Source organism: Glaciimonas sp. GG7 (assembly GCF_052976905.1).
Genome location: NZ_JBRIIQ010000025.1, coordinates 1 through 48,730, shown reverse-complemented (window position 1 = coordinate 48,730; position 48,730 = coordinate 1). Strand labels below are relative to the sequence as shown.

Annotated in this window: 46 protein-coding genes and 3 tRNA genes; 24 read left to right on the top strand and 25 right to left on the bottom strand. The window is 52.8% G+C overall.

Annotation, left to right across the window (positions count from 1 at the left end; all coding sequences use genetic code 11):
- The 9 genes from ACVBEF_RS08490 to ACVBEF_RS08450 form a co-directional block, all read right to left on the bottom strand.
- On the bottom strand, window positions 1-1,381 hold a 1,381-nt coding region (locus ACVBEF_RS08490; protein ID WP_447123504.1), incomplete at its 3' end, for a carboxyl transferase domain-containing protein.
- 18 nt (window positions 1,382-1,399) lie between these two features.
- Entirely contained in the window at window positions 1,400-3,130 is a 1,731-nt protein-coding gene (locus ACVBEF_RS08485) for an AMP-binding protein (RefSeq protein ID WP_447123503.1), read from the bottom strand.
- A gap of 74 nt (window positions 3,131-3,204) precedes the next feature.
- On the bottom strand, window positions 3,205-3,618 hold the full coding sequence (locus tag ACVBEF_RS08480; RefSeq protein ID WP_447123502.1) for a YchJ family protein: 414 nt from the start codon (window positions 3,616-3,618) through the stop codon (window positions 3,205-3,207).
- A gap of 5 nt (window positions 3,619-3,623) precedes the next feature.
- Window positions 3,624-4,229, bottom strand: a complete 606-nt coding sequence (locus ACVBEF_RS08475; protein ID WP_447123501.1) for a DsbA family protein — start codon at window positions 4,227-4,229, stop codon at window positions 3,624-3,626.
- A 238-nt stretch (window positions 4,230-4,467) separates the two neighbouring features.
- Window positions 4,468-5,676 (bottom strand): acetyl-CoA C-acetyltransferase, encoded by a 1,209-nt coding sequence (locus tag ACVBEF_RS08470; protein ID WP_447123500.1) that lies wholly within the window; start codon window positions 5,674-5,676, stop codon window positions 4,468-4,470.
- Window positions 5,677-5,715: 39 nt separating this feature from the next.
- Window positions 5,716-7,569: a bifunctional isocitrate dehydrogenase kinase/phosphatase gene (aceK, locus tag ACVBEF_RS08465; RefSeq protein ID WP_447123499.1), complete on the bottom strand. Its 1,854-nt coding sequence runs from the start codon at window positions 7,567-7,569 to the stop codon at window positions 5,716-5,718.
- Window positions 7,566-8,507, bottom strand: coding sequence for a pyridoxal-phosphate dependent enzyme (locus ACVBEF_RS08460; RefSeq protein WP_447123498.1), 942 nt, complete (start codon window positions 8,505-8,507; stop codon window positions 7,566-7,568). Before ACVBEF_RS08460 ends, aceK begins: the two co-directional genes overlap by 4 nt.
- 149 nt (window positions 8,508-8,656) lie before the next feature.
- A complete protein-coding gene (locus tag ACVBEF_RS08455; RefSeq protein WP_447123497.1) occupies window positions 8,657-9,841 on the bottom strand; it encodes an isovaleryl-CoA dehydrogenase in 1,185 nt (394 codons plus the stop codon).
- Window positions 9,842-9,939: 98 nt separating this feature from the next.
- Window positions 9,940-10,335, bottom strand: a complete 396-nt coding sequence (locus ACVBEF_RS08450) for a MerR family transcriptional regulator (RefSeq protein WP_447123509.1) — start codon at window positions 10,333-10,335, stop codon at window positions 9,940-9,942.
- Window positions 10,336-10,950: 615 nt separating this feature from the next.
- On the opposite strand from ACVBEF_RS08450, the gene ACVBEF_RS08445 reads away from it, so the two are divergent.
- The 9 genes from ACVBEF_RS08445 (at window position 10,951) to ACVBEF_RS08405 (ending at window position 23,683) form a co-directional block, all read left to right on the top strand.
- Window positions 10,951-11,274, top strand: a complete 324-nt coding sequence (locus ACVBEF_RS08445; protein ID WP_447123496.1) for a helix-turn-helix domain-containing protein — start codon at window positions 10,951-10,953, stop codon at window positions 11,272-11,274.
- Window positions 11,275-11,537: 263 nt separating this feature from the next.
- Window positions 11,538-14,573: a transglycosylase domain-containing protein gene (locus ACVBEF_RS08440; RefSeq protein ID WP_447123495.1), complete on the top strand. Its 3,036-nt coding sequence runs from the start codon at window positions 11,538-11,540 to the stop codon at window positions 14,571-14,573.
- Between the two features lie 135 nt (window positions 14,574-14,708).
- The gene (katG, locus tag ACVBEF_RS08435; protein ID WP_447123494.1) at window positions 14,709-16,907 is read left to right on the top strand and encodes a catalase/peroxidase HPI; all 2,199 of its coding nucleotides are present in this window, start codon (window positions 14,709-14,711) and stop codon (window positions 16,905-16,907) included.
- A gap of 199 nt (window positions 16,908-17,106) precedes the next feature.
- Window positions 17,107-18,171, top strand: a complete 1,065-nt coding sequence (locus ACVBEF_RS08430) for an MBL fold metallo-hydrolase (protein ID WP_447123493.1) — start codon at window positions 17,107-17,109, stop codon at window positions 18,169-18,171.
- A 35-nt stretch (window positions 18,172-18,206) separates the two neighbouring features.
- Window positions 18,207-18,527 carry an antibiotic biosynthesis monooxygenase family protein gene (locus ACVBEF_RS08425; RefSeq protein WP_447123492.1) on the top strand — a complete coding sequence of 107 codons (321 nt, stop codon included), beginning with the start codon at window positions 18,207-18,209 and terminating at the stop codon, window positions 18,525-18,527.
- Between the two features lie 219 nt (window positions 18,528-18,746).
- Window positions 18,747-20,111 (top strand): DNA (cytosine-5-)-methyltransferase, encoded by a 1,365-nt coding sequence (gene dcm, locus ACVBEF_RS08420; protein WP_447123508.1) that lies wholly within the window; start codon window positions 18,747-18,749, stop codon window positions 20,109-20,111.
- 3 nt (window positions 20,112-20,114) lie between these two features.
- On the top strand, window positions 20,115-20,594 hold the full coding sequence (locus ACVBEF_RS08415; protein ID WP_447123491.1) for a very short patch repair endonuclease: 480 nt from the start codon (window positions 20,115-20,117) through the stop codon (window positions 20,592-20,594).
- Window positions 20,572-21,888 (top strand): MvaI/BcnI family restriction endonuclease, encoded by a 1,317-nt coding sequence (locus tag ACVBEF_RS08410; protein WP_447123490.1) that lies wholly within the window; start codon window positions 20,572-20,574, stop codon window positions 21,886-21,888. Before ACVBEF_RS08415 ends, ACVBEF_RS08410 begins: the two co-directional genes overlap by 23 nt.
- 397 nt (window positions 21,889-22,285) lie before the next feature.
- Window positions 22,286-23,683, top strand: a complete 1,398-nt coding sequence (locus ACVBEF_RS08405) for an amino acid permease (RefSeq protein ID WP_447123489.1) — start codon at window positions 22,286-22,288, stop codon at window positions 23,681-23,683.
- Between the two features lie 56 nt (window positions 23,684-23,739).
- Here ACVBEF_RS08405 and ACVBEF_RS08400 read toward each other — a convergent pair whose 3' ends face one another.
- The 4 genes from ACVBEF_RS08400 to argS all read right to left on the bottom strand — a co-directional run bounded on the left by ACVBEF_RS08400 (window position 23,740) and on the right by argS (window position 27,945).
- Window positions 23,740-24,519, bottom strand: a complete 780-nt coding sequence (locus ACVBEF_RS08400) for an SDR family oxidoreductase (protein WP_447123488.1) — start codon at window positions 24,517-24,519, stop codon at window positions 23,740-23,742.
- Window positions 24,520-24,614: 95 nt separating this feature from the next.
- Complete coding sequence (locus tag ACVBEF_RS08395; RefSeq protein WP_447123487.1) at window positions 24,615-25,331, bottom strand: thiol:disulfide interchange protein DsbA/DsbL; 717 nt, start codon at window positions 25,329-25,331, stop codon at window positions 24,615-24,617.
- Window positions 25,332-25,422: 91 nt separating this feature from the next.
- Window positions 25,423-26,103, bottom strand: a complete 681-nt coding sequence (locus tag ACVBEF_RS08390; RefSeq protein ID WP_447123486.1) for an SPOR domain-containing protein — start codon at window positions 26,101-26,103, stop codon at window positions 25,423-25,425.
- A 63-nt stretch (window positions 26,104-26,166) separates the two neighbouring features.
- Window positions 26,167-27,945 carry an arginine--tRNA ligase gene (gene argS, locus ACVBEF_RS08385; RefSeq protein WP_447123485.1) on the bottom strand — a complete coding sequence of 593 codons (1,779 nt, stop codon included), beginning with the start codon at window positions 27,943-27,945 and terminating at the stop codon, window positions 26,167-26,169.
- A gap of 272 nt (window positions 27,946-28,217) precedes the next feature.
- Here argS and ACVBEF_RS08380 point away from each other — a divergent pair, with 272 nt between their 5' ends.
- From ACVBEF_RS08380 to ACVBEF_RS08370, 3 genes are all read left to right on the top strand, one after another.
- Window positions 28,218-28,814 (top strand): nitroreductase family protein, encoded by a 597-nt coding sequence (locus ACVBEF_RS08380; RefSeq protein WP_447123484.1) that lies wholly within the window; start codon window positions 28,218-28,220, stop codon window positions 28,812-28,814.
- Between the two features lie 246 nt (window positions 28,815-29,060).
- Window positions 29,061-30,218 carry an MGDG synthase family glycosyltransferase gene (locus ACVBEF_RS08375; RefSeq protein ID WP_447123507.1) on the top strand — a complete coding sequence of 386 codons (1,158 nt, stop codon included), beginning with the start codon at window positions 29,061-29,063 and terminating at the stop codon, window positions 30,216-30,218.
- Window positions 30,209-30,715: a hypothetical protein gene (locus ACVBEF_RS08370; RefSeq protein WP_447123483.1), complete on the top strand. Its 507-nt coding sequence runs from the start codon at window positions 30,209-30,211 to the stop codon at window positions 30,713-30,715. Before ACVBEF_RS08375 ends, ACVBEF_RS08370 begins: the two co-directional genes overlap by 10 nt.
- On the opposite strand, the gene ACVBEF_RS08365 is transcribed toward ACVBEF_RS08370, so the two are convergent.
- The gene (locus ACVBEF_RS08365; RefSeq protein WP_447123482.1) at window positions 30,716-31,000 is read right to left on the bottom strand and encodes a chorismate mutase; all 285 of its coding nucleotides are present in this window, start codon (window positions 30,998-31,000) and stop codon (window positions 30,716-30,718) included. It abuts the gene before it with no gap.
- A 45-nt stretch (window positions 31,001-31,045) separates the two neighbouring features.
- Window positions 31,046-31,519: an SRPBCC family protein gene (locus ACVBEF_RS08360; RefSeq protein WP_447123481.1), complete on the bottom strand. Its 474-nt coding sequence runs from the start codon at window positions 31,517-31,519 to the stop codon at window positions 31,046-31,048.
- Window positions 31,520-31,663: 144 nt separating this feature from the next.
- Between ACVBEF_RS08360 and ACVBEF_RS08355 the strand changes: the two genes are divergently transcribed.
- From ACVBEF_RS08355 to ACVBEF_RS08345, 3 genes are all read left to right on the top strand, one after another.
- Window positions 31,664-33,727, top strand: coding sequence for a UvrD-helicase domain-containing protein (locus ACVBEF_RS08355; RefSeq protein ID WP_447123480.1), 2,064 nt, complete (start codon window positions 31,664-31,666; stop codon window positions 33,725-33,727).
- A 59-nt stretch (window positions 33,728-33,786) separates the two neighbouring features.
- On the top strand, window positions 33,787-34,074 hold the full coding sequence (locus tag ACVBEF_RS08350; protein ID WP_447123479.1) for a DUF4404 family protein: 288 nt from the start codon (window positions 33,787-33,789) through the stop codon (window positions 34,072-34,074).
- A 216-nt stretch (window positions 34,075-34,290) separates the two neighbouring features.
- The gene (locus tag ACVBEF_RS08345; protein WP_447123478.1) at window positions 34,291-35,193 is read left to right on the top strand and encodes a recombination-associated protein RdgC; all 903 of its coding nucleotides are present in this window, start codon (window positions 34,291-34,293) and stop codon (window positions 35,191-35,193) included.
- Window positions 35,194-35,214: 21 nt separating this feature from the next.
- Here ACVBEF_RS08345 and ACVBEF_RS08340 read toward each other — a convergent pair whose 3' ends face one another.
- The 3 genes from ACVBEF_RS08340 to ACVBEF_RS08330 all read right to left on the bottom strand — a co-directional run bounded on the left by ACVBEF_RS08340 (window position 35,215) and on the right by ACVBEF_RS08330 (window position 36,773).
- Window positions 35,215-36,342, bottom strand: a complete 1,128-nt coding sequence (locus tag ACVBEF_RS08340; protein WP_447123477.1) for a GGDEF domain-containing protein — start codon at window positions 36,340-36,342, stop codon at window positions 35,215-35,217.
- Between the two features lie 243 nt (window positions 36,343-36,585).
- Window positions 36,586-36,662 (bottom strand) — tRNA-Asp (locus ACVBEF_RS08335).
- Window positions 36,663-36,697: 35 nt separating this feature from the next.
- A tRNA-Val gene (locus ACVBEF_RS08330) sits at window positions 36,698-36,773 on the bottom strand.
- Between the two features lie 288 nt (window positions 36,774-37,061).
- Between ACVBEF_RS08330 and ACVBEF_RS08325 the strand changes: the two genes are divergently transcribed.
- The 7 genes from ACVBEF_RS08325 (at window position 37,062) to ACVBEF_RS08295 (ending at window position 40,834) form a co-directional block, all read left to right on the top strand.
- Window positions 37,062-37,484 (top strand): PACE efflux transporter, encoded by a 423-nt coding sequence (locus ACVBEF_RS08325; protein WP_447123506.1) that lies wholly within the window; start codon window positions 37,062-37,064, stop codon window positions 37,482-37,484.
- An 80-nt stretch (window positions 37,485-37,564) separates the two neighbouring features.
- Window positions 37,565-38,059, top strand: coding sequence for an energy transducer TonB family protein (locus tag ACVBEF_RS08320; RefSeq protein WP_447123476.1), 495 nt, complete (start codon window positions 37,565-37,567; stop codon window positions 38,057-38,059).
- A 294-nt stretch (window positions 38,060-38,353) separates the two neighbouring features.
- Window positions 38,354-38,854, top strand: coding sequence for a hypothetical protein (locus ACVBEF_RS08315; RefSeq protein WP_447123475.1), 501 nt, complete (start codon window positions 38,354-38,356; stop codon window positions 38,852-38,854).
- Window positions 38,855-38,942: 88 nt separating this feature from the next.
- A complete protein-coding gene (locus ACVBEF_RS08310; RefSeq protein ID WP_447123474.1) occupies window positions 38,943-39,248 on the top strand; it encodes a DUF883 family protein in 306 nt (101 codons plus the stop codon).
- Between the two features lie 24 nt (window positions 39,249-39,272).
- Window positions 39,273-39,683 carry a phage holin family protein gene (locus ACVBEF_RS08305; protein WP_447123473.1) on the top strand — a complete coding sequence of 137 codons (411 nt, stop codon included), beginning with the start codon at window positions 39,273-39,275 and terminating at the stop codon, window positions 39,681-39,683.
- A gap of 14 nt (window positions 39,684-39,697) precedes the next feature.
- Window positions 39,698-40,096 (top strand): hypothetical protein, encoded by a 399-nt coding sequence (locus ACVBEF_RS08300; protein ID WP_447123472.1) that lies wholly within the window; start codon window positions 39,698-39,700, stop codon window positions 40,094-40,096.
- A 75-nt stretch (window positions 40,097-40,171) separates the two neighbouring features.
- Window positions 40,172-40,834 carry an OmpA family protein gene (locus ACVBEF_RS08295; protein WP_447123471.1) on the top strand — a complete coding sequence of 221 codons (663 nt, stop codon included), beginning with the start codon at window positions 40,172-40,174 and terminating at the stop codon, window positions 40,832-40,834.
- Window positions 40,835-40,935: 101 nt separating this feature from the next.
- Here ACVBEF_RS08295 and ACVBEF_RS08290 read toward each other — a convergent pair whose 3' ends face one another.
- Window positions 40,936-41,508, bottom strand: a complete 573-nt coding sequence (locus tag ACVBEF_RS08290; RefSeq protein WP_447123470.1) for a c-type cytochrome — start codon at window positions 41,506-41,508, stop codon at window positions 40,936-40,938.
- Between the two features lie 183 nt (window positions 41,509-41,691).
- On the opposite strand from ACVBEF_RS08290, the gene ACVBEF_RS08285 reads away from it, so the two are divergent.
- Window positions 41,692-41,767, top strand: a tRNA-Arg gene (locus ACVBEF_RS08285).
- A 658-nt stretch (window positions 41,768-42,425) separates the two neighbouring features.
- On the opposite strand, the gene ACVBEF_RS08280 is transcribed toward ACVBEF_RS08285, so the two are convergent.
- The 5 genes from ACVBEF_RS08280 to ACVBEF_RS08260 form a co-directional block, all read right to left on the bottom strand.
- Window positions 42,426-44,315, bottom strand: a complete 1,890-nt coding sequence (locus ACVBEF_RS08280; protein WP_447123469.1) for a pilus assembly protein — start codon at window positions 44,313-44,315, stop codon at window positions 42,426-42,428.
- 29 nt (window positions 44,316-44,344) lie between these two features.
- Complete coding sequence (locus ACVBEF_RS08275; RefSeq protein ID WP_447123468.1) at window positions 44,345-44,914, bottom strand: pilus assembly PilX family protein; 570 nt, start codon at window positions 44,912-44,914, stop codon at window positions 44,345-44,347.
- Window positions 44,887-45,570 carry a type IV pilus modification protein PilV gene (gene pilV, locus ACVBEF_RS08270; RefSeq protein WP_447123467.1) on the bottom strand — a complete coding sequence of 228 codons (684 nt, stop codon included), beginning with the start codon at window positions 45,568-45,570 and terminating at the stop codon, window positions 44,887-44,889. The genes ACVBEF_RS08275 and pilV overlap by 28 nt, the downstream gene beginning before the upstream one ends.
- 104 nt (window positions 45,571-45,674) lie before the next feature.
- Entirely contained in the window at window positions 45,675-46,037 is a 363-nt protein-coding gene (locus ACVBEF_RS08265) for a YkgJ family cysteine cluster protein (protein WP_447123466.1), read from the bottom strand.
- 74 nt (window positions 46,038-46,111) lie between these two features.
- Entirely contained in the window at window positions 46,112-46,633 is a 522-nt protein-coding gene (locus ACVBEF_RS08260; RefSeq protein WP_447123465.1) for an asparaginase domain-containing protein, read from the bottom strand.
- A gap of 332 nt (window positions 46,634-46,965) precedes the next feature.
- Here ACVBEF_RS08260 and ACVBEF_RS08255 point away from each other — a divergent pair, with 332 nt between their 5' ends.
- Window positions 46,966-47,742: an L-asparaginase gene (locus tag ACVBEF_RS08255; RefSeq protein WP_447123464.1), complete on the top strand. Its 777-nt coding sequence runs from the start codon at window positions 46,966-46,968 to the stop codon at window positions 47,740-47,742.
- Here ACVBEF_RS08255 and ACVBEF_RS08250 read toward each other — a convergent pair.
- The gene (locus ACVBEF_RS08250; RefSeq protein WP_447123505.1) at window positions 47,714-48,727 is read right to left on the bottom strand and encodes a D-2-hydroxyacid dehydrogenase family protein; all 1,014 of its coding nucleotides are present in this window, start codon (window positions 48,725-48,727) and stop codon (window positions 47,714-47,716) included. The genes ACVBEF_RS08255 and ACVBEF_RS08250 overlap by 29 nt on opposite strands.
- Window positions 48,728-48,730: the final 3 nt, after the last annotated feature.

Genomic DNA, 48,730 nt, shown 5'->3' with positions numbered 1-48,730 from the left:
TAGCGAGCACCCCAGCCGCCTGATCCCCCCCCATCACTGAGATCCGGGCATTCGGCCACATCCACAAAAACCGCGGCGAAAAAGCCCGTCCACACATCCCATAATTACCCGCTCCAAAACTACCGCCAATAATCACCGTCAGCTTCGGCACAGCAGTCGTCGCCACAGCGGTGACCATCTTCGCCCCATTGCGCGCAATACCTTCATTCTCATACTTACGCCCCACCATAAAACCGGTGATGTTCTGCAAAAACACCAGCGGAATTTTGCGTTGCGAACACAGCTCAATGAAGTGCGTCCCTTTTAACGCCGCTTCCGAAAACAGAATCCCGTTATTGGCAATAATCCCGACCGGCATCCCATAGATATGTGCAAACCCGCAAATGAGCGTGGTCCCATAACGGGCCTTGAATTCATCAAATTCGCTACCATCCACCACGCGCGCGATGACCTCACGTACGTCAAAGGGTTTACGCGTATCGAGCGGGATGACGCCATACAATTCGTGCGCCGGATAGGCCGGTTCGCGCACGGGACGCAACACCGGGCCTTCGGGTTTTTTGCGATTCAGATTCGAGACGATGGTGCGGGCCAACGCCAACGCGTGCAGATCGTTTTGCGCCAGATGATCGGCTACGCCCGACATGCGGGTGTGGACATCGCCGCCGCCTAAATCCTCGGCACTGACGACTTCGCCGGTGGCGGCTTTGACCAACGGCGGCCCGGCTAAAAAGATGGTGCCCTGATTTTTGACGATGATGGATTCGTCGCTCATGGCGGGGACGTAAGCACCGCCAGCGGTACAGGAGCCCATGACGACGGCGATTTGCGGGATGCCTTTGGACGACAAATGGGCCTGGTTATAAAAGATGCGACCGAAGTGATCGCGGTCGGGGAAAACATCATCCTGATTCGGCAAATTTGCGCCGCCGCTATCGACCAGATAGATGCAGGGCAAGTTATTTTGGGCGGCGATTTCTTGTGCGCGTAAATGTTTTTTGACGGTGAGCGGATAGTAGGTGCCGCCTTTGACGGTGGCGTCGTTGCAGACGATCACGCATTCTTGCCCTGCGACGCGACCGATACCGGTGATGACGCCTGCTGCGGGGGCGGCGTCGCTGCCGTCTTTGTCTTTGTAGACGTGATAGGCGGCCAGTTGCGAGAACTCCATAAACGGCGTGCCGGGGTCGAGCAACATTTGCACGCGATCACGCGGCAACAATTTGCCGCGTGCGACGTGTTTTTTACGTGCGGCATCACCGCCGCCGTCGGCAATCTGCGCGACCTTTTGACGTAAATCATCGACTAACAAATTGAGCGCGCTGGCGTTTTGCTGGAAATCTTCGCTACGGGGATTGAGTTTGCTTTCGAGTTTTGGCATAGCTACATCCTTTGTTTTTTAAGCGGTCTTTACATCACTAATGTTGAGCTCTTCTTGCATCGCTTCACGGATTTTGAATTTTTGTATTTTTCCGGTAACGGTCATCGGAAACGCATCCACAAAACGGATGTAACGCGGAATTTTGTAATAGGCGATTTGGTCGCGACAAAAGGTCCGTATCCCTTCGTCATCCACGCTCTGACCGGGTCGCAAGATAATCCACGCGCAGAGTTCTTCGCCATATTTGAGGTCCGGAATACCGACGACTTGCACGTCTTGCACAGCGGGATGGCGATACAAAAATTCTTCAATTTCACGGGGATAAATATTTTCGCCGCCACGGATGACCATGTCTTTCATGCGACCAACGATGTTGACGTAACCTTCGCTGTCCATCGTCGCCAGGTCGCCGGTATGCATCCAACCGTCGGCGTCGATGGCTTCTTGCGTCTTGGGCAGATCGTCCCAGTAACCTTGCATGACGGAGTAACCACGGGTGCAGAGTTCACCGGTTGCGCCAATGGGGACAATCTGGCCGGATTCGGGATCGACCATTTTGACTTCCAGATGCGGATGGACCAGACCGACTGTTGAGACGCGTTTGATGAGCGGGGTATCGGTCTGGCTTTGGCAACTGACCGGACTGGTCTCGGTCATGCCGTAGGCAATCGTGATTTGTTCGAGGTGCATGTCGCGCACGACGCGCTTCATGATCTCGGTCGGGCAAGGCGATCCGGCCATGATGCCAGTGCGTAGAGTGGTGAGATCGAACTCGGCAAAACGCGGATGATCAAGCTCGGCGATGAACATCGTCGGCACGCCGTGCAAGCCGGTGCAGCGCTCGTTTTGGACCGCTTGTAATACCGATAGCGCATCAAACCCATCGTTCGGATAGACGATAGTTGCGCCGTGCGTTAAGCAGGCCAGATTACCTAGGACCATGCCGAAACAGTGGTACAGCGGGACAGGAATACAGAGCCGGTCAAGCGCTGTCAGACGCATTGCTTCGCCGATGAAAAAACCGTTATTGAGAATATTACGGTGCGTCAGCGTTGCGCCCTTGGGGAAGCCGGTGGTGCCGCTGGTGAACTGGATATTGATGGCATCGGTGGCGTGCAGTGTGGCGCTGATTGCGTCTATCCGGGCATCTTCACTGTCGCCGCTGGCGATCAAATCGGCGAACCGCAACATGCCGGGAAACACCTCTGTTCCAAGATGAATCACTGTCTTTAAAGTAGGGATGCGTACCGCATTTAATGCGCCGGGAATGCTTGCCGCCAACTCTGGAGCCAGCGTATGCAACATCTCCAGATAGTCGCTGGTTTTAAAATTGGTCATGGTGACCAAGGCTTTGCAGCCGACTTTGTTGAGCGCGTATTCCAACTCGCTCACGCGATAGGCGGGATTGATATTGACCAGAATAATGCCGACCCGCGCGGTTGCCAGTTGCATCAACAACCATTCGGTATTGTTGTGCGACCAGATACCGACCCGGTCGCCGCACGCAATGCCGATGTTCAGCAAGGCGCTTGCCACTTGGCGGGAGGCGGTTTGCAATTGCCGATAGGTCATGCGGACGTTTTGATGGCAGGCGACCAGCGCTTCGTTGTCGGGAACTTGCTCCACCATTGCGTCGAAAAATACGGCGATGGTTTGCTCGATGAGCGGCGTATCCTGACTGCCGACAGCCATACTTGTGGATTGCATAGTCATTGCTGCATTTTCTGGTAAATCGTTGTGCGTTTGCATGCTGTTTTGTCTCCTGTCGGTGCAACTTTTTTAGCAGCCTTGGTATTGTTATGGTCTGCCAAACCGTATCGTCTTTATTTTTTTTCCGGAGAAATGCCATCCACATAAAACCAACGCAGACTGCCCTCTGTCGACTCTCTGACGAACTGACTTAATTCATGCAAACGTTGGGCGCGACCAGCGATTTTGTAGCGAGCGACAAATTCCACCGTTGCCGTATTGCCCGATGTCTGATGCTGGCGTACATCCAGACCCAGCCATTTCATGCCGTCGTCATTGGCGGTGATATCGAGCGCCGCAGGCCGCTTGCTGTGATGCCAGGTTGCGCGTAAATACGCATCGTCGCGCAATGTGAAAGCGGTATAGCGCGAACGCATTAATTCCTGCGCCGTTTGCGGTATCGCAGCACTGTCAATGAAGCGACCGCAGCAGCTTGAGAACTGGCCGCCGCCGCAGGGACAGAGTGTTGCCTTGATCGTACTTTTCATTTTCTTTAAATTTTGCCGAATTTCAGCATGGCTTCGACTTGTTCAAAACGGTCAAATCCCCAAAACGATTCGCCATCCACGATCACGAAGGGCGAGCCGAATACGCCACGCGCCATCGCTAAATCGATTTCGGCTTTCAACTGATTCTTGATCGATAAACTGTTAATGCCTTCGGCCATGCCATCGGTATCGATCCCGTTTTTGCGCGCGATATCGAGGATATTCAATGGCTCGGCAATATTGATGCCGTCGACGAACATCGCCTGATATACCAGCTTGGCAAACTTGATCGACTGGTCTGCACCGTGCTTGCTTTGCACCCACAACATGGCTCTTGCGGCGACTTGCGTCGGCAGCGGAAACGCCGGTGGTTTGTTGTAGGGAATGCCGTGATAACGCGCTGTGCGTTCAAAATCGTGTAACGAATATTTTCCCTTCATCGGCAGCTCTGTGAGCGGGGCCGAGCCGGTGGTCTTGAAGACTGCGCCGAGCAAAATCGGATGCCACTCGACATCACGCCCGTACTTGCCGGCCAGCTCGTCGATACGGGCGGCGGCAAAATAGCCGTAGGGGGAAGAAAAATCAAAATAGAAATCGATTGCTGCGCTCATCTATATCCTTTTTGTTCACTCTCAATAGAGTGTGTTGACATATAAAGTGTGTGAAACACTACTAAGTCCGTTCGGACTGAGTAGGCACAAAGTGCCGTATCGAAGATGCACCGACGCATGCAAATACTTCGATACGCCCTAGCGGGCTACTCAGTACGAACGGAGCTTTTAAATTCAATGTCAATAGACCCTAAGTCTTGCTTTGGCTACGCCGTCACCGACGTAGCCAAAAACCTGCTTACAACAATTCAAGCGCCAACGCAGTACCTTCACCACCGCCGATACACAACGATGCCACGCCACGCTTGCCGCCGGTGGCTTTGAGTGCACCCAAAAGGGTCACGATAATGCGTGCGCCGGATGCGCCTATCGGATGGCCCAAAGCGCATGCGCCGCCGTGGACGTTGACTTTGTCGTGCGCGATGTTGTGTTCTTTCATGGCCGCCATGGGGACCACGGCAAAGGCTTCGTTGATTTCAAACAGATCGACGTCAGCGCTGGTCCAGCCGATTTTTTTGTAGAGCTTTTCAATCGCGCCGACCGGGGCTGTAGTGAACCATTCAGGTTCTTGCGAATGGCTGGCGTGACCGACGATACGGGCGATGGGGGTACAGCCGAGTTTTTTGGCGGTGGACTCCAGCATCAATACCAGGGCGGCTGCGCCGTCGTTGATGGAGGACGACGAGGCGGCGGTGATCGTGCCGTCTTTTTTGAAGGCTGCGCGCAGGCTGGGGATTTTTTCGACTTTGGCTTTGGCTGGGCCTTCATCTTTATCGATGATGACTTCACCGGCACGGCTGGTCACTGTCACTGGCGCGATTTCCCATTTGAACAGGCCATCGGCTTGAGCGGCTTGTGCGCGCTTAACCGAGCTGATCGCAAAGTTGTCTTGCTCTTCGCGCGTGAAATGGTATTTGGCTGCGCAATCTTCACCGAAAGTACCCATTGAACGGCCACCGCCGGTTTCGCCTTTTGAGTAGGCGTCTTCCAGACCGTCCAACATCATGTGATCCAAAATCGTGCCGTGGCCGATGCGATATCCGCCGCGTCCTTTTGGAATCAGATACGGTGCGTTGGTCATCGATTCCATACCGCCGGCGACGACAACCTGAACCGTGCCCGCCAACAGCGCGTCGTGCGCAAACATGGTTGCTTGCATGGCGGAGCCGCATACTTTAGAGATGGTCGAGGCGTTGGTCGATATTGGCAAACCGGCCTTGATCGTGGCTTGGCGTGCCGGGGCTTGTCCCTGGCCTGCTTGCAGTACGTTACCGAACATGACGCTGTCGACTTGCTCTGGCTTCAAGCCTGCGCGCTCGACTGCGGCCTTGATGGCAACGGAGCCCAGATCGCTGGCGGTAAGGGAAGTAAAGTCACCTTGAAATGCGCCCATTGGGGTGCGTGCTGCACCGACGATAACGATGGCGTCTTTTGTATTTTCACTCATGTTGCTTCTCCAGTGTAGACGGCTTTGCCGTCCGATTGATCAGATAGTGATGGAAGTGTGTGTTGTCTGACCTTGCCCAACATCTTGCGGCGCTATGGTGATAGCGGCCGTCAATTTTGGGGCGTTTCTAAAACGACATTCTTGCGGATAAGGAAAAACGTCGTCGAAATGACCTTCCAGTATGTGCTGTTTGCGTTGCTGCCAATACTGTTGGGTCAATAAATCTGCATGGTGTTTCAAAAAGTATTTTCTGACGTTGGGGTTGCCTAACAGAAAGACCCCGAACTGCTCTGGAAATACGTCATTTTTTGCAACCGAATACCAAGGTTCGGCAGACATTTCCTCTTCTTCATTGCGCGGTAAGGGGATGGTGCGGAAGTTGCAATCGGTGATGTATTCAATCTCATCATAGTCATAAAAGACGACACGATTATGACGCGTGACACCGAAGTTTTTGTACAGCATGTCGCCGGGGAAAATGTTGGCGGCGACCAACTCTTTAATGGCGTTGCCGTACTCGACAATACCGTGCTCCAGCGCGGCGTGATCGTCCTTGGCCTGGGCCGTGCTGAGATAAATATTGAGGGGAACCATGCGGCGTTCAATATACAGATGCTTGATGACGATTTCGTCGCCGTCTTCTTCGACCACCGAGGGTGCAACGAGCTTGAGTTCGGCCAGTAATTCATCGGCAAAACGTGCACGCGGGAAGGCAACGCTGGAGTATTCGAGCGTATCGGCCATGCGGCCTACGCGGTCGTGGTTTTTGACGAGTAAATATTTTTCTTTGACGATGGCGTTGGTGGTTTCTTTGGGTGCCGGGAAGTAATCTTTGATGACTTTGAACACATACGGAAACGAGGGCAGCGCAAACACCACCATGACCAAGCCGCGGATACCGGGGGCGATTTCAAAATGGTCGGAAGAGTGCCGTAAATGGCGCAAAAAATCGCGATAAAACAGGGCTTTCCCGGCTTTTTGCAAACCCAATATCGTATAGATTTCGCTACGCGGTTTTTCTGGCATGAGCGAGCGTAAAAACTGCACGTAAGCCGATGGGACTTCCATCTCGACCATGAAATAGGCGCGGGTAAATGAAAACAAAATCGCCAGCACTTTGCGCTCAAACAGCACGGCGTCGAGTATCAAGTCGCCGTTGCGGTTGTGCAGGATCGGAATCACAAACGGATATTCATTGCTGCCGTTGATGATCTTGCCGACCATGTAGGCGCCTTTGTTGCGGTAAAACAGCGTCGATAACACTTGAATCTGATGGTTCGGTTCTAGCGAGCCGGTGCTAAAAAACTGCTGAATGCGCTGCTCAGCGAGCGTCACATCGCGGTCCAGATCGGCGAACGGGCGTTGCAACTGAAAATTGGTGATGATGCGTTTGAGGGTGGCGTTCATGCCGTCGAGCAGGGGGTAATACACCCGATACGTGGGCAGCGTTTCATCGGTGTCGATATATTCGGTAGAGACTGCCGGGCGCACAAAGATGAAATCGTTATGAAAATAAGCCCGATGCAACATTTTGCAGCAAACCGAATTAAAGAACGTCTCCGCCAGTTCGGGTTGCTTGTGGTTGGTCAGTAAACCGATGTAATGCAATTTGACCTCGCGCCAGACGGCGTCGGTGAGGTCTGCGTCTTCATATTCGTCTTCCAGCATCCGCACGCATTCGCTCACACGCGTGTCATAAAAAGCGATCCGTTCGCGCGCCTCGACTTGTGCGCCTTTCCAGTCGCTGCATTCGAAATGACGTTTAGCGGCGTGGCTGACCTCGCGAAACAAACGGTAATGTTTATCGAATCCATCAAGGATCGTGCGCGCAGTGTCGAAGGCGATTTGCGACGAGAGGAGCTTGGGGAATGCTGGGGGGATGGTCTTCATCATAATGAAAATGCCTGTTTCCAACCGGCAAGTGCTTCCAGCGTCGCACCGATACCGCCGCAGACCACTATCAATGGCTGCTTGAATGGCGCTAATACTGGTAACGCTTGATAAGCCACCGCCAATGCCGCGCCGCATGCTGGCTCGACGATGGTGCGCATGTCATTGGCAAACGACAGGCAGGCAGCAACCGCTTGCGCATCGCTGACGGTGACGCTGTGAACTGGATGCTTGCGGGTCCAGTTCAATGCGGCTTCGGCCACACGCGTGGCACCTAGCGAAGTGGCAATCGAAGTCACCGCTGGCAGTGAGATCAACTCGCCAGCTTGCACCGCTGCTTGCAAGGATGCCGCGCCTTCAGTTTCGACTGCAATCAGCGGCACGTCTTGCATGCCGTTGCGATGCATACCCTGGAGTACACCGGACATCAGACCGCCGCCGCCGACCGAACAAATAACGACGTCAAATGCGATGTTGCGGGCTTTTGCCTGCGCTGCGGCTTCGTCGATCAGCGTGGCGTTGCCGTCCCAGATATCGGGGTGATTGAAGGGCGGAATATAGACTGCGCCAGCTTGTTCGCACAGTTGCAGCGCATAGTGATTCGCCCCATCCCAGACGCTGCCATGCACGATAACCTCTGCGCCTATGTTGCGGATGCGCTCAATCACTTCGGCGCTGGTTGTCAGCGGCACAACGACGGTGGTTTGGACGCCTAAAGCCGCACCGGCAAAGGCGGCGGCGAACCCGGCATTACCGCCGGAGGGACAAACTAGTCGCGTTGCGCCATTGACAACCGCACGCTGACACAGCAGGCCGATCCCGCGCAACTTGAAGGAACCGGAGGGCTGGGTGTTTTCCATCTTTAGCCAGACCTGTTTACCTAGGGCAACGGAGAGCTGCGGATGTGCTAATAAAGCGGTGTGGATGTGTAATGAGGTCATGACTGAATGGGGAATACGGGTTTAATTGGACTGATGGCGTGACTACAACGCCGCTTATTCGTTGCCCATTCATTGATTTGGTGCGGCTTGTGGCCGGTCCAAAATGCATCCCCCTTGTTGAGAGGGATGCTGCCCGACGCGATCTGCCGTCAAGCCGTTTCAGAAAACAATTCGCGGCCAATCAGCATACGACGGATCTCGCTGGTTCCCGCACCGATTTCATACAATTTTGCATCGCGCCACAACCGACCGACCGAGTACTCATTGATATAGCCGTTGCCGCCCAGCGCCTGAATCGCTTCGCCCGCCATCCATGTGGCTTTTTCAGCCGAATACAGAATCGCGCCAGCGGCATCTTTACGCAGCGCACGCACTGCTGCCGGGCTGTCGGCGCGGTCGCAGGCCTGACCGACTGCGTAGACATAGGCTTTGCAGGCCATCATGGTCGAATACATATCGGCCAGCTTACCCTGCATTAATTGAAATTCACCAATCGCCTGACCGAACTGTTTGCGTTCATGCACGTAGGGGACAACAACGTCCAGACAGGCTTGCATGATGCCGAGCGGGCCGCCGGACAACACGGTGCGCTCAAAATCGAGACCGGACATCAGAACATTGACGCCCTTACCGACGCCGCCGAGGACGTTTTCAAGCGGGATTTCGCAATCCTGAAACACCAACTCACCGGTGTGCGATCCGCGCATGCCGAGTTTGTCGAGTTTTTGGGCGACGCTAAACCCTTTGTACGTCTTCTCGACCAGAAACGCGGTCATGCCACGCGAACCGGCGGCCAGATCGGTCTTGGCGTAGACCACCATGACATCAGCGTCAGGGCCGTTGGTAATCCACATTTTGGTGCCATTGAGCACATAGCGGTCGCCTTTTAAATCGGCGCGCAGCTTCATGCTGACGACGTCAGAACCGGCGTTAGGCTCGGACATAGCGAGCGCACCGATGTGGTCGCCGGAAATCAGTTTCGGCAAGTATTTGGCTTTTTGCTCGGGCGTGCCATTGCGGCTGATCTGGTTGACGCACAAATTAGAATGCGCGCCGTAGGACAGGCCGACCGAGGCCGAGGCGCGGGAAATCTCTTCGAGCGCGATGATGTGGGCCAGATAGCCCATGCCGATACCGCCGTAGGCTTCGTCGGCAGTGATCCCGAGCAGGCCGAGATCACCCATTTTTTTCCATAAATCCATTGGAAATTGATCGGTACGGTCAATCTCGGCTGCACGCGGGGCAATTTCGGCGGCGGCGAATTGGGCGATCGTTTCACGTAAGGCGGCGATATCTTCACCGTGAGCAAAATTCAGACCGGGTAAGTGCAGCATGTTTGTCTCCTCTGGGTGGCGTGGGATCAGCCCGTCGCCTGTGGGTTAGTGATTTATATGGCATTTTTGGGGTAGCTAATGGCTTTAGCTGGGACGACTTATTTTTGACTAAACTGATCGGCTTTCAGCAATTTAGTACATTCAACTTCTTGCTCGAGCACCTCTGCCAGCGTCACATCGATATCCTCACGCTGCTGTTCGAGCAATGAACGATGGCGCGCCAATACCACCAGAAAATGCTCCAGTTGCGCAGCAGAATCTTTCGGCGAATCGTACATATCGACCAGACTTTTGATTTCCAGCAAGGTCAATCCCAGCCGCTTTCCGCGCAAGGTCAGCTTTAAACGGGTACGCTCACGCGCTGCATAGACGCGATTGCGCCCGCCAGCGCCATCACGACCAGGGCTAAGCAAGCCTTGATCCTCATAGAACCGGATAGCCCGTGGCGTAATCTCAAATTCACGTGCAAGTTCGGTGATGGTGTAGGTTGGCATAGGTGGATATGGGAGCAATACGGTGGATGACTAAAAGCTGGATGAAAAAATACCGGGATAGTGCTCAGGCAATTGAATTTTCATGAATGCGCCAAGTTATCCGCAGTTGACGTTAACGTCAACCGAATTTTGTGGGAGGGTAGAAATATTCTCTTGGGACGTGCTGGGAATTGCTTCTTAGATGCTATAAAAATAACGTCTGTGATATGGACGTGTTTGGACGTGTTTGGACGTCCAAACACTATTGAACTTCAATAAAATCAATAGCTTAAAAAAGTATGGTGAGACATATGGACGAGGGAATGGATTCGAACGTCCATTTTGAATGAGTTGCTTCGCCATCTGAGTGGCCAAGTCAGTTCGATGGAAAAAGTTGCATGAAGGGAATTATTCTAAATTATTGAATATGAATAATTATGCGATATCAATCATTAGCAATAAAAACAGGACAGAACTCGAACGATGCCTAATTCGTGATGAGTCCAGACTAAGCTTCTTTGTTTTATATACCCATATGGATATAAGTAATGCATGAAATCGCAACGCCAAAGCCAGACATGGACTTAATCCAACTACGATTGAAAGCAGCAGAAGCCCATGCCAAAGGAGAACGGAATGATTGAAATTGAAGAAAGCTGCGGCAATGTCTATGCCAACCTGGGTATGCGTGACGCAGAAGAAATGCTGGTAAAAGCGCAATTGGCAACAAAAATTGGTGAGATCATCAAAAGTCGTCGTTGGACTCAGCAAGAGGCCGCCGAAGTGCTGGGCTTAACGCAACCTAAATTATCAAACATGTTGCGCGGCCAATTTCGTGGAATCAGCGAATCGAAGATGTTGGATTGTTTAGTGCGTCTTGGCCGTGATGTACAAATAGTTGTCAGCTCCGGTAGCCAAAGGAAATCCGCTGGTCATATTGCAGTTGTTTTTACAGCCTGATAGCTCCAAACCGCCTTCTGTTCAAGCTTGCCGAGAAACATGATAAATCAGCGCCTCCAACATATTTTGCCTAAGCCGGCAGCGGCTTCGTAAGCAGAAAGTGACCTGTTCGAGTCAGATAGTCGGTACCAATTCATACCGAAAATGATGGGGGAACGTTGATGTTTTACCACAACCCGACACACAGAATACGTTAATATATTAACATCTAAATATCCTAAAACTGGATCGCTCCACTCGGCACAAACCACCCGGAGCCCATGATGAATAATCGCTTCCGCCCCATTAAGTTTGTCATTCTGATGGCAATCCTGCTGTCAGTGGTGGCGGTGATCTATTGCACTGCCGACGAAGTGCGTACCTCGCGCTTGCAAGCCCGCTATCTTGCACGGCTCGGGCATGATCTGACTTTTGTGGTCGCGCCCGGGCCCAGCCCTTCGATCCATTATTCCGATGCCGGACCTTACGATTTACGGATGGGTTATGCGCAATTGCCCGCCTATCTGAAGCGGCTCATTGCGGCAAACTACAGCGTGAGCGCACAAGCAAGGCTGTCGCCACGGATGCGCGAGATGGTCGCGCACGGTTTGTACTTGCCTTACCCGGAAAAAGATCAGGCCGGCCTGAGCGTGTTCGATTGCAATGGCTTGCCGATGTATGCAACGCGCTATCCCGAACGGGTCTATCCCGGCTTTGCGGCAGTGCCATCGTTGCTGGCCAATTCGCTTTTGTATATCGAGAATCACAATCTGCTCGACCCTACTCAGCCGCGCCGTAATCCTGCCGTCGAATGGGGGCGCTTTGCCTTGGCGGGATGGGATCACACTTTACATTTAGTCAATCTCGGCACTGAGTCGCCCGGTGGCAGCACGCTGGCGACGCAGATCGAAAAATACCGGCATGCGCCGGACGGGCGCACCGCCTCGCCGATGGATAAGTTGCGCCAGATGGCGTCGGCGTCGGTGCGTGCTTATCTGAATGGTGAAGACACGACGATAGCGCGGCAAAAGTTGGTGGTGGATTACATCAATACCGTGCCGCTGGCTGCGCGGGCTGGTTTTGGCGAAATCAACGGTATCGGAGACGGCCTGTGGGCCTGGTATGGCCGGGATTTTGCGCAGGTCAATACGCTGCTGGCAGACAATTCACCCGCCCCGCCAGAACAGCGTGCGCTGGCTTATAAAGAGGCGCTGAGCCTGTTTATTGCGCAGCGTAGCCCGTCGTATTATCTGGCCCGGATCACGGAGTTGGAAGCGCTCACCAATGCCTATCTGCGTCGGATGGTGAAGGCTGGGGTGATCTCGGCGGAACTGGGCAACGCGGCGCTGGCGCAATCGCTGGTCTGGCAAAAGGAACACGTTCAAGCGCCGCCACCGCCGCCGGTCGAGCGTAAAGGCATCAATGCTGTGCGTGGCAATCTGGCGTCTCTGCTAGGCATGCCGAAAATGTATGCATTGGATCGTCTGGACCTGACGGTCGATAGTGCGCTGGACTCCCAACTGCAACAGGAAGTGACGACGGTGTTGCGCAAACTGCGCGATCCGGCCTATGCCAAGGCTGCCGGGCTGATCGATTTTCAGTTGCTTGAGCATGGCGACCCCAGTGGCGTGACCTACGCGTTGACGCTCTTTGAGCGGTTGCCGGACGGTAACCGGGTGCGGGTGCAAGCGGACAACTTTGATGAGCCGCTCGATATCAATAAGGGCATCAAGCTCGATCTTGGCTCTACCGCCAAGCTGCGCACGCTGGTGACTTATCTGGAAATCGTCGCTGATTTGCACCGTCAATATGCGGCCCTCGACCCGGCTGCGCTAAAAAATATTCCTGTGGCGGCGCAAGATCCGATCCGGCGCTGGGCGCTGGACTATCTGGAAAGCGCGCCCGATCATAGCCTCACGCCGATGCTGGAAGCGGCCCTGCAACGCCAGTATTCCGGTAATCCGGGCGAATGGTTCTTTACCGGGGGCGGCATGCAGAGTTTTGCCAACTTCGAAAAATCGGAAGATTCTCGCTTCTTTACGGTGCAAGAAGGATTGCGCTATTCGGTCAATCTGGTCTTCGTGCGGCTGATGCGCGATATGGTGCATTTTTATATGTACCAGACGCCGGGGTCGAGCGCGCAGCTATTGGAAGACAGCGATTTGCCGCAGCGCAAGGAGTATTTACAGCGCTTTGCCGACCGTGAGGGCCGGGTCTTTATTGGGCTGTTTTATCGTAAATATCATGGCAAAAGTGCGTCGGGTGCAGAAGAGGCGCTTATTGAGGGGATACATCCGACGCCGAAGCGCCTTGCGGTGATTTTTCGCAGTATCGCTCCTGAGGCCAATGAGGCGCAATTTGCCCAATTCATGCAAACCTGGCTGCCCGCCGCCGATCTGAGCCCGGAGGCGTTGGGAAAATTGTACGAGGCGTATTCGCCGCAACGCTTCAATCTGCCGGACCGTGGCTATCTGGCGGGTGTGCATCCGCTGGAGTTATGGACGCTGAACTATCTGCGCGGACATCCTGAGGCCACGCTCACGCAAACCTTCGAGGCAAGTACAGGCCAGCGGCAAGAGGTCTATCAATGGTTGTTCAAGACCCGGCATAAGAACGCGCAGGACAAACGCATCAAACAGTTGCTGGAAGTCGAAGGCTTTCAGGAAATCCACAAGGCCTGGAAACGGGTGGGCTATCCCTTCGATGCGCTGGTGCCTTCCTACGGCACCGCCATCGGTGCCTCGGCCGATCGCCCGGATGCGCTGGCAGAGCTGATGGGGATTATCGCCAACGACGGCGTGCGCTTGCCGACGGTACGCATTGAACGTCTGCATTTTGCGGCGGCCACGCCTTATGACACAGCACTCACTCGGGCCGCACAAAGCGGCGAACGGATATTGCCGCCGGAAATTCCGAAGCTGATACGGCCGTTGCTGGCTGAAGTAGTGCAGCTAGGCACAGCCAAACGGTTAGCAGGCGTCTTCACGTTGCCAGATGGCACGCCGATGGCGGTGGGCGGCAAGACCGGCACGGGTGACAATCGTTTTAAGACCTTCGCCAAGGGCGGCGGCATGATTTCGGAAAGGGTGGTCAGCCGCTCCGGGGCTTTCGTGTTCTATCTCGGGGATCGCTATTTCGGCACCGTCGTAGCGTATGTTGCGGGACCCAAGGCGGCGGAATACAAATTCACCAGCGCCCTGACGGTGCAGGTGCTCAAAGTGCTGGCTCCCACACTGATGCCTCGGCTTAACCAGAGCATGACGGGGCGGCAAGCCTCGGAATGCGTGCGGCCGCAAACAGCGGTGGCGACCGCCTCGTAGGTTTGCTGAGGCGGTTTTGCGTCAGTCCTCCGGATCTGACTATCGTTCCGATTGGAAATATGTTGTAGGTTAATCAGAGTCTGGGGCCTACACTCAGCCAGGTAATTTCTTGCAACCAAGCAAAAGGGGAATACCTTGTCAACTGAACCACAATGCCCATTTTCGGGCGGTAAACTGAAACCGACAGTAGCTGGTGCCACAACAAATGCCGACTGGTGGCCTAATCAGCTCAACCTCAAAATTCTGCATCAAAACTCTTCCCTGTCCGATCCTATGGGCAACGCGTTCAACTACGCTGAAGAATTTAAAAGCCTCGATCTGGACGCTGTTGTTCAGGATCTGCATGCGTTGATGACGACATCGCAAGACTGGTGGCCTGCCGATTATGGTCACTATGGGCCGTTCTTTATTCGTATGGCGTGGCATAGCGCCGGTACCTACCGTATCGCCGATGGTCGCGGTGGCGCGGGCTTTGGCACACAGCGCTTCGCACCTCTTAATAGCTGGCCGGATAACGTGAGTCTGGACAAGGCGCGGCGCTTGCTGTGGCCGATCAAACAGAAGTACGGCCGGAAAATCTCCTGGGCTGATCTGATCGTTCTTACCGGCAATATTTCGCTGGAATCCATGGGCTTCAAGACCGCCGGTTTCGCTGGTGGGCGTGCGGACGTTTGGGAACCGCAAGAAGATATTTACTGGGGTCCTGAGGCTGAATGGCTGGGCGATAAGCGTTACAGCGGCAATCGTGAACTCGAGAATCCTCTGGGCGCGGTGCAGATGGGCCTGATTTACGTCAACCCGGAAGGCCCGAATGGCAACCCGGACCCACTCGCTGCGGCGCATGATATCCGTGAGACCTTCGCACGCATGGCGATGAATGACGAAGAAACAGTCGCCCTCTGTGCCGGTGGTCATACTTTCGGCAAAACCCATGGTGCTGCCGATCCGGGAAAATACGTTGGTCCCGCCCCCGAAGGTGCGGATATAGAAGAGCAAGGCCTCGGCTGGAAAAATAGCTTTGGCAGCGGCAAAGGCGTCCATACGATCTCCAGCGGCTTGGAAGGCGCATGGACTCCAACGCCAATCACCTGGGATAACAGCTACTTCGACACCTTGTTCGGCTACGAATGGGAGCTGACCAAGAGCCCTGCCGGCGCGCAACAATGGACGCCGAAAGAGGGTGCTGGCGCCGGTACTGTGCCGGACGCGCACGATCCGTCGCTGCGGCACGCGCCGATGATGGCGACGACCGACCTCTCGCTGCGGATGGACCCGGCCTATGAAAAGATTTCCAGACGCTTCCATCAGAACCCGCAAGAGTTCGCAGACGCGTTTGCCAAGGCTTGGTACAAGCTGACGCACCGCGATATGGGTCCTGTTGCGCGCTATCTTGGCTCGCTCGTTCCTGCGCAGCAGGAGTTGTGGCAAGACCCGATTCCGGCGGTTGATCATGCCTTGATCGGGGAGCAGGATATTTCGGCCCTAAAAGCCAAGCTCTTGGCCTCCGGACTGTCTGTCTCGCAACTGGTGACAACGGCCTGGGCTTCGGCGGCAACCTTCCGTGGCAGCGACAAACGCGGCGGCGCAAACGGCGCGCGCATTCGTCTTGCTCCTCAGAAGGATTGGGAAGCGAATCAACCGGCCGAATTGGCAAAGGTGCTGCACACTCTGGAAGCCATCCAGCAAGACTTCAACAGCGCGCAATCGGGCGGCAAGAAGGTTTCGCTGGCGGACTTGATCGTGCTGGGCGGCGCAGCTGCTGTTGAGGCAGCGGCAAAAGCAGCCGGGCAGAACGTGCTCGTTCCGTTTTCACCGGGGCGTATGGATGCTTCCCAAGAGCAGACTGATGTCGCGTCATTCGCCGTTCTGGAGCCGACTGCAGACGGATTCCGCAACTACCTCGGCAAAGGACGCGAAGGGTCGGCAGCGGAGTTGCTGTTGGATCGGGCCAATCTGATGACGCTGACGGCACCTGAGATGACGGTGTTAATTGGCGGCATGCGTGCGCTCAATGCCAACTTCGGGCAGGCCCAACATGGTGTTTTCACCAAACGGCCTGCAACCTTGACCAATGATTTCTTTGTCACTCTGCTCGACATGAACACCAAGTGGCAGAAATCAACGGCATCCGAAGGCGTGTTGGAGGGGCATGATCGGGCCAGCGGCGCACTCAAATGGACGGGAACGGTGGTCGATCTGGTATTCGGCTCGAACTCCCAACTGCGCGCCATCGCGGAAGTCTATGGATCGAGCGATGCGCAGCAAATGTTTGTGCATGACTTTGTGGCGGCCTGGACCAAGGTGATGAATCTTGATCGTTACGATCTGGCTTGATCCACGCATGCCTGATTGATACCCATCATCAGGCAGGTTTTAATGAAGAGCCCCGAATTTTTCGGGGCTCTTTTACGTGTGCGCTTCTCGTACGTGAGGCAACTTACTCAGGCACTAGCTGATTGCGCTAACGTATTCCAAAATTCCTCTTCTGTGGCACTCTACGTCTATTAACCCTTCATCAATAAAGGACGTCTGAATGAATCCCCTAGAAGCCCAGCTTGACTATGCATTTGCCGATTTTTTGCCGGAGATCGGCCAGACCTTTGACGTCGCGCCCGGTATCCGTTGGCTGCGCATGGGGCTGCCGTTTGCGCTCAACCATATCAATTTATGGCTGCTGGAAGACAGTATCGAAACCGAAAACGGTGTGCAAAAAGGCTGGACCATCATCGATTGCGGGATTTGCAACGATGCAACGCGGGCCGCCTGGGAGAATATTTTTGCCACGCAATTACAGGGCTTGCCGGTGTTGCGTGTGTTGGTCACGCATTGCCACCCTGATCATGTCGGGCTGGCCGACTGGATTTGTCAGCGCTGGCAGGCACCGCTGTGGATGAGCACCGGCGAATATTTTTCAGCGCGAATGATGTCGGCGGCGTTGCCGGGTAGCGATGGTAGCGCGATGTTGCCGCATTTTGAAATGCACGGGATGCGTGACCCGGAAGTGATTGCCAAAGTATCGCAACGCAAATCGTATTATCCGAGCCTGGTGCCTAGCGTTCCGCACGCCTATCGCCGCTTGCACGATCAGCAACGATTTCGGATCGGCGCGCACGCATGGCAGGTGATCACCGGCTTTGGTCACGCACCGGAGCATGTGGCGCTATATTGCGCTGATTTGAATGTGCTCATTTCGGGCGATATGGTGTTGCCGCGGATTTCGACCAATGTCTCGGTATTTGCCATTGAACCGGAGTCCAATCCGGTGCAACAATATCTGGATTCGCTCAAAAAATACCGTGACTTACCTGCCGATACGCTGGTGCTACCGTCACACGGCAAGCCTTTTCGCGGCTTGCACACGCGCATCGATCAGCTTGATGCGCATCATCATGACCGGTTGGCCGAGGTGGTGGAGGCATGCGCTGCGCCACAGTCGGCCAGCGATATCGTGCCGATCATGTTTCCACGTCCGCTGGATGCGCATCAAATGACATTTGCACTCGGCGAGGCGTTGGCGCATTTGCATAAATTATGGTTTGACGGCGTGCTCACGCGACGGCTGGATGCGGATGGGATTTATCGATTTCAGACGCGTTGAGGCTGAATAAACTTTGCATTTTTTTAGGAACGTCAATGATCGCAACCACACCAACGCCACCGTATTACGCCGTTATTTTTACCTCCATCAGGACGGAGGGCGATCACGGCTACGACGCCATGTCGGATCGCATGGTGGAGTTGGCCCGGCAGCAACCGGGCTTTCTGGGGCTTGAGTCGGCCCGCGAAACGGTTGGCGTTACCGTCTCCTACTGGACATCGCTGGAAGCCATCCGCGCCTGGAAAACCAATGCTGAGCATTTGATGGCGCAGGAAAGTGGACGTAGTGATTGGTACAGCGCCTATACCACCCGGATTGCAAAAGTTGAGCGTGCGTATGGGTTTGAGGTGGATTGATCTACGTACGCCGATTCAAAACGCCATAAAACACCACGATATCGATAGTGCTAAAAACCCTTTAATACTGTTCATAAATACAGTATATTTAACTTTTCACACACACATTAATGACGCCATTCCCCTCCCCTACACGCACTCTGACGACCTCATAATATGTCTCAATATCTGGGTCAAATGAGTGATATTATGTCACTCAATATTACCTAAATAAAAATGATGACCATGACTCCCCGAGACGAAGAACTTTCCCTTTTAAAACAAGTTCTCGAAATCTACGATCAGAAATATGTTGCCGCATATCTGAATGCCGTATCTCCCAAAGACTGGTGCAGGGAAACCATCAACAGATGGTTAAATGGCAAAGCATCTCCCAGTCTCAGCCATAGCGAATTCATCGAACTACAACGGCTTCTCCCCCAGCCCCCTTCAGGTAAGACTAAGTATGAATTCGATTTCATTGATCTTTTTGCCGGAATTGGCGGAATCCGTCGCGGTTTTGAAGAGGCAGGCGGTCGCTGTGTATTAACAAGTGAATGGAATAAGTACGCCGTCCAGACTTACAAGGCCAACTATTACTCCGATCCGGCACACCACATTTTTAATGACGATATCCGAAAAATCACGCTGAGCGACCAGGAAGATATTTCTGAGCAGGCCGCTTACAGACATATCGATGAAACTGTGCCGCGACATGATGTGCTGCTTGCAGGCTTCCCGTGCCAGCCGTTCTCAATTGCCGGCGTCTCTAAAAAGAACTCGCTGGGTGTTGCACATGGCTTCGAGTGTAAAACTCAGGGAACGCTGTTTTTTGACGTTGCACGGATTATTGCTGTTAAACGACCTGTCGCCTTTGTGCTTGAGAACGTTAAAAATCTTAAAAGCCACGATAAAGGCCGGACCTTTAAAGTCATCACCGAGACGCTGGAAGAGTTGGGATACTGGATATCTGACAACAATCACGTCGGTAGCGAAGACCCTAAAATTGTTGATGGAAAAAAATTCGTTCCCCAACATCGTGAGCGCATCGTATTGGTCGGCTTCCGCAAAGATCTGGGGGTGCATGACGGATTCACATTGCGCGATCTGGCGAAACAGTTTCCGAAGCGCAAACCTGTACTGCGCGACATCCTTGAAGAAAAAGTCGACGACAAATACATACTTACGCCCAAGCTCTGGGAGTACCTGTTTAATTACTCCATCAAACATAAAGCAAAAGGTAATGGTTTTGGTTACGGACTAGTCAAGGGTGAGGACACCACCCGGACGCTTTCGGCACGCTATTACAAGGATGGGTCTGAAATACTGATCGACCGTGGTTTTGACCCTGACAAACCACTGTCAAATAAGACCAATGAAAAGAACCGGCCACGACGCCTGACACCGCGCGAATGCGCGCGCCTGATGGGTTATGACGGACCCACAGAGAAAAATTTTCGGATTCCCGTTTCAGATACGCAAGCCTATAAGCAATTTGGTAACTCAGTCGTTGTCCCTGTCTTTGCAGCGGTCGCAAAACTGATGAAACCAACAATTCTCGAAGCAAAAAAGCGCGCCGCGCAGAACCTTGCCAAGGCGGCATAACTTTTGACTGACGTACATTCTCCGCTCGTCCGGTCGAAGAATATGCGGGCAGTCCGGGACCGGGATACGCAACCCGAACTTCTCATTCGTAAAGCACTACACGCACGAGGGTTTCGTTACCGGCTCAACGTTAAAACGTTACCCGGCACTCCCGATATTGTCCTGAAAAAATACAAAGCCTTAATTTTTGTGCATGGATGTTTCTGGCACGGCCATGATTGTCACCTGTTTAAAATCCCTCAGACAAGAACAAAGTTCTGGCTTATCAAAATTGAAAGTAATCGCAAAAGAGATATAATTTCCCGCGAAAATCTGAGCGCTAAGGGTTGGCGCATAGCGATCGTCTGGGAATGTGCACTGAAGGGCCGGTATAAGCTTTCCATCAACTTGTTGGTGGACCAGTTAAGTGTATGGCTCGCAGATCCCCGGATGCATACGATTGAATTTAAGGGGACGGAAATTGAAGGAATTTCAGACGCTTGATGCTTTGCTTGACTGTATGGAGCACCTTGGAGCAAAGCATATTTATTGCAAATTGCTCGCAGAGAACGACAACACCAAACAGCAAATTTATCTGGGCAAAAGCTTCGACGTCCTCAAACTGCTGGTATTTGGAGATATCCGCACCGAACCCGGCGGAAAACGTCCAAACTTCAAAGCAAGCGTTCCCCTCTTCTGGCTAGATGGCGAAGGTAAGGTTGCCCAGGCACCGGGTACTCAGCTTATTCTTTATCCCGACTATCCCGAAGTACGGCTATCAGGCTTCCTGCGTGGATGTGCGAACGCACCATCCCATTTACTTCAGCCAATACAAAAAGAATCTCGACAGTTTAATAATGGTCACGATGGTCGGGTCATGTTCTTTGGCGTTACTGACAAAGAAATTTACACTTATCTGGCTGCGGCTGGCACTCCTGTCGCGACAGAAATTGAGGCGAAAAATCTGCCGCCGCCGTTACCATCCGCAGGAACACTCCAGGAAATAATTCGTCACGCCACACCCAATCCACGCGATCTGTTACTGGCGATGCTGCGTCAGATTCACACAACCGGATGGCATCCTTCACAGCGCCTCAATAAATTTGGCGTCCTACAACCCTACGTGGCAAGCAATGCTGGTGGCTACACGTTAGAGGCCTTATTCGGCATCATTCCGAACGGAAGATCTGCTCCTGACTACATGGGATGGGAACTGAAGGCATATAGCGGGTCCCGCATCACTCTCATGACCCCGGAACCGGATGCAGGGTTTTATGGAGAGCACGGTGTTGAGGCATTTCTTCGCAAATATGGCAGACAGCTTCCAGAAGACGTTATCTATTTCACTGGTTCCCACAAAGCGGGCATCCCATCAACGACTTCCGGTCATACCCTGACTTTAATCGGCTATAACGACGAGACCCGGAAGGTAACCGACGTTAGCGGAGGAATTCACCTTATCGCGCCAGATGGAGAAATTTCTGCTCAATGGACGTTCGGTGGGCTAATTGAGCAATGGGCACGCAAACATGCCGCTGCTGCGTACATCCCCTATACCAAGTCTTTAACAATACCACCTGAATATAAATATGACAGTCCGATTCACATGGGCGAGGGAACAGATTTTTCTTTGTTTTTAAGTGCGCTGGCATCGGGCAACATTATTTATGACCCGGCATCTAAGCTGGTAAATGCAAGTGGCCCAAAATCACAGACAAAAGCGCGAAGTCAATTTCGCATGAATGTAAAAGAGCTGCATCGGCTGTACTTGGCATTTCAACCAGTTGAAATCTGCTGATAGCTGGTTCGAAGAGTTCAGGCTGACAAAAAAGTACTCTATATCAAGCTCACATCACCATTGGCGCCATAAAAATTTCCAAACGGAAACTTAATCAGGCTTTTTCTGACTAACCCGCTTTAATTTTTTGCAAAATTAAGATGAGGTAACGTCTTAATTGCCGCCTTGCCCATGCACTGCACCGAACTCCCCTCCCGATCCGGCCATCTGGCGCGCATCGATATCATGCCTTCCCAATCTATTACCCCATCAAAGACCGTCAGGTCCGGACTGCGATCGCATATTGCAGCCTCTGGCGCTCACTTAAGAATCTACCCACACTATCCCGCCACCCAAGAACCGATCTCACATTTATCCGGTAATTGAGGCACCGTTTTATCTTTACAGGAGAAGTTGCATGAGTTTGTTTCGTACCAAAAACCTTGATCAGATGATTCTTGATAGTCATCGAAATACAAGTGGCTTAAAGCGCTCTCTCGGGGCGCTCGATCTGACCTTACTGGGGATAGGCGCGATTGTCGGTACGGGGATTTTCGTCTTGACCGGGACGGGAGCTACGATGGCCGGTCCGGGTTTGACACTATCGTTCTTGCTGGCGGCGGTGGCTTGTGGCTTCGCTGCGCTGTGCTATGCCGAGTTGGCCTCGGCGGTACCGGTGTCGGGCTCTATTTATACGTATAGCTACGCCACTATGGGCGAGTTTGTGGCGTGGATGATTGGTTGGGATTTGCTGCTGGAATACGGTTTGGCGGCCTCCACGGTGGCGGTTGGCTGGTCGGGTTATTTCAAATCGCTGCTGGAAGGTTTCGGCGTGCATATTCCGGCGGTACTGAGCGCTGCACCCGGGGCTTTGCCGGGCGTAACGACCTGGTTCAACTTGCCGGCGTTTCTTATCCTGATGGTGATCACGGCTTTGCTATCGATTGGGATCCGAGAGTCGGCACGCGTCAATAACCTCTTGGTGTTTCTCAAAATCGGAGTGGTGTTGCTGTTTATCGTCGTCGGCGTCGGGTATGTCGAGCCAGCCAACTGGCAACCGTTTTTACCGTTTGGCTTTGAAGGCGTCTTTAGTGCCGCCGCCGTGGTGTTTTTTGCCTTTATTGGTTTTGATGCGGTGGCGTCGGCGGCTGAGGAAGTCAAACGGCCTGAGCGTGATTTGCCGATCGGGATCATCGCTTCGCTGGGTATCTGCTCGTTGCTGTATGTGGTGGTGACCGGCATCATGACTGGCATCGTGCCTTACGAAAAATTTCTCGGCGTCGATAGTCCGGTGTCGCTGGCGTTGAAATATGCAGGGCAAAACTGGGTCGCCGGTTTTATCGATATGGGTGCGATTCTCGGGATGACGACGGTGATTCTGGTGATGTCTTACGGCCAGACCCGGATTATTTTTGCGATGTCGCGTGATGGTTTGCTGCCGAAAAAACTCTCCAGCGTGCATCCGCGTTTTGCCACGCCGTTCATGGCGACCTGGATATCTGGATGCACCTTCGCCGTCATCGCTGCGTTAGTGCCGCTTGACGTGCTGGCAGAGTTGGTCAACATTGGCACGCTTTCGGCATTCTGTTTGATTTCGGTCGCCGTGCTGGTCATGCGCACAACCCGGCCTGATTTGCCGCGTCCGTTCCGTTGTCCCGGGCTGCCGTACGTGCCGCTGGCGGCGATCGCTTTTTGTCTATTTTTGATGCTACATCTTCAAAAAACGACGTGGATCGCTTTTGCTTGCTGGCTTTTGATTGGGATTGCCGTGTATTTTGGTTATGCGCGCAAACGTTCTTTGTTGCATCCTAAGTAACCTTTTAGTACTGAAAAAATGGGGTTCGATATGTTGGTATCGAACCCCATTTTTTGTTATCCCTTACGCGCTTTATGCGGCGCTTTGGCGAACACTAAATCATACAGCCAATTCGGTAACATCCGTAATACTTTCGCCACGATGCCCATCTGCCAGGGAATGACCTGATAGCTGCTGCCACGTTGGATGGCCTTACTCGCTCTGGCGGCAAAAGCAGCTGCGGGCAGCAAAAATGGCATGCGGTATTGGTTGATCCGGGTCATCGGCGTATCGATATAGCCGGGCACCAGGGTCACCACCGCAATCCCGCTGGCGCGCAATTCAACCCGCAGCGATTCGCAATAACTGATGACGGCTGCTTTCGAGCCGCTGTAAGCGCCCGCTCCGGGCAAGCCACGTATACCGGCCACGCTGCCGACGCCAACTAATCGACAATCGCGCTGACCGGCTTGTGCCTGCTGCTTCATCGTGGCGATGAAGGGGCTGAAGGTGGCTACGGTGGCGAGCATGTTGGTGGCAAATACTTGGGCAAAGACTTCCTGATCTTCGGCAAATTCGGTCAGGGTTCCGTGTGAAATACCAGCACTGGCAATCACGATATCGATGCCATTGCCTGCCGCGATAAAGTCGGCGGCGGCGGTGCGTAAGGCGGCGTGATCATTGACGTCGAGTACATATAAGCGATGACGCTCAGGGTGCGGCAAGCGCGCCAGCAATATTTGCAATGCCGCATGATCGCGGCCCACCAGCCCCAACGCTGCGCCTTGCATGGCGTATTGTTGGGCCAGCGCAGCCCCGATGCCGCTAGAGGCACCGGTAATGAAGATACGTTGCATGTTCATCCCAATAAAAAAAGTCCGCCCTCCAGTTGGGAGGCGCGGACTATTACAAAAACATTCCAAAGCTCGGACAACTGATTGCCCATCCTGCTTTATTTTTTCAAGGCTTGCGCTGGCGGTGCCGGAGTCTTGCCTTTTTCGGCCGCAGCTTTGGCAACTAGCGCATCAACCACTTGGAGTGTCGCCGCAAAGAGCTCTGGCTCGGTAGCATTTTTCATTGTGGTGCCGACAATTGACGGTGCAGTCATGAAGCGACCATCAATCGCAATCATCGGTACGCCGTCGATCTTGTAGGCATTTTGCAATTGCGTTGCACGCGTGGCCTTGGTTTGGACACTGAAAGAGTTATAGACGTCGGTGAATTTGGCTTTATCGAGGCCTTGCTTGACCGCAAAATCCACAATCGTCGCGTCGGTGTCTAAGCGCTGACGCTGAGCGTGGATGGCTTCAAATACTTTTTTGTGTATCCCTGGCACCTGGTCCATTGCTTCTAAGGTGTAGTACAGCTTTTGCTGCGGCAAGAAGCGTGGGTCAAAAGAAATCGGTACGCGTTTGAAATCGATTTTGTTGCCTTGCTTAGCGACCCAGGCTTCGAGCGTCGGCTCAAGCGCACTGCAATGCGGGCAGCTGTACCAGAAGAATTCGGTGACTTCGACTTTTTTGCCGGAGTCCGTGGCTTGCGGTGTCTCCAGAACTTTATAGTCAGTGCCAGCCACCGGGTTGGCAGGAGATGCTCCCGCCGATGCAGCAACCAGACCGAGGCTTAAGCTGAGACCGATGACTGCCATTGTACGTTGCAAAAAATGCATGAAATTTCCTTATTCGAGTTAAATAAAATGGGCAATCCCTGGTTTGCCTGGATTGCCCCTACAAGATTAATGCAAAGTTCGTCTTTTCAGCTTATTTTGCGGAACGGACGATAGCGGTATTGATGCCGCTATCTGACAACTTTGTACGCATGCGGTTCATTGTTTCAAGACTATTAAATGCACCGATGCGTACGCGATACAACGAACCATTATCGGAAGGGCGCTCGCTGATGCGGGCCTCGAATCCTTGCAAGGCTAACTTGGCACGGGCGTTTTCAGCCTCGGCCTGTTCACGGAAGGCACCAACTTGGAGATAGTAAATCCATTTATCGTCGGCGCTGTCAGTCTTGGCATTGACGGTATCAGCGGTAGCTTTTTTGGCTTTATCCGAGGTAGATTTATCAATGATCGGTGCTTTGGTTTCGTGCAGCTTCTCTTCGATCTTCTGACCGATCAGATCAGGCGTTTTTTCAGGCGCAACCGGAGTGGCTGGGTGTTCTGGCACAGGCGCGGAGGTCGATGGAGCAACCAGCGGGACGACCGCACTCTGTTTGCCATACAGCGGCTTATTCGGGTCCGACAGTTGCTCCGGCGTGGTGATCACGTCCGGTGCTTTTTCGCCCTTTGCGGCCTTATTGGTGAACGGCGTCGGCGTTTTTGTGATCATGACGGCAACCACCACGGCAATTGCCAGACCCACAATAAGACCAAGAATCAAGCCAAGTAACGTGCCGCCTGCTTGCTTTTTTTTGCGTTTGACTATTTTGCTCATAGTTCCCAATTCCCTTCGATTACATTCGGTACAGTCGGTTTGATGCTGACTTGAGTGCGTAAATTACGCCTCCGTGTCAGTCTTCGCTTCGATGTCAATCGGGTCCCGTCGCATCCGGTTGGGGGCTGAAACACCGATCAAGGCCAAGCCATTACGCAATACTTGTCGCGTTGCCATCATCAACGCCAGACGCGCTAACTTGAGGGCAACGTCGTCTACTAGCACGCGTTCAGCATTGTAATAACTATGCAGTTCACCGGCGAGGTCACGCAGATAGAAGGCAACCTGATGCGGGCCCAGCTCTTCCAGCGCGTGCTCGAGCATGTCTGGATACGCTGCCAGTTTTGCCATCAACGAGGCCTCGCGCGGGGCGGTCAGCAGACTCAGATCAACCGTGCTCAGAGTAGCCTCATCGCCGTCCCATTGCGCCATGACCGAGCAAATCCGTGCATGCGCCATCTGGACGTAGTACACCGGATTTTCGTCCGATTGGGCCAGCGCCAGATCGACATCGAACACAAATTCGGTATCGGCCTTGCGTGAAATCAGGAAGAAACGCACCGCATCGCGACCACGGGTTAAATCGCGCACGCCATTTTCATCCACGGCGTCGCCTGCCGACCATTCGATCAGATCACGCACGGTGACGTAAGACCCGGCACGCTTGGAAATTTTCACTTCCTCGCCGTTCTTCATCACTGTCACCATTTTGTGCAGCACGTAATCGGGATAGCCCTGCGGAATGCCAACCCCGACCGCTTGCAATCCAGCGCGCACGCGGGCGATGGTGCCGTGGTGATCGCTACCCTGGACGTTGATGACTTTGCCAAAACCGCGCTGCCATTTGACGATGTGATAGGCGACATCGGGGACAAAATAAGTGTAGGTACCGTCGGACTTTTTCATCACGCGGTCTTTGTCGTCGCCGTACTCGGTCGTGCGCAACCAGAGTGCGCCGTCTAGTTCATAGGTTTTGCCTGCCGCGATCAATGTTTCGACCGCATGATTGACCTTGCCGTCTTTGTACAACGACGATTCGAGGTAGTAGTTATCGAACTTGACACCAAAGGCCTGCAGGTCCAGATCTTGCTCACGGCGTAAGTAAGTGACCGCAAACTTGCGGATGGACTCAATATCATCCAGATCGCCGCTGGCGGTAACCGGTTCGCCATCGCTGGCTTCAACCGTTTTTTGGGCTAAGAAATCTTGCGCAATTTCGACGATGTAATCGCCGTTGTAAGCCGACTCCGGCCATACCGTGTCGCCCGGTTTAAGTCCTTTAAGGCGTGCCTGAACGGAGTTCGCCAGCGTCGCAATCTGCACCCCGGCATCGTTGTAATAAAACTCCCGCGTGACCGCATAACCCTGGGTCTGAAACAGCGACGACATGGCGTCGCCGAGCGCACCCTGACGGCCATGACCGACGTGCAACGGCCCGGTTGGATTGGCAGAGACAAACTCGACCAGCACTTTTTTACCCGCGCCGATCGTGCTTTTGCCGAACTCAGCGCCTTGTTGCAAGACCGTTGTGACTACTTCTTGCTTGGCTGCGGGGGTCAGACGTAAGTTGATGAAACCGGGGCCGGCAATGTCAGCCGAAGCGATCAGATTGCCCTCGGCGCTGTTGGCCAATACTGCCGCGACCAGCGCTTGCGCGAGTTCACGCGGATTTTTCTTGAGCGCTTTAGCCAGTTGCATAGCGATGTTGCAAGCGATATCGCCATGCGCCGGGTCGCGTGGACGCTCAAGAGTGACGGTCGGTTGCAGGTCGGTTCCGGCAATAATGGGCTGCAACGCCGCGTCGAAAAGGGCAATGATCTGATGTTTTTGTTGCGCAAGCATGAAATGTCCGTCCAATGGGGACGGCTAGCCGTCCGAAATAGTGGGGATTGTTGTGAATTAACCGCAATTAACTCAGCACCTAAGGCGGTCGATTATACCGGCTTAGCGCCCGATACTCTCCTCTGCGTATGCGCGATTGCCACGTTCAACAATACAGAATAAGCGAATACAGAGATTAAAAACTGCTGCTAAGATGCTGCGCGGTCGGGCGTTATGCAAATTGCCAGCGCTGCCACGAATTGTCCCAACACTCACCCCAATCAGGAGTATCCATGTCCGTAGCCAATCCCCGTCTCGCCGACCATCCTATTGATCCGCAATTTATCAGCCGTTGGTCGCCACGTGCATTTACCAATGAAGAGATCACCGAACCGGCCTTGCTAAGCATTCTGGAAGCGGCACGCTGGGCGCCGTCGTCCTACAATTCGCAACCGTGGCGCTTCGTCTTCGCCCGTCGTCGCACACCGCACTGGACGACATTGCTAGGTTTGCTCAACGACTTTAACCGTAGCTGGGCCGAAAATGCCTCCGCTTTAGTCGTCGTCTTGTCCAAAACCACATTTGCCGCCCCGGGTAGTACCGAAGAAAAACCCGCGCCGACGCATTCGTTCGATGCCGGATCGGCTTGGGGCTATCTGGCGCTACAAGCCAGTACATCAGGCTGGCATGCACACGGCATGGCCGGTTTCGACAAAGAAAAAACCCGCGTTGAATTAGCAATCCCAGACAATTTCGCCATCGAAATGGTCACGGCTATCGGCAAAATCGGCGATAAAGCGATGCTGCCAGCGGGATTGCAAGAAAAAGAAGTCCCAAGTCCGCGCTTGCCGTTGAGCGCGCTGGTGTCTGAGGGGACATTTAAGGCCTGATGCAAAGGTCGGTGGATAGGCCTCCACCAAGCCAAATAAAAAGACCACTATCGGAAACGGTAGTGGTCTTTTTGCATTAAGGAGTGAGCACTTTTCATATTCCTGACATATACCGTAGGTAAGCTCAAAGGTTAAATGAAGTCCACCCATCAAACCAATAGCCCGGAGTTAGCCATAGATAGCATCAAGTACGCCACCAAACCACGCAAAATACTGTTATTAAGCGTCTCTGCCGGTGCTGGTCACATGCGCGCCGCCGAGGCGTTAAAGGCTTACGCAGCAGAATTTCCGGGTACCGAGGTCGTGCATTGGGATGCGATGGACTACGTTTCTGCCGGTTTCCGGGCGATTTATACTGATTTTTATCTGCATCTGGTGAATCGTCATCCGGCGCTCTGGGGCTACGTTTATCAAAAAAGCGACAACGCGGACCCTGACGCTACGATGCAAAAGTTGCGGCGGGCCATGGAGCGTCTGAGCACGCGCAAGTTACGCGTGGCCATTGGGGCTTATGCGCCGGACGCGATCATTTGCACGCATTTTTTACCGGCCGAAATGCTGGGGCGATCGGTGCATCAATATCCTCAGCAAAACCTGTCCTGCCCGGTCTGGGTACAAGTCACCGACTTCGATCTGCACAGCATGTGGTTGCAGCCGCAGATGCAAGGTTACTTTGCAGCCAGCGAAGAGATTGCTTTCAGGATGCGCGCTAAAGGGGTCGCCCCTGCTTGCGCCCACGTAACGGGCATTCCGGTCATGCCGGCTTTTGCGCAAACACTGCGCCGGGCGCATTGCGCGGCAACGTTCGGGCTTGATCCGCAGCGGCCGATTATTTTGCTTATGTCCGGCGGCGCTGGCATCGGTGGGCTCGATAAAACGGCGCAAAGTCTGCTCGAGATCGCGGGGGATTTTCAGCTGGTCGCGCTGGCGGGCAAGAATCTGGCGCTGCTTGAGAAGCTTCAGCATGTGGCGGCCAACTCTGCGCATCGTCTGAAGGCGTTGGGGTTTTCTGATCAGGTTGCGCAATTAATGGCCTGCGCTGATCTGGTCATTACCAAACCCGGTGGCCTGACAGCTTCTGAATGTCTGGCCATGGGCGTGCCCATGATTATCCATTCGCCGATTCCCGGGCAAGAAGAACGCAATGCCGATTATTTGCTCGAGCAAGGCGCGGCGCTCAAGGCCGTTGATCTGACTGCGCTCAGTTATCGTCTGCAAACATTGTTACAACGTCCAGATTTGCTGGCACAATTGCGTGCACGCAGCCAGGCGCTTGGGCGGGCGTATGCGGGGCGCGCGGTCTTGAAAATTGTCTTGGCGCATCTGGATGCCTCGTCCCACCGTGTCATCGCACCGAATCCGCCTACATCAACACTCTCCGAAAATTTCTTACTATGCAATTGACGCCATTCCGCCGTTTGATCGGCATGCTGTTGTGGACCGTGCTTCTGGCGTATTTTTTCGCCAATGTAGAAATCCAGATCGAAGGCGACGCTGGCTGGGCCGCCAATTTGCCGACCTGGCGCATCGAGCATCATTGGTTACTCGATATTTTTTGGGGCGGCCGCGCCATGACCGGCTATCACGCGTGGGTGTTCCCGTTTATTGCGCTGGTGTTTCATTATCCGATTCTGTTTAACGGTCGCTGGAACTGGCGTGACGAAGCGCGCATTATGGCCTCGGTGATGGTGTTTTGGATCGAGGAAGACTGGCTATGGTTTTTGATCAATCCGGCCTTTGGTCTGGGGCGCTTCAATCCCATCAATGTGCCTTGGCATAAACATTGGCTGGGGCCAGTGCCGGTGGATTATTGGATATTTTCGGCGCTGGCATTGGTGTTGTTGTGGCTGGCGGAGCGTCAAATCCGTGGTCAGACCTCCGCCACAAAAGTGCCACAGTAGCTAGACCTCGCGGTGATTCTGCACAACCGTCTTGAGCAACGACTGAAACAGATTTTCTACAAAATCCGGGTCCACCCCGGAATCGGTCGCCAGCTTGCGCACCTTTTCGATTTGCAAGCGCTCTCGATCCGCATCTCTGGCCTCGAGGCCAGTTTCTTTTTTCAAAATACCGACCTGTGCGGTCAAGCCGAAACGCTGGCCGAGCAGGCTGACCAACTGTGCATCTACGAGATCGATTTGGGCGCGCAATTCTAATAACTGTGGATGTGTCTTCGTTTTGGACATGGCTACTTTCATGGTTTGATGAATAAAACAGTCATCCGCTGAAAATCAATCCAGCTTGCCGGCGTCGGCTAATTCACGAATGACGCGTATCGTGTCGATATCAGACGCTAAATAGGCGGAACGACGGAATTCGTTGTACATCTCTTCGTCACTGTCAGGCTCGGCCTCGGGCGCTTCATCGGCGTAGGAAAATCGGACATATAAGGCATCCGGTTGCGGCTGCTCGATGGTCATGGTCAGGCTTGATCCGGCGATATCGGCCTGCGCCGGTACTTGATAACGCACCTGCAATTGCGGCAAATAATGCACAACGTCGCGTATCACCAGTTTGCCGTAGCGTAATTCACGGGTCACCGAATCCACAGATTTTTCCACAATCCGACATTCGTCGAGATGCGCAACAAACAACATCGTCTGCTCAGCGCGCAAGACTAGTCCGCGCCATAGTTGCTCGATAGTTAACAGATCGATTAACGGATTGAGGGGATCGTTGATTTCGATCAAATGGGTAAATTTCATATAAAACTCTTTACAGTGCTGAGGCGATGCACGAATTCTCCCATAGAACACGGATACAACACAGGTGCGATCAGTTGGTGCCCACTCGGTTGCATCACTACCAGACTGTTAAAATGACCCGCTTTGCTCATATCTGGTCACCGCATGTCCTCCACTCCCCATTTTGGTCTCAACGTCCCGCAACGGGAAGCCGTCAAGTATATGGATGGCCCTTGTCTGGTGCTGGCGGGCGCAGGCTCGGGAAAAACCCGCGTGATTACCCAGAAAATCGCCCATCTGATCGAGGACTGCGGCTATGAACCCCGGCATATTGCGGCGCTGACCTTTACCAACAAGGCGGCGACCGAAATGCAGGAGCGGATCGCCAAATTGCTCAAGGAACCGAAACAAGCCAAACACATCACGGTGAGTACGTTTCACTCGCTGGGCGTAAAAATTTTGCGGCAGGAAGCGCGCGAAATGGGGCTCAAAGACCGCTTTTCGATTATGGATAGCGACGATTGTTTTTCTATCGTGCAAGATTTGGCGATAACGACCGATAAGCAGCTCATCCGCCGGATTCAGACCGCGATGTCATTGTGGAAAAACGGGCTGATCGAGCCTGAGCAGGCGCTAAAAGAGGCGGTCACCGAGGATGAGGCGCAGGCGGCGCGGATTTATCTCAGCTATGTCGCTACGCTGAAAGCCTATCAGGCGGTGGATTTTGACGATTTGATCCGCTTTCCGGTGGAGTTATTTCGTACCAATGAGGTGGTGCGGGATAAATGGCAGCGCCGTTTGCGCTATTTGCTGGTCGATGAATATCAGGATACCAACACTTGTCAGTATGAATTGGTGAAGTTGTTGGTCACCGGCGTGGGTAAAAAACCGATGTTTACCGCCGTGGGCGATGACGATCAGGCGATTTATGCCTGGCGCGGGGCCACCATTGAGAATCTGAAAACCTTGCAGGTGGATTTTCCGGATCTGAAAGTCATCAAGCTGGAACAAAATTACCGTTCCTCCACCCGGATTTTGCAGGCGGCCAATGCCGTCATCGGCAATAATCCTAAATTGTTTGAGAAATCGCTCTGGTCGGAGCATGGTTTGGGCGATCCGATCAAGGTCATGGGGATGGAGGACGATGAGAAAGAGGCCGAGCAGATCGCCATCATGCTGTCGGCACATCGGTTTGAGCGGCGCGCTAAATTTGCCGATTATGCGATTTTGTATCGCGGTAATCATCAGGCCCGGATTTTTGAAAAAGCGCTGCGGCGCGAGCGCATTCCTTACGTGATGTCGGGCGGCCAGAGTTTTTTTGATAAGGCCGAGATCAAAGACATCATCAGTTATCTGCGACTCATCGCCAATCAAGACGACGATCCGGCGTTTATCCGCGCCATCACGACCCCAAAACGCGGCGTGGGTCAGGCCACGCTGGAGGTCTTGGGGACGGTTGCCGGGCAATGGCAATGCTCATTGTTTGAGGCGGTTTTCAAGGGCGGTATCGACGTTAAGCTGACCGATCGGCAGTTGTATCCATTGCGCCAATTCGGCAACTTCATCAATCAGTTAGAAGCACGCGCCAGCCGTGTCGGCCCGGCTGGCAGCGGTGAGAATGCAGCGGCGGTGCTGGACGACATGATGGCGGAGATCAATTACGAGGCATATTTGTATGACAACTTCGATGATCGCCCGGCCCAAAGCAAATGGCAAAACGTGCTCGATTTCACTAGCTGGCTCAAAGAAAAAGGCACCGGCGGCAAAGATGGCGCGGGCGAAGAAAAAAATCTGCTGGAACTGACGCAAATGGTGGCGCTGATGTCGATGCTGGACGGGCGCGATGAGGAGCCGGATGCGGTGCGGATGTCGACACTGCACGCTTCTAAAGGGCTGGAATATCCGCATGTTTTTCTGATCGGCGTCGAAGAGGGTATCTTGCCGCACAAAGGCGATCCAGACGCGCCCATTGAGATCGTGACGGCGCGTATTGAAGAAGAACGACGTCTGATGTACGTGGGCATTACGCGGGCGCAGCGCAGCTTGCATGTGAGCTGGTGCAAAAAGCGTAAACGCGCAGGCGAAAGCGTGCATTGCGATATGTCGCGCTTCATCAAGGAAATGAAGCTTGATGAGGGCGATGCGGTGCCAACCGAGGAAGAAACGATTACCCCACAAAACCGGCTGGCGAATTTGAAGGCTTTATTGCAAAAGCCGCGAGCAGCGTGAGATGATGGCTTCAGGACTTACACGTTTTCTAACTTAGCAGGACTCAAAGAGAAATCATCATGACCATCGACAACCTCAAAGAATCACTGCAAAAACTGCACGCCTCGCTGGAAAGCGGCGCGCCTGTCGATGCTGAAATCAAGGCGCTACTGGAAACGCTGGATGCGGATATTCAAAAAGTGTTGGCTAAAGACCGTGCTGCAGCGATTGATACCTCCGACGATGAAGTCAGCAGCGATCTGGTGAAACAAGCGCAAAAAATCTCGGCACGATTGGCCGTGCGCCATCCACATCTGGAGCCGGTATTTCGGGAAATCGCCGATACGCTCACGAAGATGGGTATTTAGCCTTATTTAGACCTAAAAAGTCGTTGAGCGGCGCTTGTCGTTCAACGATTTTTGCATCCGTTTGCGCTGAAGATTTATGTGAAATGACTCTCGTAACAAGCTCAAAAATCATCCTGCAAAGAATTCTTCCAACTTCCTCTGCGTTACCACAACTTAGCAACAATCTCCTGCATCGTTGCTTGTAAAATGGCGCCTCACTTTTTCTAACGGAACACTATGTGGTTTAAGAATCTACAAATTTATCGCATTCCCGCACCTTGGGCGATCTCATCGGAGCAATTGGAAGGATTTCTGTCCAAGCAGGCTTTTGCCGAATGTAGCAGCCTGGAAATGCAAAGCCAGGGTTGGGTTTCACCGCGCGACAACGGGATGCTGGTACACACCGTGAATCGTCAGGTCATCCTTGCTTTGGGCACGGAGAAGAAATTGCTACCGGCCACCGTCATCAATCAAGTGACCAAAGCACGGGCTGCAGAGATCGAGGAGCAACAAGGTTTTGCGCCTGGCCGCAAACAACTCAAAGACCTGAAAGAACAAGTTACCGACGAGCTGCTGCCGCGTGCATTTAGCATTCGTCGTACTACGTGGGTCTGGATTGATCCGGTCAATGGCTGGCTGGTAGTGGATGCATCTAGCCCGGCTAAAGCGGAAGAAGTGTTGAAGTTGCTGCTGGGCTCGGTCGATAAATTGCAGGTCGCCGGTTTGCGCACCGTGCATTCGCCACTGACTTCGATGACCGACTGGTTAGTCGCGGATGAAGCGCCACACGGCTTCACCGTGGATCAGGATACCGAGCTGCGCGCCAATGGCGAAGGCAAGGCCACCGTGCGCTACGTGCGTCACACGCTGGAAGCCGACGATGTCCGACGCCACATCGCGGCAGGCAAGCAGTGCACGCGGCTGGCGATGACGTGGGCTGATCGGGTTTCGTTTGTATTGACGGAAGGACTCGCCATCAAACGGATCGCGCCGCTTGACGTGATCAAGGAAGAAAACGACGTTACCAGTAAAAATGATGATGAAAGGTTTGATTCGGATTTGGCGCTGATGACGGGGGAGTTGAACAAACTACTCAACGACCTGGTGTTTGCATTGGGCGGAGAGCCGGTCGCTGCTTGATACGCACTGCCTGAACATTAGTTACGCAGCAATAGCATCGGTACTGCTCACAGTAGCATCGGTGCTACTACTGGCAACAACGCGGTTGCGACCGGCAGATTTGGCTGCGTATAACGCGATGTCAGCGCGCTGAAAAGCCGATGCAACGGTTTCTCCGGCATGAAAATCAGTGACCCCAATGGATGTCGTGACGACAATGCCGATTCCAAACTGGTTCCAGTCAAACATCGCGGTCTGATCACAAATACGCTCAAGTGCAACTAAGCTCTCTTGCTCCGTGGTGCCTGTCAGGACCAGCACAAATTCATCACCGCCATAACGCGCAAAATGGTCACTTAAGCGCATTTCATCGCGGACAATTTGCACAAACGCTTTCAGTACTTCATCGCCCACGGGATGACCAAAGCAATCATTGACGTTCTTAAACCCATCCAGATCAAGCATTGCGATACAGAATGGCGTTCCGCCACGCTGAAAGCGCTTTTGTTCAACCGCAAGAATGGCATTCAGTGAGCGGCGATTTTCGGTATTCGTCAATTCGTCGCGAGTAGCAAGTTCTTTTACTCGCCGCATCGCTAATAACAACGCACGATTTTTGGTAGAAATACGCTCCCGAATCCGGCCTAAAAATGCCGCAAGGAAAACGCAACGTCCTAAGGTCAGCACAAGCGTCAAATAGATCAGTAAGCGCCCATGCGCACTACCGACAGGCATCCCTAGCTGTGCCCCAACCAGATAAAACGCGCATCCCAGCGCCAACGCGCCGATCAGCCAGGTCATAAAATAACGCACGCTAGAGAGCGCCGCACCGCCGAAGGCGTACACCGTAAATAGATTGAACAGAAACAGGTAGCCGATTTCTGGTGCCAGTATCACAAAACCAATTTGCCCTAAAGTAGACGCCATAACTTGGGCAAACGCCATACCGGGATCTTTTAATGTGCGGTTATAGCCACTCACGACCAACAAATAGAAGCCACCGTTGAGGATCAGTCCCATCCCGCCATACATCAGGGCGATGTTGCCAGGGAGCGCACCAATGTGGGCAAATACGGCCAGCAGTACCGTGTCCAGCGCGTAACTAAACGCCGTCCACAGCAGCATGCGACGGGTTAAGCCATTAATTTTGTTGAGTCGTTGCGGTTCCATGATCTGACGATCGATTGTAAGTCTTTTGTTTTTGCTAGAGACAGGTGATGCACCTGACATCAACGACTTATTGCCGAGAAAAAAGCATGGCAAATGACACTATATTGAAAGACTCCGACAATAGCGCGATGCTGCGATGCTGGCAACCAGAGCCTGTCAGATTGAGGGGGAGATCGGACGATGTATGCTATTTAAAACCATTAGACGAAAAAAGACGCACTTGCGTGCGTCTTTTTATGTTTTTGGCGGAGCGGACGGGACTCGAACCCGCGACCCCCGGCGTGACAGGCCGGTATTCTAACCAACTGAACTACCACTCCTTGTGCTACTTCCTATTAACGGTTATTTGGCTAACTGGTGGGTGCTGAGAGGCTCGAACTCCCGACCTACGCCTTGTAAGGGCGCCGCTCTACCAACTGAGCTAAGCACCCAAATGCTTATTCAGCCAAACCTCCGTAGCGTTTGTCACAACGCCTAAGAGAGGCCGAATTATACATGAGATTTTTTGTTCGTCCACGGTTTTATTAAAGATTATTCATAAATTCAAAAAAACATTCTTAGCTCACAATTTTGCGCCAAGTTTCAAGTGTTTTAGGTTCGTCTTTATGCAGAGAAATAGAGCATAAAAAGCCCAAAACGGAGTGGAGTTAATGCACGGGTTTGGTTGAGAGCGATTCGATTGCTATACTCTCACGGCTCAATTTAACCTCCAGGAATTTATTATCACTACTTTAATACGTCGCATCCTCCATGCCATTCTGTTTGAAATAGGCGCTCTCGTCATTTTGGTGCCGCTGATGTCGTACGGTTTTGGAATGGACTTATTTCACTTTGGCGCTTTAGCGTTGATTCTTGCGCTCTGTGCAATGGCATGCAATATGTTCTACAACCACGTGTTTGAATGGTTTGAAACCCGCTATGGCTGGATTCGCACCATCGGCGTGAGAATTGGCCACACACTCGGGTTCGAACTTTGCTTCATGGCCGTAGCGCTGCCGATCACCGCCTGGTGGATGAAAATGAGCATTGCTCAGGCGTTCATGCTGGACTTAGTGTTTTCATTATTTTTCATGCTGTATGCGTTTTGCTTTAACTGGGTCTATGACATTGCCCGCCGTCATATCAATATGCGTGCTCAGTGAGGTAAAACAATGATCAACTGCCGATAAAGTGCTAACGTTTAGCATCAGTTTGTTTGATCATTTCGATCTCGGGATGCGCCATGAAAATCAAAGCATTGACGCACACAATGTGCGTAATCGTTCTGTTGTCGACCGGATTAGCCGGATGCATGGGCAGCCTTAAAGATCAGCTTAGTCGCATGATGCCGGCGCCCGGAACGCCGCCGGCCATTACCGCCACTTCTAACACAACGTCAATTGAAGACTACAAACGCTACCTAGCGCAGCGCATCGTTGCAGTCAACTCAACCAACGTCTATATCGGTCATCCTCAAGCTTTATTACGCGCGGTGATTGTATTAAAATTTTACGTTGATGCTGATGGCAAATTGCTGCGCACGGAGGTGATGCGTACCAACAACGATCATGCGGCGGAAACCGTGGCCTTATCTTCGGTAAAAAATGCAGCCCCCTTCCCAAAGCCTGAAAGCCAGCTATTGCGCAGAGGAGAGATAGAAATCTCTGAAAGTTGGTTATTCAATAATGATGGCCGCTTTCAATTACGCACGCTTGCCGAGGCACAAATGGGCGAATGAAAGTACGATCAGGCGAATATGACCGACGAAAGCGATTTTTAGTGGAGCGGTTGCCATGCTGCGCCAGCATTGGCCCGACTTGCTTCTCATCACCATCTCGCCTACCATCTGCTCTTGTCCGCCATTGGTACTTACGCCACAGTCAATTTAAAAAAACAGCCTTGGCAGACACAGCGTATTTTTCACCAACCGAACTCATCTCCAGACTTTTTTATATGATTAATACGCAACCCAGGGCTAAAAAAGCGCGTTAATTCATGCATCAAATCTGCAATAACATAGCAATAGGTCAATATGTCACCCGCAAACTATCTGCGCCCTTCCAAGCTCTATCGTTATTCAGAACAACAATGGATAGAGCGCGCATTAACGCTAGGAGAATTCCGTTTGCGCCCTCCTGTTGAGAGCTTACAGATTAATCACCTCCATACCGCCTCACGCGCAGCACCGCAGTTGCTAACGCTGAGCATGAGCTGCACTTACGATGATGTGCTCTATGATGAATTTTCCAATAGTGATTGCTGTCTGGTCATCAATAAACCAGAAGAATTCGGCGAACGTATACATCGGGTCGCACAGCGTTTGCTCCCAAGCTGGACCGGGATCGACGGCGCAATTACTTACGGCAAGCAGAACCCATTAGGTGCCGCGTTTACCAAAAGCCTGCAAAGTGCCTCACAAAAAGAATGGCTGTTCGCCTGGCGCCCGACACAACCGACGATGACGCTACGTCCCATCGTCATTCAAATTGGCAATATCGAAGCCATTGCCGAATTACGGCACAAGAACAAATAGAAGGCATTTATGCGTTTGGGAAGCTGACCGTAAGAATGGCAAGGCAGTTTTTCAGAATATACTGATACTTTATTAGCAAGGAGCTTACATGATGCAAAAATCAAGCTTTAGAACCACGCGTGGCGACATCAGAACGTTGGTAAAAGACGCGCAAGACCTGTTTCACGAAGCCGCAGCGACAACCGGTGAAAAAGCCGATGTGCTGTGCGACAAAGGCCTGGAGTTACTCGATGCTGCGGTCGTCAAAGCGCAAAATGTGCAGACCATGGCACGCGCAACCGGAAAAGAAATTGCCACCTCCACCGACAACTATGTCCACGAAAATCCCTGGGGTGCGGTCGCCGTATCGGCCACGGCAGGCTTGCTACTCGGCCTGCTCATCTCCCGCAAATAATTGCAGCGTAACCATTGGACAAGCATGGATCATCCGCAACCCAGGCATTCCAGCACAAAACATCCAGCGCATGAGCAGCCGAGTCTGATCACCGGCTTGGTTGGCACTGCTAAAAACATGTTTGCACTGGTCATCAGTCGCATCGAACTCGCCGCGCTGGAATTCTCAGAAATTGGCACGCATATCGTCAGATTGCTCCTGGTATTTTCGCTTGGCATTTTGGCGCTATTGTTTGCTCTGGCGTTTTGGAGCGGACTCGTCGTTGTTCTCGCCTGGGATGCATTGGGCTGGAAAATACTCCTGATTTTGGCAGCGTTATTTACAGTGATCGCTATCGGCATGGGCCTTTATGTGCGGGCTATTTTGCGCGAGCAACGCATCGGCCTTCCGCAAACCATGAGCGAACTACGCCAGGATAGGGATGCATTACTTTGACTATAAGGCCTGACATGACAAATCAATCCCATGCTGATCGAAAGCGCTCTCTGGCTGAACGCAAACGCTATCTGCTACAGGAAGGAGCTACATTTCGCGCTGAAATTATTGTTTATCGCAATATTGTCAGATCCAAAATGGCAGGCGGCTCTTTTACCAAAAACCTGTTTGGTCGCATAGCTGGAATGGCCTACGCGATGGTGTCCAAGAAGTCCGGGTTAGGATCAGGCCTCTCAGGACTACTCTCAGGCGCTCGCCTGCCATCGCTGACACCCTTGTTGTTGACCGGCGTTTCGCTGCTATCAAAGGGCCATGTCCGCAAAGCACTTATCACGGGAAGCGCCCTGATTGCGGCGCTCGGCGTCGCCTCTTACTTTAGTAGCAAAAATAAACAGACTGGCGACGACGAGTAATCGCGCATCGCGGCAAGGTAGATGGAATGGTCCGTTACCATTGAGTAATAAGGCCTTAACTTTATGAAAGTAAACATGAATACATTCAAACTAGGTAGCGTGGTACTGGCCGTCACTTTGGCCACTACAGGCTGCGCGAATATGTCCGATACAGAGCGGGGCACTGCAAGCGGAGCAGGTATTGGTGCGGGTATTGGCGCACTGCTTGGCGCTGTGACCGGCCCCGGCGGCGGCGGTCGCGCACTCGGCGGCGCAGCCATAGGTGGAGCAATCGGTGCTGTGGCCGGCAATATCTGGTCCAATAAGATGGAAAAACAAAAACAGGCGATGGAAAAAGCCACCCAGGGAACTGGCGTGCAAGTTAGCCAGACTGCGGATAACCGTCTGAAGCTGGCGATTCCAAGTGATGTTTCATTCGCGACAGGCCGTGCCGATATTGCACCTAATTTCCGCCCGATTCTTGATCAATTTGCGTCTACTCTCGCAGAAAATACCGCAACAACTGTGACGATTATCGGTCACACCGATAATACCGGCAGCGATGCCATTAATGACCCACTATCCTTGCAACGCGCCGCAAGTACGCGTAGCTACCTGACCGCACGCGGCATCGCAACGAATCGTTTAAACATTGAAGGTCGCGGCTCACATGAGCCGGTAGCATCCAACGATAACAGTGTCGATCGCGCCAAAAACCGTCGTGTAGAAATTTATGTCGCGGAACCGCAACGGCAATAATATCTAGTTTAAAGAGTGTGCCCGCCGCCACTGTCCCGGACGCATAAAACAAAAAGCCGACTCAATGAGTCGGCTTTTTTAATCTACGATTGTTTCTAAAGTTATTTCGCTACAGCTACCGGAGCAGCAGCACTGGCGTCTGTCGATGCAGCCGGAGCGGCTGGCGCTGGCACTTCAGGCTCCTTAAACTTCCCACCGGAGGCGTTGACCATAAAGACCACCGCACGGGCGACTTCTACATCGTCCAGATCAGGATTGCCGCCTTTAGCTGGCATCGCACGCAAGCCATGCAATGCGTAACCGATTACTTTATCTTCACCATCGGCCAAACGCGGAGCCCACGCACTGGCATCGCCAAACTTAGGAGCACCAGCGGCACCCGTAGCATGACAGGCTGCGCAAGTCGATTTGTAGACTTCTTCACCCGTCAAAAATATACGTGGCGCATTGACATCTTTAAAAGTAAATCCTTCATCAGCAACCGGCTTTAATCGCGCCGCAATCGCTTCCGGCGTCTGCCCCTCAGAGCCTGCGCCAGTTTTTTGCGTATTGGTGACAAATTGCACCAGCAATACGATACAAATGATGGGGACTAAAAAGCCTGCCAAAATAGCGACGATTAGTTGTTTTGGCGTCTTAATTGCTGATTGTTCTTCGTGTTGTGCGTCGCTCATGATTCCCTCAGTACTATTTACAAAACCGGTGGGCAGATGTGGATGCGCGCAAAAAGCCAGAACAACGCACGGTCCCTCGCCAAACCCTTGATTATAGACGTAATAATCACATTTGGAACGATAAAAGCAACGCATTTCATGGACGTGCACACAGAAAAACGGTATCCTTCCATCTCTTCTTATGCGGCTGTAGCTCAGTGGATAGAGTATTGGCCTCCGAAGCCAAGGGTCGCTGGTTCGATTCCAGCCAGCCGCACCAGAAATTCTAACGAAAATCAAATAGTTACAGCTTTTTGCTTGTAACTATTTTTTTATTCTCTGTTTGTGTAATTCCTTCGCCGACCCTGCCTGTATCCCCATTTGACACATGTCGGCAGACTTGCGCGCCCTCATGTTGATGTCTACACCGAACGTCATCGGCTGTAATCCTTTTGTATTTTCAACGCTATTAGCGCCCTGTGTTTGGGCAAAGATTACCGACGCTGTAGTACCATTGCGCAAAATTTCCATGCGACAACTTAAAAAGGACAAACATCTTGAGTCATCTTAAATTTAACCTTAATAAACTCATACTGAGTATTTTTTGCGGTTTATGCAGTCTATCGGCCCAAGGTGCCCAAAAATCCGACGCGATAGAACCGACAAAAAAATCAAACTCTGCAGACCCTCTCAATAAGGCACTGCCAGCCGGAAGTCATCTCGTTCACTCTGATCGCAACAATCTCGGACGCTCCATACCTAAAGATACGACTCCTCGTCACCAACTAAACAAAACTCCTCCACACTTCCCAGAAACCTATCCACAGGGACGCTCAACTAAACATCCGAAACGCACACGTCCCCTCGTTATCACTACGCCAAATCATGGTCTCAAAACTGTTCCTGCAAATAACGGGACATTAAAATAAAAAGAAGTCTTAATAAGGCGCAGGAAGTTCATGCCAGGTTCGGAAGGGTAGCCTTGGTGCAACCGTAATAGGGATAACTTCTGCTTTGCCATCGAGTCCGTTAATCACGACTCCACGACGGCCACTTGGCAGCGTAAGTACCGTGGGGGTTGAAATCGTCAGCGGCACAGGCATTCCGATCTGATCCGGTAGCGAAGCAAGAAACACCTTCTGCAAGGCCGCACTGCCAGACATATAATCGACCATCATCAATTCCGATGATGGCGCGTTAGCTGAATCTTCCGGAGTGTAGGTCAGTATCACCAGCAAGCCATTGATGATCTGTAGTTTTCCCATCACGCGCTCACCGGGATTGAGCAAATCGACATACCAGCCGCGCCTACTCGACCAATCAATAAAATTTCTGCTGATAGTCCGAGTGCCAGCGATACGCGAGAGGGTTTGTATCTGCAAGTCGGAAATGTTCACTGTAGTCGAATCATTCGGCTTGTCCCATATGGCGTACATAGTCTGAAATTGCCGATTCTTAGCATCATCAATCTCAAATAACTTCCCGGTTCCAAACATCACCATGCGCCCACCAAGAGGATGCCGTGCCATGACCGGCTGCTGGACAATCGGCTGCGCCTTTCCGCTACGATCCCTGGCGATAAATAAGGGCTGGCCGTTATCGGCAACCCGCCGCTTACTTGCGTCGCTATCGCCAAGATCAAATTTCCATACATTTCCACGCACATCTCCGGCATAGGCGGCGATGACTTCTCGGTTCCCGTTAAAAAGCAGTGCGGGTGTTGATAAGCCGTTCAAGGATTTACCGCCAGCGGACCCGGCATGGATTTTTTTGATCAGGGAGCCATCGGCAATGTTCACCAAATAGAGCGTGGCATTTTTATTGACGCTGTCGTAACCGTTGCCAAAGAGCGCCGCCCACTGTCCGTTACGCAATCGGACGACTGCCGCCTCGCCCAGCACGTGGCCCATATCGTGGTCGGACGCGCCGCCGCTACGTTCCCACAACACGCTCGCCGCGCCCAGCTTGCCGGGTGTACTAACGTCTAACGCGAAGATACTTTTGCCCCCTGCGCCAGTTGATCCGAGAAGGATGGTTTTCCACTCTGATATTCCTGAATTTCCCTGCGGTAAATAAGCGTCGCCCTCGGTTAGCTGACCATCGACAAAATACCGATGTCGGTAGTGTGGATCGCTCAGCGATTTCAATTGGGGAAATACCGCGTCAGGAATAAATCCGAACTTCTCAGCACCCGTTGCGGCATCGAATGCGTGCAACATGCCATCATTGGCACCGACATACACCATCGCCGTGCGTGCACTCTTGGCGCGAACATACTCCTGATAGAGCGCACCACCTCCTTTGGCAACTGGCAAGAATTGATACCCAAAATGCTTATCTTTTATGGGTAGTGGCAGGGAGTTAATAATGTCGCCCAATTTACTGTTACGGCGACGAAACAGGCCGCCGTTCTCGGTTTGTAATGCCGTGTTTCCTCTTAAATAGGCCAGAATATTTTCATCCGAGCCCAGCGCTCTTTTTTGGGTCTCGGTTATTCCAGTCCAATCAAATTTAACCGCCCTGTCCGCCTCGGGATTCCACGCAACAATGTTACGCGCTGACCAGTCCGGTATGGAGCGCTCTGCCTCCCATAACAAAGACCCGACATTCCCGTTGAACGCAACGCGATACGCGCTTAAATAACCTCCCCAACCATTGGCCGTAAAACCTGTCCGATACACGATGGATGCGCTGTTGAGCATCGGATTGTCATAAATCAGCGCCGAAGATAGCGCAGCAGGAACCAATGGCAACTGTGCGATTCGAGCGAATGTGGGCGGAATGGCGGTGATGACTATCAATCCCAAAAGCATATTTTTGGCGCGCATGACAAGTCTCTTCACATTTAATGCGTTCATCACAGGCGCAAATAGCTTTGTAAAAATAGGGAGACGTTACTGCCCGTGCCAATACCACGTGCGGTGATGCGGTATGCGCGGGACACATCGGAGGGATTTAATTGGAATTCATAATCGCCAGGAAACGCTATTTCTTCGATCATGCAGCGCGGTACAGCCTGTAGATTGAGGTTACCGAGAATGCTTGATGGCAACGGAATAGACATCGCATTATCTGTCCAGCTAGCGGCCGATTCCCAATATTCCCGGCCCTTATCGGGACCTTCGGTAATGGGGCCGACTGCCAGCAGCGGAAAATGTGTTTCTGCATGCGATTGCGGCAATTCCCGGACCAGCATTTCGCAATAACGCAGAACCTGTTCGGCAGCCTCAAAGGCGAGTTGCTGACTGCGCACATTGCCTGCGATCTTTTCTTCCAGCATCACATTACGAATAGCTGTAATACCGATCATCGCCATCACAAGCAGAAAAATCAGCGTCACTGGCAGCGCGATACCAAGCTGCCGCGTGATGCATTTTTTTAGCCGTTTTATCCGCATCATCAGGGCCAGAACACTGTCGAAAAACAACGCACGTCTTTTTTATCCGCCGCACGCATGAAGGCATTGGTGCGGCAATTTTTTTTGCTCAGTAACGCGTTGGTATGGCTGCTTTCATGGGCGTCAGTGTCTGCTTGATTTCCCGACTCTCTAAAATACACCCTCACAACAAAGCCGTTTTTTACAGAACCTGAAATATCACCCCAACCGCCAGCCATTGCCTGACGCAGCCCGGCGCGCCATTCGTCGATATCGCTTAGCGCTACCTGCGCAGGTGTACAAGATGATGCCACGCACGATGGTGCTTTTGATGGATAGGCTGCCGATGCCGGGTAAGTCCCTAAAGCCGTGTAATGACCATCCCGTGCGCCATCGGTATTGGCGCGTATGCGCTCTGCCATGTTGACGCTATACATCGTGGCGATGGCACGATGATGGGCGGTTTTTTGGGCGCGCAATGCTGCTAGCTGCAAATCTGCCAGGCCCAATAAAGAAAAGGCCGTGATGACGATGGCGATCAGGACTTCAATCAGGCCAGCCCCATGTTGGCGATGCAATGCCAATGAGGAAAAAACGCCGGTGCGAGTTTGCCCGACGGATGAGCGCGACCATGTTTTGCGCGATATCCGAACGTTTTCTGTATTTTTATACTGATAGAAAAACGTTGGCGTATCGCGTGCGATCATCGTTTGAGCTCATGAAATGAAGCTCAAAATTATAGGCATCGGATGGGGGCGCAACAATTGGAAAAAAACTTAACAATAAAGACCGCATTAGGATTCAATAATTGTTACGCGGCAAGAAGCGGCACAATCCAATCGGTCAGCGTCAGTGGCACCATCCCGTGCGCAATGCGAGCGCGATCACATTGCGGGCTGGCCTCCCCGTTTTCCCACGCTGGCTGTAAATCGTGGCATGGCGACGGTCTTTGGGCGTAGATGCCACAAGAAGCATCACGACCAACTTCGCCGAGCAGCGACAGGCAACGGGGTTTCGCACCCTCAGTGCCGTGCATGACGACACGGTGAGGGTCAAGTTTGATCGTCAATTCTGGCGGCACTACACCACCGCCTTCGGCGTCGGTCTCCATCCAATGAAAGGCAACGCGAAAGTGGGCGCAACAAGCACCGCAACGCAGGCAAGGATGTGTCATTTATAGTTAATTCAAAAAATAATACGGTGATGCAAAATGCATGCAAATGACACTGAATACATTTTGCCTAAGTCTTAAAACGCTTCGAATACGCCTGCAACACGATTTTTCTGGACGTTATCCCAATCGAATACTTTCCCGTTCATCGCCACATACACGCCATGCGGCAAGAGCTGCGCTACGCCGCAAGCGAAACCAAGATTGAACAAGGCGTCGGAATTAGCGATCTCGTACGGAATCATCGCACCAGTTACCACGATCGTCCGCGCAAGCTTGTCCGCGCCTAAGACTGCCGCGGTTTCCTGCATGGTGTCGGTGCCGTGAATAATCACAATCGCCTCTTCTTCTGCTTGCGTGCAGGAAGCCAGCACCCGGCGGCGGTCTATGTCTTGCATGTCAAGCGAATCGAGCAGCGGCAACTGCTCAAGAGCAACCTCAACCGTCATGCGCGAGCGCGCAATCACCTGCGGTAAATGGCTCTCGGCAAAGGTCAGCTTGCCAGCGATTTCATCATAGTGTTTATCAAATGTGCCGCCGGTTGCGATGATGCGTAATGATCGCGGTGTCATTTGATTCATTTGAGTGATGTGTGTCATACGATTTCATTTCCTTTCTTTATATTCGGATCGCCTAATCAGATCGCGACCATTCCCGGTGACGACGAAGTCGCTCTCGAAGGTGCCCGATAGTTTACCGCTTCTCATACCGTTTCTCGTACCGTTCCTCCACCTGATGGAAAAAGCGTTCTAGCCGTATTGCATTACCGCGCTTAGGAAGGTTACGCTCAAGGAATGCACTATAAGGCAGATGTCACCGCATATCGACTATCCTTTTATGTAGTCGGCATGTTTATACTGGTTGAACTATTGCACATAAGTAATTTACCTATTTTTGTGGCTACCCTGTTTTTTATACTGTCATTTTGTTCATGAATTCCATCGCCCCCGGCACTGTCATTTTTCATCGCTATCGCGGTTATGGCGTGATCGTTTCCGTCAATCTGCTCACGGGATGGATCGCGGCCCGTTTTGGTAGCGAGATCCGCACGCTGGACCTGAGTCTGTCTTCAGATGAGTTACAACACGCCGACGGGACGCCCATACTGTTTCGCCACGCCCCGCCGGACCGCATGCCGCATGCACGCTTGATGGCAATGGTGCGCGAGTTGCATCGGGCCGGTTATGAGCGTCTGTATTTGTACAGTTGGCCCAAGCCTTCCGGGATGCATTGGCGCTGGCAGTTGTTCTGTGGTCGCCACAACTGGCTAGACCGCCCTCGCCGTGAGGGCTGGTACGGCTCAGGCGCTGATTACAACTTCAATCCGATACTCGGCTGGGGCGACAATCCGGGCGTATCCGCGACCGAGCTCGTGAGTGCGCTGGCCCAATTCGATCCGCACGGCTTAGCGCAAGCGCTCGGACGCGATGAAGATCACAGTGCCTGGTTTGCCGCAGTCTGCGATGCCTTATTACCGAACTACGCGTTCAGTCTGGGCTGGAACACCAATGACGGCAGTACCAATAAGGCAAGCATGCCTGCCAGCTTGCCAGTCATACCCGTACGCAGCGGCATCCCGGAATATGACGGACCGCCCTTGCCATGGCCACCCGGATGGGCCGGGTTATGGCATCAGCAAAACGCTGGCTTCTCAATCGCGCCGACCAAGGTGAGTAAGCTTATTTTGCCGACGGAGGCTGAGGATTAGCGGCTAATACATCCGGATTCAACACATTTTTCGGCGAACCATTAGCAAAATCGACGATATTTTGAAAAGCAGTACGGAAATACAATTCGTAACCATCTTTCTCCACGTAGCCTAAATGGGGCGACGCCAGTACGTTGTCCATTGTTAATAATGGGCTATCCGGCTTCAACGGCTCCGACTCGTACACATCCAGAGCGGCAAAGCCCGGACGCCCTTGCTGCAATGCCGGTAACAGCGCATCGGCCGCCACCAGTTCGGCCCGGCTGGTGTTGACGAACAGGGCGCTCGGTTTCATGCGTCCTAAATCTTCCGGCGTCACAATCCCACGCGTCGCCTCATTGAGGCGTAAATGTAGTGACAGTACGTCGGCCTCTGCAAAAAATTGTTCTTTTGATACTGCCGCCAGGTGACCGTCTTGTACCGCCGCCGCACGACTGGCGTCCCGCCCCCAAATCATTACCCGCATTCCGAAGGCTTTTCCATACCCGGCGACTAACTGACCAATTTTGCCGTAACCCCAGATCCCCAAAGTGCGCCCCTTCAAGGCAAATCCCACACCGTTGAATTGCGGTTGTATCGATGCTGTCTGCCACAAGCCTTGCTGCAAATGCTTCAAATATTGCGGTATCCGCCGTGCTGCCGCCATGATCAAAGCCCAGGTTAATTCGGCTGGCGCGGTTGGATCCCCTATGCCCTCTGTAATGGCAATATGCATTGCTGTAGCTGCCTCTACATCAATGTGACCACTTACTTTACCGGTCTGTGAGATCAGCTTTAAATGGGGCAATTTTTGCAATAAACTTTTCGATAATACGGTGCGTTCACGTATCAGCACCAATGCATCAAAACTCGCCAGACGCAATGCCAATTGACCGCTACCGCGTGCTGAATGGGTGAAAATTTTGACCTCGTGATCTCCCAATAAAGCAAAACTATCGAGATGCCGGACCGCATCCTGATAGTCGTCGAGTATGGCTATTTTCATATT

What these genes read in the sequence shown, in the direction of transcription:
- ACVBEF_RS08460 (WP_447123498.1), bottom strand. Translation starts at nt 8,507, where the DNA reads ATGACCTCATTACACATCCACACCGCTTTATTAGCACATCCGCAGCTC.
- ACVBEF_RS08255 (WP_447123464.1), top strand. Translation starts at nt 46,966, where the DNA reads ATGAATTCCATCGCCCCCGGCACTGTCATTTTTCATCGCTATCGCGGT.
- ACVBEF_RS08470 (WP_447123500.1), bottom strand. Translation starts at nt 5,676, where the DNA reads ATGAGTGAAAATACAAAAGACGCCATCGTTATCGTCGGTGCAGCACGC.
- ACVBEF_RS08450 (WP_447123509.1), bottom strand. Translation starts at nt 10,335, where the DNA reads ATGCCAACCTACACCATCACCGAACTTGCACGTGAATTTGAGATTACG.
- ACVBEF_RS08320 (WP_447123476.1), top strand. Translation starts at nt 37,565, where the DNA reads ATGAAAATCAAAGCATTGACGCACACAATGTGCGTAATCGTTCTGTTG.
- ACVBEF_RS08295 (WP_447123471.1), top strand. Translation starts at nt 40,172, where the DNA reads ATGAATACATTCAAACTAGGTAGCGTGGTACTGGCCGTCACTTTGGCC.
- ACVBEF_RS08265 (WP_447123466.1), bottom strand. Translation starts at nt 46,037, where the DNA reads ATGACACATCCTTGCCTGCGTTGCGGTGCTTGTTGCGCCCACTTTCGC.
- ACVBEF_RS08355 (WP_447123480.1), top strand. Translation starts at nt 31,664, where the DNA reads ATGTCCTCCACTCCCCATTTTGGTCTCAACGTCCCGCAACGGGAAGCC.
- pilV (WP_447123467.1), bottom strand. Translation starts at nt 45,570, where the DNA reads ATGATCGCACGCGATACGCCAACGTTTTTCTATCAGTATAAAAATACA.
- ACVBEF_RS08400 (WP_447123488.1), bottom strand. Translation starts at nt 24,519, where the DNA reads ATGCAACGTATCTTCATTACCGGTGCCTCTAGCGGCATCGGGGCTGCG.
- ACVBEF_RS08305 (WP_447123473.1), top strand. Translation starts at nt 39,273, where the DNA reads ATGGATCATCCGCAACCCAGGCATTCCAGCACAAAACATCCAGCGCAT.
- ACVBEF_RS08480 (WP_447123502.1), bottom strand. Translation starts at nt 3,618, where the DNA reads ATGAAAAGTACGATCAAGGCAACACTCTGTCCCTGCGGCGGCGGCCAG.
- ACVBEF_RS08280 (WP_447123469.1), bottom strand. Translation starts at nt 44,315, where the DNA reads ATGCGCGCCAAAAATATGCTTTTGGGATTGATAGTCATCACCGCCATT.
- ACVBEF_RS08485 (WP_447123503.1), bottom strand. Translation starts at nt 3,130, where the DNA reads ATGCAAACGCACAACGATTTACCAGAAAATGCAGCAATGACTATGCAA.
- ACVBEF_RS08445 (WP_447123496.1), top strand. Translation starts at nt 10,951, where the DNA reads ATGATTGAAATTGAAGAAAGCTGCGGCAATGTCTATGCCAACCTGGGT.
- ACVBEF_RS08290 (WP_447123470.1), bottom strand. Translation starts at nt 41,508, where the DNA reads ATGAGCGACGCACAACACGAAGAACAATCAGCAATTAAGACGCCAAAA.
- ACVBEF_RS08405 (WP_447123489.1), top strand. Translation starts at nt 22,286, where the DNA reads ATGAGTTTGTTTCGTACCAAAAACCTTGATCAGATGATTCTTGATAGT.
- ACVBEF_RS08440 (WP_447123495.1), top strand. Translation starts at nt 11,538, where the DNA reads ATGAATAATCGCTTCCGCCCCATTAAGTTTGTCATTCTGATGGCAATC.
- ACVBEF_RS08380 (WP_447123484.1), top strand. Translation starts at nt 28,218, where the DNA reads ATGTCCGTAGCCAATCCCCGTCTCGCCGACCATCCTATTGATCCGCAA.
- ACVBEF_RS08250 (WP_447123505.1), bottom strand. Translation starts at nt 48,727, where the DNA reads ATGAAAATAGCCATACTCGACGACTATCAGGATGCGGTCCGGCATCTC.
- ACVBEF_RS08340 (WP_447123477.1), bottom strand. Translation starts at nt 36,342, where the DNA reads ATGGAACCGCAACGACTCAACAAAATTAATGGCTTAACCCGTCGCATG.
- argS (WP_447123485.1), bottom strand. Translation starts at nt 27,945, where the DNA reads ATGCTTGCGCAACAAAAACATCAGATCATTGCCCTTTTCGACGCGGCG.
- ACVBEF_RS08425 (WP_447123492.1), top strand. Translation starts at nt 18,207, where the DNA reads ATGATCGCAACCACACCAACGCCACCGTATTACGCCGTTATTTTTACC.
- aceK (WP_447123499.1), bottom strand. Translation starts at nt 7,569, where the DNA reads ATGATGAAGACCATCCCCCCAGCATTCCCCAAGCTCCTCTCGTCGCAA.
- ACVBEF_RS08390 (WP_447123486.1), bottom strand. Translation starts at nt 26,103, where the DNA reads ATGAGCAAAATAGTCAAACGCAAAAAAAAGCAAGCAGGCGGCACGTTA.
- ACVBEF_RS08475 (WP_447123501.1), bottom strand. Translation starts at nt 4,229, where the DNA reads ATGAGCGCAGCAATCGATTTCTATTTTGATTTTTCTTCCCCCTACGGC.
- ACVBEF_RS08455 (WP_447123497.1), bottom strand. Translation starts at nt 9,841, where the DNA reads ATGCTGCACTTACCCGGTCTGAATTTTGCTCACGGTGAAGATATCGCC.
- ACVBEF_RS08370 (WP_447123483.1), top strand. Translation starts at nt 30,209, where the DNA reads ATGCAATTGACGCCATTCCGCCGTTTGATCGGCATGCTGTTGTGGACC.
- ACVBEF_RS08315 (WP_447123475.1), top strand. Translation starts at nt 38,354, where the DNA reads ATGTCACCCGCAAACTATCTGCGCCCTTCCAAGCTCTATCGTTATTCA.
- ACVBEF_RS08260 (WP_447123465.1), bottom strand. Translation starts at nt 46,633, where the DNA reads ATGACACACATCACTCAAATGAATCAAATGACACCGCGATCATTACGC.
- ACVBEF_RS08365 (WP_447123482.1), bottom strand. Translation starts at nt 31,000, where the DNA reads ATGTCCAAAACGAAGACACATCCACAGTTATTAGAATTGCGCGCCCAA.
- ACVBEF_RS08360 (WP_447123481.1), bottom strand. Translation starts at nt 31,519, where the DNA reads ATGAAATTTACCCATTTGATCGAAATCAACGATCCCCTCAATCCGTTA.
- ACVBEF_RS08310 (WP_447123474.1), top strand. Translation starts at nt 38,943, where the DNA reads ATGATGCAAAAATCAAGCTTTAGAACCACGCGTGGCGACATCAGAACG.
- ACVBEF_RS08345 (WP_447123478.1), top strand. Translation starts at nt 34,291, where the DNA reads ATGTGGTTTAAGAATCTACAAATTTATCGCATTCCCGCACCTTGGGCG.
- ACVBEF_RS08430 (WP_447123493.1), top strand. Translation starts at nt 17,107, where the DNA reads ATGAATCCCCTAGAAGCCCAGCTTGACTATGCATTTGCCGATTTTTTG.
- ACVBEF_RS08350 (WP_447123479.1), top strand. Translation starts at nt 33,787, where the DNA reads ATGACCATCGACAACCTCAAAGAATCACTGCAAAAACTGCACGCCTCG.
- ACVBEF_RS08395 (WP_447123487.1), bottom strand. Translation starts at nt 25,331, where the DNA reads ATGCATTTTTTGCAACGTACAATGGCAGTCATCGGTCTCAGCTTAAGC.
- ACVBEF_RS08375 (WP_447123507.1), top strand. Translation starts at nt 29,061, where the DNA reads ATGCGCGCCGCCGAGGCGTTAAAGGCTTACGCAGCAGAATTTCCGGGT.
- dcm (WP_447123508.1), top strand. Translation starts at nt 18,747, where the DNA reads ATGACCATGACTCCCCGAGACGAAGAACTTTCCCTTTTAAAACAAGTT.
- ACVBEF_RS08300 (WP_447123472.1), top strand. Translation starts at nt 39,698, where the DNA reads ATGACAAATCAATCCCATGCTGATCGAAAGCGCTCTCTGGCTGAACGC.